Origin of the sequence: Paenibacillus sp. Marseille-P2973 (assembly GCF_018101095.1) — a bacterium.
GTDB lineage: Bacteria > Bacillota > Bacilli > Paenibacillales > Paenibacillaceae > Fontibacillus > Fontibacillus vini.
The window spans coordinates 1-55,327 of record NZ_JAGQEH010000021.1 but is presented as its reverse complement, the minus strand read 5'-3'; the positions used below and the strand labels follow the sequence as shown (position 1 = coordinate 55,327).

The window sequence follows — 55,327 nt, the reverse complement described above, 5'->3', positions numbered from 1 at the left end:
GCCTGAACATCTCAATTTTATCGGAATGGTCTTGGTGGTCAAACCTTCGATCCCTCCACCCGCATAGCGGGTGGTTTTTTGTTTCGCACGCTTCGCGAGCTCAACTGGCTAAAGCCGTAATAAAAAAACGGCCCCCGATCAAGATTCGGGAACCGTTTTTTCTTCGCCTGACGGCTGTTTTGCTGCCGGGACGTTTTCTTTGGAATTTTCTTTAACCTTTTGCAACACAAAATATTTGCATCCGAAATTGCAGTATTCGTTGATATAGTCCGTAATGCCCGAGTAAGCCGTGTCGCGATTTACTTTCGGGTGGTTATCGCGTAAAAAGCCCTTTAAGCGCAGCTTTTCGTAACCCCAATCCCCGATAATATAATCGTATCTATCCAGGACCTCACTGTATCTTTGCTTAAATGCTTCCAAATCCCAAGCATCCTTGTAATTCTGAATCAGTTCATAGTTTTTGCCGCCGATTTGAATCAATCGCCATACCTCCTTACCCGCTAAACGGAAGCGGATGCACCTTCTTTATGGCTCTTCGCCGATTTGACCTGCTCATGGGCATGGTAGGAGCTGCGGACTAGCGGTCCGGACTCCACGTGGCTGAAGCCGCGCTTCAAGCCCTCTTGTTTTAGCTCCGCAAACTGCTCCGGAGTATAGTATTTCTCCACCCGCAGATGCTGCGGGGAAGGCTGCAAGTATTGGCCGATCGTCAAAATATCGCAATCCACAGCACGCAGATCATCCATCGCTTGCAAAATTTCGTCCCATTCTTCGCCTACCCCAAGCATAATGCTCGATTTCGTAGGAATGGACGGCTTCATCGCCTTGGCGCGCTGCAGCAATTCGAGGGACCGACGGTATTTTGCCTTGGCCCGGACCCGGTCCGACATCCGTTCTACCGTTTCAATATTGTGGTTCAAAATATCGGGTTTAGCTTCCATTACGATTCGCAGCGACTCTTCATTTCCGAGAAAATCAGGGATTAACACTTCCACGGAGCACAGAGGCAAACGCCCTCTAATGGCATGAATCGTTTCCGCAAAAATCCGGGCTCCTCCATCGTTCAGATCGTCCCTGGCGACACTTGTCACTACGCAGTGCTGCAAATTCATATTTTCGGCCGCCTCGGCTACCCGCTTCGGCTCCTCCAGATCGAGCTCGGTCGGCATTCCGGTATTCACCGCACAGAAGCGGCAAGCACGGGTGCAGGTTTCGCCCAGAATCATAAAAGTGGCCGTACGGTTAGCCCAGCATTCATATATATTGGGACACCGCGCTTCTTCACAGACGGTATGCAGCGTCTTGGAGCGCATCATATTTTTAATGTCCTGATAATTATCTCCGGTTGTCAGCTTAATTCGAATCCAGTCTGGTTTAGGTTCACTCACGGGTTTTGGCAAATCTGGAGACCTTCCTTCTTGTGGAATAAGCTATAGCGCCATTTATTATATCATGAATTCACTGGAAATACCTACTTTAAAAGGTTGTTCAAAAAGTCATCTTTGGATGCTTCGCCAATTTCATAATTCCCCTGCCTCCTCAAAATTATGAAATCTGCACTAAAACTGGAATAAAAACACAACCTTTGCATCAACCTAAGTGACAGCCAACCCAACCAAAGGAGGAGATCTTCCTTGAGATCTTTTGTTATTTCCGGCGGTAAAATCATTCGCATCCTTATCTGCGTTATGGTGCTTACCTCGCTGTCGACGGTCCCCGGCTTTGGCGCGGCTGCCGCCAAGGCTCCCGGAACACCGGCAACGTCCGCCGGCAAGAGCATTCACGAACTAAGGCAGACCCTGTATCAAGAGACCGGAATGCTGACACAGATTCCTTGGTACTGGCTTGCAGCGATAGATCAATATGAACGCACGATCACCCCGCGAAAAAAGACGGAGTCCGCAAAAAAACGGCTTGTGGACCTTAATTTCAAAGGCGCTGTCTGGGCCGGGCCGCTTAACCCCAATCCCGAGGATACGGTTCCCGCGACGATCGGATTGTTCGGCGGTCTCGGTAAGGACGCCACCGCCGACGGAGCGGCGGATCCCAGTAACGACCGGGATGCGTTGTTCACACTCGCTACCTATCTTAGCAGCTTCGGGTATGAGGACGAGGATTTTCGCATAGCGTTATGGCGTTATTACCAGAATGACTCCTCGGTAACGAGAATTCGCCAGTTTGCAAAAATCTATAAAACCTACGGCCGGGTTGATCTGTTGGCCAGCGCATTCCCTCTTCCCGTAAAAAGTGTGTACACCTTCCGGGACACATGGGGCGACCGACGGGGCTGGGGCGGCCTTCGAACCCATGAAGGCACCGACTTATTCGCCTCCTATGGCGTACCTGTCCGCAGCGTCTGTTACGGAGTCGTCGAGACGAAAGGCTGGAACCCATATGGCGGCTGGCGGATCGGTATTCGGGATTTAAATAACCGATATCATTACTACGCCCATTTGCAAGGCTACGAGAAAAAGATCGAGGTCGGTGACGTCGTCGAACCCGGTCAAACGATCGGCTGGGTAGGCAGCAGCGGATACGGGCCGCCCGGGACCCAAGGACGATTCGCGCCGCATCTTCATTACGGAATTTACCGGGACACCGGGACGACGGAATGGGCATTCAATCCCTACCCTCTTCTACGACAGTGGGAAAGAGCGGACCGCCTTAAAAAGTGACCCCTGCCCTGTCTTCTTCATATAGATCCGCCCTTTGCAATAAAAAAGACGCCCTGGTAGGCGTCTTTTTTATTTATGACTGTCGGACTGTTCCGGGCTTTCGCCACTCCCTGTATTTCCGTCGCCTTTACTCCCGCTACCCGTATCTCCTGACTCTCCCTCCGTACCGGAGGAGTCCTTCTCCGCTTCATCGGATTGCACCTTGGTCCCCGCATCTTCCGGAACTGCGGGCAGCGCGATATTCGGCGCACCGGCCTGATCTCCGACAGGGTTCCCTTTGCCATCGTAGTAATACATAGGGACATCGCCGACAACGAGCAGATAAGATACCGGAATCTCCGTCTCCACGGCCTGCGGCTCCATATCAAAAGGCACCACGACGGCAAGTTCCGTGCGTACGCGCAGATAAACCTCAACTAAAATATTGTTGATGCCTGCATCCTGCCGCCGGGTGTTTAAATCGACCTTAACGTCGCCTTTCGGCTCGATCTTGATTGGAATCCCGGGTCCGAAGGAGGCAAGAATCGGACTGCCGAGCGCCTGCCCAAGCGGGATGTGCTCCGATAACCGGGAAACCTCGTCGAGCGTGGTCCGGACCGTCTGAATCGTATCGGAAGTAATTCGCATGTGAGCGGAATAGTTCAGCATGAAGCCCGAAACCTTCCCCGCATCATCGGTCTTCCAATCGATCAAGTTCCCCACCTCTTGCTCGTTCGCGACCTGCGAGGTGATCGCCTCATTGATCGATTCCGTGGCGATTTGCTTCACCCGGATTTTCGCCAGATGCATGATCGGCTCCTTCATATGGCGCTCGACATATTGAAAAAACTGAAAAATGGCAATAAACGTAATGGCCAGGACGACAAGCCAAATCTTTCGCCTGCTAAGCGGCCCCCTTCGCCGCCCTCTATGCCATCCTCTTCTCCAGCTGCGAAATCCCCTTCTAAACCGCAGCATTCCTTCATCCCCCCTGCTTTGTCCACGGCGGAACATCTATACAGGTTATGCTGGACAGGGTGAAAAAAGAAGGCCGGGCTGCCACTTGCCATCGAACGTTGATGCTTCAGTACCGATAATATATGATGCAATTAGGAGGGGAGAGCAAATGAAACAATTAATGCGCAAAGCCGCAAAGGCATTCGGGCTTTCCGTAATCAGCTTAATTTTAGGAGGATTTGCCCTCCTATGCGTCTTTGGCATTCTGTTCTTCTTCGGAGTATGGTATTACGACAATTTTATGTGAATGTCTTCAGTTCCCCGAGTATTCTTAAAAGAAAAAGGATCAAGCAAAGGGGTATCGCTCCCCTTCCGCTTGATCCTTTTCACTTTGTTTAATTGATTACGAAGCGAATTAACGCTTAACCGCCTTCAACTTGAATTTCGTGCTGGCGTAGTCGCCCTTCAGTTCGGGGATCACGAGCCCAAAGTTCATCAAGCGGTCACCCGGCCATACGCCGTCCAAACCCTCCACGGAATAGTCTAACTCCGGATTCAAGCCTTTGAAGCGTAATCTTTTCTCCGGCGGATGCGGTTCGGCCAATACTCTGAAAAAGAAAGCGATCGCTTCCTTCCGGTCTGGCGAAACGAACATCCATGCCGACTCCGTGCTTTCGAACGGACTGAGCAGCCGGTATAGGTCGCCCTGCTGTACCAGCGAGCGAATCCCCTTATATTCCTTCACCTGCTCCTTGACGATCTCCTTTTCTTCTTCCGTGAACTTGGTCAGATCCAGCTCGTAGCCGAAATTCCCGGACATCGCGACGTCGCCTCTCATTTTGAGCGGGGTCATCCGTTCCACCTGGTGGTTCGGTATTGCGGATACATGGGCGCCGATCGAGCTGACCGGATAGACCAGGCTGGTTCCGTACTGGATCTTCAGCCGCTCCACCGCATCGGTGTCATCGCTGGTCCAGGTTTGCGGCATGTAATACAACATGCCGGGATCGAATCGGCCGCCGCCGCTGCTGCAGTTCTCGAACAGAATATCAGGAAAGCGGGAGGTCAGCCGTTCCAACAGCTCGTAGAGACCCAAGATTTGACGATGAGCGATCTCCGACTGGTGTTCCGGTGCAGCCGCAGCCGAACCGATCTCCGTCAAACTACGGTTCATATCCCATTTGATGTACGCAATCGGAACCGTGCTGAAGATGCCGCTCAGCGTCTCATAAATATATTCGCGCACTTCGGGCCTCGAGTAGTCCAGCACCAGCTGCCATCTTGCTTCCGTTCTGCGTCTGCCTTCCACATGCAGGCACCAGTCCGGATGTTTGCGGTACAGCTCGCTTTCCGGGGAGATCATCTCCGGCTCGAACCATAGACCGAACTTCATTCCCAATGCATTGATCTTTTCCGCGACTTCCGTCAGTCCTCCCGGCAATTTTCTCAAATCCGGCGTCCAATCTCCAAGAGACGTTCTGTCGTTGTCCCGTTTTCCGAACCAGCCGTCATCCAGCACAAACAGCTCAATGCCCATTTCCGCGCCCGCTTTTGCTATGTCTATCAGCTTTTCAGTATTAAAATCGAAATAGGTGCCTTCCCAATTGTTCACTAGAATCGGCCGCTCCCGATCCCGGTGTACGCCGCGGCTCAGCCGCGTACGGTACAAGCGGTGATACATTCTCGACATCTCTCCCAAGCCGTCCGCCGAGTAAACCATAACGGCTTCCGGTGTCTGAAACGTTTGTCCCGGCGCAAGAACCCAGGTGAAATCGAACGGATTAAGACCGATGGAGAACCGGGTCGATTTAAAGGAATCCACTTCTGCAACTGCCGCGAAATTTCCGCTGTATACAAAGCTAAGGCTGTAAACCTCCCCATGATCCTCATCCGCTCCCGGCTCGGCCAGAGCAATAAACGGATTCAACTGGTGCCCGCTCATCCCGCCTCTACGGCCTTCGATGACAGTTCCGCCGGGACCCAGCGGTCGCCGCTGAATATGCGCTTCACGGGACCAGGAGCCGGCCAGGTAAATCATGTCCAAATCCGAGCGCGGCAAATCCACGCTCGCGCTGAGCGCCTTCAGAAGCTGAAGACTCTGCCCGCCTTTATTTTCAAATCGGACCGATCTAGCGATCGCGTCAGAATGCCGGAACACGCTGTAACTGAGCGTCACCGCAAGACCGGTGTACTCATCCTTCAACTCCAGCTCTAGAGTTTCGGCCTCGTCATCACTCTCGGTATACAGACCCGGCAAGCCCTCCAGTTGCGGTTTACCGGCAATAATACGGTATCCCTGATATACTAGCTCCGTAATTCTTGATCCGTCTTCCAGCCGTACTTGATAGGCCGGATTGCGGAAATCGCCCGAACCGTATTGCGGATACTCTTGCGGAAGACGATCCAGAAGAAGCGGGCCATCCATATTGATCAGACTTTGCGGATGCTCTTCCATACGCAGCTTTTTGCCCCAATAAGCGTGTGCCGGATAGCCGTTTACGATTTGTAGAATATAGCTCATCCGCTCCGATTGCAGATGAAAAATTCCTTCTTGTTCATAGTAACGAATAGCCATATAAGGTTGATCCCCTTTTCCTTAAAATAGTTTGAGGAAATGTGCTCTCTCCATCTTAAAGCGGGGCGTTCCCCGCAGTAAATGGAACATGACTATGAAAACATGGCATAATGATAGATGATTGTACATTTTCCGATAATATTGTACGTTAAATATGTCATTGTACTTGATCGAAAATAAAGGACTGAATCAATATGATGGAATACCTGGCAGGCAACCCCTCATTTTTGGATCTGCATATTACGCAATATGGATTAGAGCAGTGTTGGCCGCAGCATGATTACGGGCCTGCCGTAAGAGATCATTACCTCATTCATTTCATACTTGATGGCCAAGGTATTTTCGAAACGGGGAACCGTACCTATCACCTCAAAAAAGGCCAGGCCTTTCTCATCGTTCCGGAAGCCGTCACTTATTACCGGGCCGATGCCGCCGATCCTTGGACCTATGCCTGGGCAGGCTTTCAAGGCATCCAGGCGGAAAGCTATTTGCGGCAGGCCGGACTGTCTATGGAATCTCCGATTCTGGATCGTATCGCCCCCGAAATCGTGGAGCGTTGTATCCGGCAAATGCATGATTCCAGAGCCCTCCCGAGCGGACGCGATTTGAAGCTGACCTCGCTCCTGTACTCGCTGTTCTCCCATATGGCCGAAACCAATCCGCCCCATGCCCCGGAGTCCAGGAAGGACGATCGTCAGGACAAGTATGTGAATAAAGTGGTTGATTTCATCGGCACCAATTACGGAAACAAAATCAGCATTTCCCAAATCGCCAATTTTGTCGGGCTGGATCGAAGCTATTTGTGCGCTGTTTTCAAATCCCGGACCGGTTCCAGCATTCAGGAATATTTAATTGCTTTCCGGATGAACAAGGCTTGCGGATTAATGGGCAACAGCCTGCTTTCGATCGGCGACATCGCCAGATCGGTCGGTTACGAAGACCCGTTATTGTTCTCCAAAATGTTCAAAAAAGAAAAGGGCCTTTCCCCCAGGCAGTATCGTACCGCATACTTTCCGGGTTAAGGCCCCTTTTCGGGAGTACCATTTATATGTTAATTGCTTACTTCCACCATTCATCAAAAGGCGTAGCCGGAAGTTCCCGTTTGTGCATCGTCACCGCATACCGCTTTTCGATATTGGCCTTCGCCTGCGGTTCAACCTCTTTGCCCGTAAGGTACTGATCCAGCACCTCATAAGACAATCCGAGCTCCGTTTCGTCCGCTTGCAACGGTTTGTTGTCGAGCAAATCCGCCGTCGGCGTTTTTAAGTACAAGCGTTCCGAGGCACTCAGCTCCTTTAGGAGCTCCCGCCCTTGTCCTTTGGTCAGCCCCGTCAACGGCATAACGTCGGCACCTCCGTCACCGAATTTCGTAAAGAAGCCGGTGATGGCCTCCGCCGCATGATCCGTACCGATCACCAGGCATCCCTTCTCTCCGGCGATCGCATATTGAGCGATCATCCGCATTCTGGCTTTGACGTTTCCTTTGTTAAAGTCCGACATCCCGCTGCCAGCCATCGCCGCGAATTGTTCGGCAAAGGCATCTACCGAGGACTGAATGTTAAACTCGAACGATTCATCGGGCTGAATGAATTCCAAAGCTTCCTTAGCGTCCACCTCATCCCGTTGGATTCCGTAGGGGAGACGGACGGCGTAGAACGTCGCCTCAAGTCCCTCTGCCCGCAGCTCTTCGACCGCAAGCTGGGCGAGTCGTCCCGCCAGCGTCGAATCCTGGCCTCCGCTGATTCCCAGCACATACCCTTTTGCTCCCGCTTTTTTGCAATACGCCTTCAGAAAATCGATACGCTCGCGGATCTCCTCTTTGACATCAATCACCGGTTTTACTTGCAACGCCCCGATAATTTGTTCTTGTGTATTCATCTTGTTCCTTCTCCTCTCTATTTATATAATTGATGATTCTTAATATAACTATAGCAATTGTCGGGTACCAGATACCGGGGTTCCCCGCCAAGCCGAAACTCTTCCCGGATATAGGTGGAGCTGATTTCCATGGCTAACCCTTTATCAATAAGATGAAAAGTATGACCGTCATCGGCATTTCGGAGAATCGGCGATTTGCTGATCGCCGACAGCATGTTGATTCCGTCTCTTGCCATGACAATAAACTTGTTCTCGCGAATCAACTCTTCTGACTTCTTCCACTTCCCGGCTCCGATATCAAGCAGCAGGTCCGCGCCCATAATAAAGTAGATTTCGTCGTCCGGAAACTTGTTCTTGAAATGCTGCAAGGTCAAATAGGTGGCGATTTCCCAGCCTGCTTGCTTCATTTCATAATCGTCCGGGACAAATTTATCATTCCCTGCAATGGCCAGCAAAATCATATTCCAACGGTGCTCATCGCTGACATTCATCGATTTGTCCGGCCGTTTATTGGAGCATGGCAGAAAAATGACCTTATCCAGTTTGCAGCGATGGGCAACCGTGCTGGCTGTCCAAAGATGCACATTCGTAATCGGATCGAAGGAGGATCCGTAGATTCCGATTTTCCCCATAGCCCGGTCTCCCTTCTCAGGCTTGCATGTTTTCGCTCACTTTTTGGCGGATCTCTTCAATCCGTTTCATTTTATTGTCCCAGCATTCCTGGCTGAGGTCGACCGGATATTCGGCCGGATTCAACAGCCGCTTGTATTCGTCCCACAATACGTTCAGGTTCTCTGCCGCAAACTGCTTGATTTCCTGCAGCGAAGGGAGCTTATAAACCAGCTTTCCATCCGCAAAAATGATCTGATGCAGATCCCTCGCCTCGAAATTCGTTACGAATTTGGCGATATGCGTGTGAACGGGATGGAACATCTTGAGGCGTTCCTCCTGCTGAGGTTCTTCATGCTCCAAAGCGATATAATCGCCCTCCGACTTCCGGTTGCCTTTGTTGATGATGCGGAATACTCTTTTCCGGCCGGGCGTCGATATTTTTTCGGGATTCGAGCTGATCTTGATTGTATCGACCATCTCTCCATGTTCATCCTCGATGGAAATCAACTTGTAGACCGCTCCGAGAGCGGGCTGGTCATAGGCCGTGATCAGCTTGGTGCCGACGCCCCACACATCGATTCTCGCTCCTTGGGCTTTCAGGTTCATAATCGTGAGCTCGTCGAGATCGTTGGTCGCGTAAATTTCCGCTTCGGGGAAGCCCGCTTCATCAAGCATTCTCCGCGCTTCCTTCGACAGATATGCCAAATCCCCGCTGTCCAGACGAATTCCTTTGAAGTTGATCTTATCCCCAAATTCCTTGGCCACCTCGATCGCCGTAGGCACACCCGATTTAAGCGTATCGTACGTATCGACCAAAAATACGCAATCTTTATGACACTCCGCATATTTGCGGAAAGCTGTATACTCATCACGGTAAGCCTGGACCATCGCATGGGCATGCGTTCCTACGGTAGGAATTCCGAACAGCTTGCCGGCCCTTACGTTCGAGGTAGCTTCAAATCCCGCAAGGTAGGCGGCTCTCGCTCCCCAAATGGCGGCGTCCATTTCTTGCGCCCGACGGGTTCCGAATTCCATGCTGATTTCGTTTCCGATCACTTGCTTGATCCGCGAAGCCTTCGTAGCGATCAGCGTCTGAAAGTTGACGATATTGAGCAGCGCGGTTTCGATCAACTGCGCTTCCGCCAACGGAGCCTCAATCCGCATAATCGGTTCATTGGCGAATACGAGCTCCCCTTCTTGCATCGACAACACGTTTCCCGTAAAACTAATACCTTCAAGATAAGCAAGGTAGTCCTCGCCGTATCCTTCTTCTCTTAAATAAGCCAAATCGCTCTCCGTGAAGCGGAATTCCGAGAGGTAACGGATCACCCGCTCCAATCCGGCAAAGACGGCATAACCGTTCTGGAACGGTATTTTACGAAAATAAACTTCAAACACCGCATTACGCTGGTGAATATTGTCCTTCCAGTAGGCCTGTGCCATATTGATTTGATATTTATCCGTGTGCAGGGCAAGACTGTCGTCAGCGTAGCTCATTATAACTCCTCCTTCAGATGATGGGGTCGGATATCCGCACCAAGCGATCCTTTAAAATGGCGCAAGGCCCAGGCATGGCCTTCCTGATCAAAGCTTGCAACCGCAGCTTCGTGGATCACCAGGTCAAAGCCCCTATTGTACGCATCCACCGCCGTATGGAGCACGCAGATGTCGGTGCATACTCCAACCAGATGGAGCTCCGTGATTCCCCTTGCGCGGAGTTGGAGCTCCAGATCGGTGCCCGCAAACGCGCTGTATCTTGTTTTATCCATCCAATAGACATTCGCTGCGGTCTTGTTAGCCTGATACAAAGCATCAAGTTCCCCGTAAAGCGTACGGCCCTTCGTTCCATCGAGATTATGGGGCGGAAACAGTCTGGTTTCAGGATGCAGCGTGTCTCCCTGCTTATGAAGATCGATGGCGAAAACTACATAATCATTATTCTGTATAAACTCGCGGGTAATATCCGTGATCGGCCCTTCAATGGCTTGCCCGGGAGCCCCGCAGGTCAATGCGCCGTCCTCGGCGACAAAATCATACGTATAGTCGATATTAATCAAAGCCCGATGGATCACATTCATTTCCTTCATCATTTTCGTTTCCTCCCCTAAATGATTATCAAGAATTTACTTTCTGGAATGGTAAAGCGATGTATTCACATCAGCATCAATAAAACGGTAGAGCTGGGTCGGCTTTTTGGAAGTCCGCGTCGTCTTCTTCCCGGTGATCTCCCGGATGAAGGGCAGCGACTTTATTTTTCTGGCAAAAGCGGCATCGAGAGAGATGGCTGAATCATTCGTCACGGTCAAAAGCACGGCTTGAAGCTCGGAATAAGTGAACTCTGACGGCAAGAAGTCCTTCGCCGCTGTCGTTTCAAGCAGCTTATGCCGGATTACTGAAATCGCATCCCGGATAATCTCCGCATGGTCAAAGGCCAGATCAAGCTTCAGAACCTCTTTTACGGAAAACAGCTCTACCTCGCTTGCGTCATCGTTCGCCTGACGCTTGGCAAGCTGATGTTCAGGTACGATGGCAAAATGGGCATTTGAAATGATCCATCCGCGCGGGTCACGTCCTGGGGCATCATATACCCCGAAATGCTCAAGATGAATATTCTCTACCCCCGTCTCCTCCATTAACTCCCGCTGAGCCGATTGAAAAGCGGTCTCGGCCGGGTCGACGAATCCGCCGGGCAGAGCCCATTTTCCCGCTTCAATATTCAGCTTGCCTTCGCTGTTCGTCATACTCCGCTTGATTAGCATGAGCTTGAGATCCATGACAGGCGGTTTAAACATTTCCCGCTTCTCGGGCAAAATCGAGAATACCGCGATATCCGAAGTATAACCGTCCGGGGTTCTATATTTTTTCACATCGTATTGCTGCATTGCTTGCTCATTCGACATTAGCCAAGATTCCTTTCTGCCATTTTTAACTTTTAACATTTAACGTTTTGTTAATTGTATTATATGCAGCTATTTCCATCTTGTCAATCCTGGCTAAAAATTTTTCGATAAATAAAAAAGACTGAAGAGAAACCGGAGCCTCTCCGGTGACCCTGCAATCTTTTGTGGTTTGAGTTATTTGGGAGCGTGCAGTCTATTGCGCCGTATAGCCTCCATCGACAAGTAATGAAGTGCCGGTTACAAAATCATTTTCACATAAAAAAACAATGGCATGCGCGATTTCTTCCGGCCGGCCGAGTCTTCTTATAGGATGCCTTGCAACAAGACCATCGTAAAAATCGCCAAGGGCTTCTTTATTAACCATTCCGGACTCGACATACCCCGGGCATATGGCATTAACTCGTATATTTTTACCGGCATATTCGTGAATCATCGATTCCGGTTATATCGTCCCCAACCCCGTTCTCACACATACCGCCGTAACTTTATCGACGAAAAAAGAGTCATACTTATCGCATCAGTCACGTCCTAATTCCGTTTCTTGCTTTTCTTTTTCCATCGAATCCAGGTAATCACGGAGCCGAGCAGCGCTCCAACCAGCAGCGTAAGCTGAAACTTCCAAGGCGCGACAAGAAGATTACGGGATTCCCAGGAAAAAAAGTGTCTGATCATGTCTTGAGCCCCGCGATCCATTTTCTAACCGGTAAAGCGAGCAGCACAATGCCCGGCAATACAAGAAACATAGGAACCCATACGTGGTAGGGGATGACTTGCTTCGCCACCTGCAAATGCTCCGTAAAGCTGATCACCATGGTCATAGATACGAACAAGGCCATAAGGGACGCAGTCACGACCATGGGCTTCTCGCTCTTCCCCCCAATTAAATAACGCAAACAGACGGCTGCCGAGAAAAGATGCAGCGACATTTTAATAAAGGCGTTCACCACTAAATAAATAATGCCGATCGCATCCAGGTTATCGAAATAATTGATATTGGACAACTTAAGCAGAGCAAATGCCGGATACATCATTTGTTGAAACGCCATTTCTCCAAAACCCGAAACGGCTAACAAATCCATCAACGCAATGCTGAAGCCTGCTAATAGGGTTCCTCCTGCCGTCCAAAGCGCTAATCCTTTCTTTTGCGCTACATAACTCCAAATTATTGCAAACTCGATACTCTCCCCGAACGTTTGCATGAGGCCGAGCGGCCAAACGGCTTTCCAGATTCGTCCCCACCCCTCTCCAGCCACGGGAAGCAGATTGGCAAAGTGAAACGTCCCTGAAGTGGCCAGCAAAGTGATTTCCATAATTAGCGATATATAGATCAACGGAAGAAAAAAACCGGCCAGTCTTGCGATCACTTCTATACCGCCCAGCAAAGCATAGATAACTACGCCCAAGAAAGTAAATCCGATAATCCAATCGGGTGTGCGGTTCAAGATGGTTACCGGAAAAAGAAACCGGACATCGCTGATGATGCGCGCCGCATTATAAATAAACAGCAACGGAAAGAGCCAGGCCAGCGGCGCTCCCAACCATTTTCCGAATATCCAGGGAAACCACTCCACCAGCGTCAAACCTCCGGTTGCCTTGAAAATAAACAGATAGATCAGCACCAGTCCTGCGCCGAATAATGTGGAAATCCCCGAAGCTATCCAGGCATCCCGTCCCGCATCGGAAGAAAAACCAAATATAAGTGTGGTTCCCAATTGAAACAACGCCAATAGCGCAAACATCTCATATTTCGAAATCCGCGTCATCTTTGCTCCACCTCGTTGTCGCTGATCTTTATTGTTTTATTTGTAAGACCGTTGCGCAGTACCCTGACATCCACATCGATCTTGGTTTCCATCTCTGAAAACAAGGTGTTCCATTGCTCCCGGTAAGTCTTGTTCCAGGCACGGGGATATCTGCGGTAAATGGACTGCCCGAATCCGAAAATGTCGCTTTTCAATTCCCTTTGCACCTTTTGGATGGATGCCGTGATTCTTTTTTCTATTTCATGTTTTAATGAATCAATTACATAATTCGTGTTTTTTGAAATTTCCAGATTCATGTCCGTGGTATTTTCATAAATATTTGCACTTACATCGGCATGAAGCCTTACCTCCATTTTTCCGGATTCCCCTATCTTCATTTTTCGGGAAACATTCACCTTCTCCAGTTCCGCACTGATTCTTCCTTTGCGCCTGCCCTCTTCAATTTCTATCGTCACTACGCCCTCTTTAACTGTATCGAGAACCCAGTGCAAGCCCCGCGCCTCATTATCATTGAGCCTGCCAATCATTTTGTCTTCTTTGAAGACGGCGCTCCCTGATATGACCAGGTTTTTATATTTGCTGTCTCCGCGTTCGGATGCGGTAATTTCCAGAATCGGCGCAAACGGCTCCACCCCCTCGGATTGCAAGGCGTTCAGGAAATCGACCAGCCGGACCGTAGGGAGTACACGCCGCTTGAGTTCCTCAAAAATCACCTCTGAAGACAACCTTTCGAATTTTGGCAGATAATTCAATACATCGGAAGCCGTTGTGGCCGAAACGGCAAAGTAGCTCTTCATCTGCGATTCCCGGTAACGTTCAAAGAAATCTAGAACCTGGCTTACTCCGCTCTCGGCCATACTATGGCCGACGATAATGACTCTTGAGTGGGAGAAAAAAATTTGACGAGGAAGCTTTTGCTGGATGCTCCGGTACGTCTCCATGACGGTAGCCCCCTCCTCGGAGACGACCCAGCCGGAGGTATCGGCCAACTTAGTTGTCCCCGCTCCTCCTTGCGAGGAACCTGTTCCTATCAGCAGAGGAACTGCCAGCTGCAAGGAGAGCCTGATGTTCCCGTTATTTCCTTTATCTATCCCGATCGCCGAAACGATAGCGATATCGTTGACTTCCCGATTACTCCAGCAAGCCGTCAAGCTCATCGACATGGTCGCTATCAACAGAAGAATAGCCGCTTTTCGCATAATGTGTTCCTTTCAGAAAATATCTCGGGCACCGGCAGTTCTTACGATTTGGGAGGCCGTGGTCTCATATTCCCCTTCATCCGCCGAAGGTTTGCCTTTCCGGTCTGCAAGGGGCGCTCCTTCATGCTCCACCATGGAAAACGTACGAATACATCTTTTAATCCGGCGGCCTGCAGAGGAATGATGGGCGACAAATAAGGAACCCCGAAGGAACGAAGCTTAACCAGATGAATCAGGAGAACGAGCAGGCCCAGGAATATGCCGTACAGGCCCAACGATCCCGCCAGAAGCATCATAGGAAAACGCATAACGCGAAAAGCTAATCCCTGGCTGTAGATAGGGAAAATAAACGAGGCGATCCCGGTAAATGAAACGACGATGACCAGCGTCGCCGAAACAATGCCTGCCTGAACGGCGGCCTGGCCGATCACCAGGGCGCCTACGATACTCACCGCTTGCCCCACTGGCCGAGGCAGCCGTATGCCGGCCTCCCGTAATCCTTCGAAAGAGGCCTCCATCAATATCGCCTCGATAAGGGCCGGAAAAGGCACCGCCTCCCGCGAGGCGGCGATGCTAAGCAACAGGCTGGCCGGAATCATCTCCTGATGGAAGGTCGTTAAGGCAATGTAAATGGATGGAAACACCAACGCGCCGATCGCGAGGCCCAATCTCAGAAAACGGGTCATCGTCGAAAAAATATAATTTTGATAATAATCTTCGCTAGCCTGCAGCGTTTCAACAAATAATCCAGGTACCACCAAAACAAAAGGAGTATTATCTACAAGGATGACCACTTTGCCTTCCACGATGCCGCTGACCGCACGATCCGGCCTTTCCGTATTGATGACTTGCGGAAACACGCTGAAAGGGTTGTCGCAGATCAGTTCTTCGATATAACCGCTCTCCAATACGGTATCTATTACAATTCTTTGAATCCGTTGTTTGACTTCATCCACTAACCCCGGCATGACTACGGAATCCAGATAGACCAGCTCCATATCCGTTTTGGACAAGGTGCCTACCTGAATTGACTCCACCTTTAGATCCGGGGTAGCTAACCGCCTGCGAATCAGAGTCGTATTCGTTTGCAGACTTTCCGTAAACCCGTCCCGTGCACCGCGAATGACCGGTTCGGAAGCCGGTTCCTCAACAGATCGCTGCTCCCATTTGCTTAAGCTGACGAGAAGGATCTTCCGGCAGCCGTCCAGGATCGCTATCGTACCCCCTTTGCATAAGGCGGTAAGTCCCTGTTCCAATTCCATTTCTGTCCTTAACTGCCCGGCATCCGACGAGCTTCCGGACAAATCCTTGGCGTTCCCCCGTTCCCGGCCGTCTTCAGAGTCCCCGATAAATCCTGCTCCGATTCCATCCGGCTTAACGGATCAATAACTTCCATCTGCAGTCTCGTATCATCCGTCATGCCCGCAATAAAAATGAGATAGCCCTGTTTACCGGACTGCAGCGTAAATTTATGGTATTCCACATCCGAGCACCGTTCCATCTTCCCTTGGAACAAGGCCAGATCTTCCTCCAGTTTTCCGGTAAGCCCAGTACCGTCTTCGCGAGCCTTGCTGTTCAATCCCCAGGAACCCCTTTCCAGCCGACACTAATTATCTGAAGTATGATTATTTTTCCATCAAACTATTCGGAATTCAAAAAAGCACGGAGCGTTTGCTCCATGCTTTAGAGGGATCCTGCAGGGGGTTACTCCCCGTCTATGGCTGCTTTAGCGGCATGTTCTCCGCTTAGGCGACCGCTAGTTAAGGCATATTGAACTGCGCTGCCGGTCATATAAACCTGGTTATACAGGTAACGGTTCGCTGCTTCACCGCCCGCGTAGAGATTATTGATCACCGAGCCGTCCTCTTTAAGAACCCGATAATTCTCATCCACCTTCACGCCTCCGAAAGTCCCCATGGTTCTTGGATAGAACTTGAACGCGTAAAACGGCCCTTTTTTTACGGATACCAGCATTTTTGCGTCTTTCTTGAATAAATCTTGGCCGGAAGCCACGCCTTCATTGAACGTATCCATTGTCTTTATAAGAGCCGCTTCCGGAACTTGCATCGCGGCAGCCAGTTCTTTAACGGTATTCCCGACCGCGATTTCATCATTCGGTAGCTGTCCTTCAATCGATTTGATCACATCAGCATTGGCTTCGCTTGAGTCAATGACCACCCAAACTTGCCCGTTGTCGGCAGCCTTGTTCGTCACGACGGCGTAATGACTGTTTTCATTCATATAGCGCTCGCCTTGTTCATTCACATACATCTTCGTCGGATCCCATTCAAGGACGCGCAATTCTGGAACGCGAGCCGCTATGCCCAGGCCGATAATCCACGGATCTTCATAGAGCGCTGCCCCTAACTTTTCCGCCATCACAATCCCGTCGCCCGTACTGCCCGCCGCCGACGCAGATACGTCCATCACTTCCACGAATTCCGGCAGGAAACGCTTCATAAGCTCTTCGCTTCTGGCGAATCCGCCGGTGGCGATGATGACCTTCTTGGCATGAACGGTCAGCGTTCCTTCGGCATTCTCAGCTTTGACGCCTACCACATTGCCTTTGTCATCGGTCAATAATTCCGTTGCCTTGGTTTCTGTTAAAATATCGATTCCTTTATCGTTCAGCGTTTTCTCCATATTCGCAATTATAGTCGCACCGCTCTTTTCAGGGAAATGCAGGCGAGCCACAGGGTCGACGCCAAAGCCGGCCACGTTCACGTACTTATGATTCATGTAATCGACCAGCCAATGGGTCGTATCCACGGCATCGTCCATAAATTTGCTCACGCGGTCGTAATCCGGATATTTACCGTCCGGATTGCTTGTACTCTGGCGTTCCTTCCAAAGCTTCAGCCATGATTCCGGCGAATCCTCAATGCCTTGCTCCTTCTGGAATCGCGTGCCCGTCGCCCCAATCGCTCCGCCGGATAACGCCGTAGATCCGCCCAAAGTACCCATTTTTTCGAGCACGATGACTTTCGCTCCGTTCTCAAAAGCCGACCCGGCGGCTGCCAAGCCTGTCCCGCCACCGCCGATGACGACAACATCCGTGGTCAACTCATTTTCCTGATGCGGTTTATCCTCGGTTACGGCTGCAACCTTAAGGGCATCTACATCTCCGCCGGCCTGTTTGACGCAGTCTTCAACCGCAGCCAAAATAGCTTTCGATGAATTGGATGCGCCGGACACCATGTCCACAGCCAAGGTTTGCCCGTCCACAATCTGCTGCGGGATGCGTTCCAGGGCTTTATCGCTAAGCCCTTCCGTTTCGCTGTTGTCCTTCACAGTCACGGAAATGATGGAGTTCTCGTCAAACACGACCTCCACCGTAACATCCCCATTGTTACCGGCAGCCTTTGCCGTATAAGTGCCCGGTTTATACTTGCCCGAAGCCGATGCCGCCTCCGCCCCCGAGTTCTTGGCCGTCTCCGATTTGGAGCAGCCGAATACGCTCAGTACCATTAGAAGCCCCAGCAGCAAAAAGCCTACCTTTTTCGCATTCATTTTCATGTCCTGTTCCCCCTTGATTTATAAAACTCATGAATATAATCATGATTCTATATGCTGGGGTTATGACGACGTCAATATGACTTTGTGAAATTATGCACGTGAATAAACGCGTAAAAATCGAAAATTTGGGGTTAACCCGACATTTCAAGATATTCTATTATGCTTCAGTTTGACTCCCTGTTGGACACCCGAACAAAACACATCAAAATTGGCCTTTTTCTTGCCTACGTACAAAGTCAGATATTGTTCTTTTCCTTGAATGTCGATATACGGATTATCTTCAGTGATCGGACCCAACTCCGAGACATCCAGCTCCGTAAAATTCAATTGTTGCAATTTACACAGCATTTTGTCCCAATTGAAAAGGTCTCTGAGCTCCAACGGAACATGGAGATAATCCTTGCAATACGGACCCAAGTGAGGATAGGCTCCCACGAGCAGCCCCTCTTGTTTCAGGAACGGAGAGACGATATCCATCAGATCCCTGTCCGCGGTTTTGGCATAGGTTTTGCTCATCCAATGGTCGACGATGATATCGATCGACGCAGGAGCAAAGGGCAATCGGTCCAATTCGCAGCAGAAGAAGATAATGTTGCTATGCTCCTGCTGAAGCTCAATGTTATTTTTCATATTACTAATACGCTCTTTGTCATGACAAATAAGAATGTAAGTACAGCTTTTCGGCAAAAATTCAATGTATTGCATTAAAAACCGGCCGACGCAATTGTCCAGCTCCATAATATATCCGGATTGGCTTCCGTGATTTTGAATGTAATCGATTAAGGTAGACGTTCCGTTATACAAAAAGTTAATGTACTTGGGTGAAGCAGCCTCCAGGAAATCTTGTTTCGGCGGAATCTTCTTCTTTTTGCCGACTGCCGCTTTATCTACATAAATTCCATCCTCGATGTATGAAATATACCCGCATTCACACTGAAATTCGGCTTCCATCAGCATGTTTCTTTCAATCGTGCCCCCGTTAATGTCCAAGGCTGATTTGCATTCAGGGCATTGCAAAAGCGGTGTAGAGGATATGGGAAATCCAATTTTTCTATGTATGCTTGCTTTATCCATCTTCAGCTCATGGATCCGTTTCTTTAGATGTCCATCGATCTCTTGGAATTTTAATTGCTCGAGCCGGACTTGTTCCTTTTTTCTTTCCAACAGGGATAAGTAAAAACTTCTAAAGTCATTCGACTTTTCTCCCTCGAGCCGGTAAAAGCACAGAATCTCCTGAATTTCTGTCAGCGAAAAATCCAGCTGCTTCAGCTTCACGATCTCTTCGAGATCTCCGCTATCCTCTTCCGTAAACCTATACTGGGAGCCCTGCTTTTCCGCAACAAGGAGCCCCAGATCGATATAATGGCGAATCGTATCTTGCGTAATATTGTTTTTTTTGGCAAATTCACCGATTTTCATGTTTGCTGCTCCTTTAGGACCGTTGATGTCGATATTATTGTGAATAAAATCACAAGTTATAGTAAAGAAAAACCTCTGTTTGTACCAGAGGATCGCGATAGAGTACTTCTATAGGGTTTATATTCGTTTATATTCTCCCTCTCTCCCGATAAATCCTGCTGAAATGCTATGAGTATATGAAAATTAGATAGGGGAGCTCCCTCTCTTATGACGCGATGAAATTCAAATTCTAACGGACACAGAAGCCCTTATCTGCTCAGAATCGGGGATCCCGGGAAGCTAACGGACATAGGAGACGCTAACCGCCGTAAATTGTCCTTCATCAAGGCTTTTTGGACATTTTAAGGGCTGTGGCGTCCGTTAGGTTTTTATATAGATGATTTTCGCCTCAATAAGGTCTGCGGTGTCCGTTAAGTATGGATTCCCCTTGGCTCAACCAGTCTTCGACGGACGATTAGTCGGGTTTCGGCTTCACTTAACTCCATTCAGCTCAATTCTGTTCAGGCCAATCCGATCGTCCCGACCGACTCATAAGGGTCATTTCTAAGCCTGCTTGAAGCAACAAGACCCGGTTCTCTTGAACCGGGTCTTGCATCATCAGCTACAACTTTCCATTGTATCACGAACTTTAGATACTTCTATGAATCACGCTCTTGGTTGCCGCCGCCTCAAAAATCGTCTCGATCAGCACCAGTACACGATGTACTTCCTCGTTCTTTACTACTGGTTCCGATGTTCCTTCGATGACGGAAATATAGTTGGCATAGAAGCTTTGAGCTGCAGGGGCCGGTTTCTCAATCGGGAGGGTAAGCGTGGACTCTTCGGACGGCGGCGCCATCGTCTTGGTCAACCCCTGGCCGGCTTGAATCGGTTTCGGCTCAACGTGGGCAACATCCGGATTCCGGGTGATAATCTCCCCGCTCAAATCCCAATCTCTGATTACTGCGGTACCTTCCGTCCCTTTGATATACCAGCGCGGCAGCTTCACGTAGTTGGTCGTCCCCACTTCAATGAGTGCCGTCAAGCCATCCTTGAACGTGATGTAGCTGGAAAAGCCGTCATCCACTTCGGTACCCAAAATATAACTTAACGTAGCAGCAACGCTTTCAATTTGGCTGTCCGTAATCAGAAGCAGTTGGTCCAGTAAATGTACGCCCCAATCCAGCAGCATACCTCCGCCGTAAGCCTTTAGCTGGCGCCAGTCGCCGGGAATGCCGTTGGCTCCCTGAACCCGGGATTCCAAATGGAACAGTTCTCCCAAGGTCTTCTTGTCGATGATCTCTTTGGCAATTCGAAAATCTTCATCCCAGCGGCGATTTTGATGCACCGAAAACAAGCGGTTCTCCTGTTTCGCTACTTCGACAATATCCATAAAATCGGAGCTGGTTATCGTAACCGGTTTCTCGCAAATGGCATGTTTACCGGCCTGCAGCGCTTTAATCGCAATCTCTTTATGAACGTCGTTAGGCGTGGCGATCAGAACCACATCCACGGACTCATCGGCCAGAACGGCCTCCAGGCTTGGATAAGTCTTATGGCCACTGGCTTCGGCCAGGTCCATCCGATACTCCACGATATCGTATACGCCGATAACGGCAACCTGCGGCTCGGATTCCATCAATTTGACGTGATAGCTGCCCATGCCCCCGTAGCCGATAATAGCAACATTGTATATCCGATGATCCATTGTCAATCTCCTTCTCTCTACTTAATTGTGCCTAAACATGCTCTGCACGATTAACCATCTGACAAATCTTACTCCCAATACACATACAGTATAGGATTCAGTAGAATAAACGAAAATGGCGGAATCATACTCTTTTTGTACAAAAACTACTTTTTCTTCGAAGCCTTATTGTTTCGAGTCCGACAACAAACGCTCGTAAACCGAACCCCCATTTGCTAGCTTGCCATGCAAAGTAGCAATTAATCTATTAAATTAGTCTCATTAAAAAAAAGACTGGAGCAAGGTTCCAGCAAAGTGCTGCTGAACCTCTCCAGTCTTTATTATTGTTTAGGATCGTTGGCCGCCATTATCGGCCGGTCGAGAACTCCCGCTGCCGCAGCGCTTCGTACAGCAGCACCGAGGCGGCCATCGCCACGTTCAGCGATTCGGCGCGGCCGCGCATCGGGATGATGAGGCCGTCGTCCATGAGGTCGCGGACTTCCGGACTCAGGCCGCTTCCTTCGCTGCCGAACATCAGCCATAGCGGCCCGGTGAAATCGTACGCGTAGCAGTTCACCGCTGCCTGCAGGCTGGTGCCGGCGAGCCGGATGCCGCGAGCCTTGGCCTGCGGCAGCAGCTCATCCAGCTTGCCGTGTACCACCGGCAAGTGAAAGAGCGAGCCCATGGTGGCGCGCAGCACCTTGGGCCCGTAGATGTCGGCGCATCCGGCGCCGACAATAACCCCGTCCGCACCGACTGCGTCGGCGGTGCGGATAATGGTGCCGACGTTGCCGGGATCCTGCACGCCGTCAAGCACCACAACCAGGCCGCCTGCCGTATCCAGCAGCGGCTGCAAGGCCCCGCCGGCTTTGCGGACGACGGCGAACACCGGCTGCGGCGTCTTCGTATCGCTGCATTTTCCGATCACGGCTTCAGACACCGCGATCCACTCCACGTCCAGGCCTGCGGATGCAGCCTCGGCTAACTCGCCGGGAATTCCCGCCTCCGCCTCGTAGCAGACGCATTCGATATCCGCTCGCGCCTCCAGCGCCTCCTGGACGAGATGGATGCCTTCGATGAGGAACTTGCCCTGCTTATCGCGCTGCTTCTTCTCAAGCAGTCCCGCCCATTCTTTTACCCGCGGATTTTGCGGAGACAATATTTGCATGTCCGGTTCATTCCTTTGCCAAAATCATTTCCTCGATCAAGCCTCCGAATAGGCCAGCTCCATCTTGGTCAGGTCATTCTTCTCGCCGACAATGACGAGGATATCGCCTTCGGAGAGGCGGTCGCTGGAGGATGGAGAAATATTCATCTTCGATCCGCGTTTGATCGCCATCACGTTGCAGCCAAATTTGGCGCGTACGTTCAGTTCCTTCAGGTTTTGGCCAAGCATGGCCTTGGTGGCGCGCAGCTCGACAATGCTGTATTCATCCGATAATTCGATGTAATCCAGAATATTCGGAGAGGTCAGATGATGCGCTACGCGCAGCCCCATGTCCCGCTCCGGATAAATCACTTTATCCGCGCCGATCTTTTGCAGCACTTTCCCGTGCAGCTCATTCTGAGCCTTGACTACAATCAGCGGGCCGCCCATATCTTTCAAAATAAGCGTCGTGAGAATGCTTGCCTGGATATCTTCCCCGATCGCCACGACCACGACATCGAAGTTGCGGATTCCGAGCGCCCGAAGCGCTTCTTCATCGGTGGAATCCGCCGATACCGCATGAGTCACTATATTCGACACCGCCTGGGTATGCTGTTCGTCCGCATCGATCGCGAGTACGTCAAACCCCATTCCGCTGAGCGCTTTAGCCACACTTAAACCGAATCGTCCCATGCCGATTACGGCAAATTGTTTTTTCTCCGTATGAGCCATTTCTTCACCATCCTAGAGACTTATGGATTGATATAGTATATCACAATGTCATGCAAACTTGAATTTTTGGCCCCTTGACCGGGAACGTTAAGTTTTGGGCGATCACTATTTCAAGGAGGGTTACCAATGCCAATCACCATGAGTTTGCGTGAAGCCGTTCTGCATAAAATCCACGGCAAAAGCGAAAGCGGAATGCGCGATATGATCGAAGGCTCAATCGATGCACAGGAAGCCGCTTTGCCCGGTCTCGGTGTAGTGTTTGAGGTGATCTGGAAGAACATTGATCACACCAAACAGGATGAGTTGGTTTCCGTGCTGCAAGACCAGCTGGAACACAGTAATCTTAAGCCGTTGAAATAAGACCCTGCCCGAAAAAAACAAGCCTTCAGCATTCCGCTGAAAGGCTTGTTTTCATAAGATCAAAATCTCTGGTTTCCTGGATGGCTTATGGAGCCGTCTCCAAAAACTGCGCGTCCGGATTTTTCTCCATCGCCGTACGCATCGCATATTCATTTTCGAACAAGGCGACATAGTTGCCTTTTTTATCTTTTACCAAAGTGGAATTAATGCGGAACTTCGAAGGATCGACTTTGTCCGCGACAATCCAGCGGGCAAATTGGAACGGCATCCGCTGAAGCATCACATCGACTCCGTATTCGCCCTTCATCCGGTATTCGAACACTTCAAACTGCAATTGTCCGACAACGCCCAGCAGCGTATCTTCAAAGCCTACCGTGGTGAAGACCTGAATCGTCCCTTCCTCGGTCAACTGGTCGATCCCTTTTTGATACTGCTTATGCTTGAGGGCATTCTTGACCGTAACCTTTGCGAAGATTTCCGGCGAAAAGGTTGGAAGTTCATCAAAGGAAACTTCCCCGCCTTGACTAAGCGAATCTCCGATCCGGAAAATTCCCGGGTCGAACAAGCCGATAATATCGCCCGGATAAGCCTCGGTCACAATGTCCCGGTCCTGAGCCAAAAATTGCTGCGGCTGGGACAGCTTGATTTCCTTACCCACCCGAACATGCTTAACTGACATTCCGCGCTCGAACTTTCCGGACACGATCCGAAGGAATGCGATCCGGTCCCGGTGCGCCGGGTTCATATTGGCCTGGATCTTGAACACGTAGCCGGAGAATTTCTCGTTCGTCGGTTCAACGACCCCCGTAGTGCTCCGGCGCGGCTCCGGTTTCGGTGCCAGTTGAAGGAAGTTCTCGAGGAATGTCTGTACGCCGAAATTGTTCACCGCACTGCCGAAGAAAACCGGCGTCAATTCCCCGCGTTTCACTTTTTCAAGATCGAACGGATCGCCCGCTACATCCAGCAGCTCCAAGTCCTGGCACAACTGGTCGTGCAGATAGTCGCCCGCCATTTCGCGAATGACCGGATCCTCGTAACCATCCACTTTTTTCACTTGAATGTTCGAATGGTCGTCTCCCTGGAACAGTTCCACCTGGTTCTTCATCCGGTCATAGACGCCGCACAATTCCCGGCCCATGCCGATCGGCCAGTTCATCGGAACGGAACGGATACCGAGCACTTGCTCGATTTCCTCCATCAATTCGAACGGACTGCGTCCTTCACGGTCCAATTTGTTGATAAACGTAAAAATCGGGATTCCCCGCTTGGCGCATACCTGGAACAGCTTAATCGTCTGCGCTTCGACGCCTTTGGCGACGTCAATCAGCATCACGGCGCTGTCCGCAGCCGTCAAAGTCCGGTAGGTGTCCTCACTGAAATCCTGGTGGCCCGGCGTATCCAAAATATTGATACGATGGCCGTTATAGTCAAACTGCATGACGGAAGATGTCACGGAGATTCCCCGCTGCTTCTCAATTTCCATCCAGTCGCTTGTTGCGTGCTTGCTGGCTTTCCGGGCTTTAACCGATCCCGCTAAACGGATGGCGCCCCCGAACAAAAGCAGCTTTTCTGTTAATGTCGTTTTCCCTGCATCCGGGTGGGAGATGATCGCAAACGTTCTCCGCTTATCCACTTCCTGCTGCAGCAGTTGTCCCAATGCGTTGCTCATTCTCACTTTCCTCTCGCTTCTACAAAGTCATACCTGTTATTGTAACATATTTTGGCTTGACTTACGCAGATACGGAAGCTGGAAATTGAATTCTATAAGCCTAATTTTGAAATGAACGCTGAACAATCACCTATCATTCTTATTTAGGCGCTTTTACTGATTTACGGTATATAGCTTCTCCGGCTTCACTTGGCCTCCTAAGGAGACTCGATACAACTCCCGCTTGATGATTCGATGGCCATCTTTCGTATAAATAACCGTATAGTACATGTAATTTCCTGCAATCTGAATCTCCTGAACGGAACCGCTTTTCGGAATAGTCACAAAAGGAACTGGCTTAGGCTCGTCATCCAAGGCCATTTTGTAAATATGACTGGTCCCTCTGAAATACATATAAGCAATATTATTTTTGTAATTGATAACCTCTATGTCAATCTCATTTACCTGAGCAAGGACGTCAGCGCTTTTTATCTTCAGGGTATCCTGTAGAAGCGAACCGGCTTTTAACGGAATGGTCGTAATTTCTCCCGAGAAACCGCTCATTCTCAAGTTATCACCGATAACGGTCATATTTCTGCCTCTCAAGTAAAACTCAGCTACCTTTTGCCCGGCTGTAGTGTAAATGTAAACAACATTCGAGTCCGCGGCGATCAGCCAGTCGCCTCGAATTTGAAGATAGTCCAGAGATACATCACCGAGCTTCTTCAGTCCAGATCCGTCCAGTTTCATTTTGTACAGGCGTTGTTGATCCTTCCAGTTTCCGAAATAGATCCAGCCCTTATCGATGACAAACACCCGCGCCAAATCATTTTTCTTCCCTACGATTGATTTCTTCGTACCGTCCATTTTAATTTTGTAAAGAGAATATGCGTCGTGAGAGCCGGAACCCGGATTATCCCCCAAGAAATACAGCCACTCCCCGTATGGAACCAGATTATAAATACTTTCTCCACTTGTAATCTGTTTGGTTTGCTTTGTTTTTAGATCATATCTGTAAAGCACACTCTGCTTAATCGATTGTTTGACATAAAAATGATACTTGTCCGTACTCGCAACCGACCCGAAATTTGCCAGATTCCCGTTTAACTGGCTTTGCTGCAGAGACACTTCACTGGATACTGGAGTTGGACCGGGGAGTATAACATCCGGATCCGGTTCCCCATTCCATATAAGGTAAGAGGTATTGACCAGTCCGTCCCATTTATAAGTAATCCCAAAGGCCTCGCAGATCCCCTGCAGCGGCGTGAATAACGTCTCCTCTTTGACGACGGAAGCGGTTTTGAACTGGCCGGCTTTTTCGTTTATCCGATACGATGTCTCTCCCGATTTAAATTCAAGCTTCTTTCTGTCATAAATTATAATTACATCATTTCCGCTCTGTTCAACTCTCATATGTAAGGTGTCCGATAAAAAAGATAACGGGACGAAAACGACATCATTTTCATCAAAAAACGGCTCACTTGAAAACTTCGTAACCTTTTCCCCATTAATTTCGATCCTTAGCGGCAACCCGGGTGTTGCTGTACCTGCAGAAACGATCGTTGGGAATAACATGACTATGCCCAAAAAGAATGCTATGACCTTTACTCCAATTTGTTTCATAATTTCACTCCTCGTACTTTATATACCATATCCTACCATCCGCTTGATAATTTCGGAATACAAGATATGGAAAAAACCTAACTGCTCAAATTGTAAAACAACGCAAAAAAACCGCCCTCGGGTTCTCCCGAAGGCAGTTTGTAGTCTCACATCAATTTATTTGGTTCAGGTTACGGCGTTACCCAAACGACATTATCTTCTTCCTGGCCATTGACCGGCCACCAGTGGAATCCATCCTTGGCGAGCAGTTCATGGGCTTCTTGCGGACCCCAGGAACCGGCAGGATAAGAACTGATATCTCCCGGATTTTGCGCCCATGCCGATGCGATCCGGTCGATGAACGCCCAAGCGGTAGCCACTTCGTCCCAGCGGGTAAAGTAGGTGGAATCCCCGTGCGCCGCATCAAGGATCAGACGCTCATAGGCTTCCGGCGAGTTGATCCCGACCTGGCAGCTTTGGCAGAATTCCATCGCCAACGGTTCGATCTTGGAATCGGAGCCTGGCTTCTTCGCGTTGATCTTGATATAGATCCCTTCCATAGGGTTTACGCGAATAACAAGCAGGTTCGGCTCCAGGTTATGCTTCTGACCCAGATATACGTTCGTCGGCATTTGCTTGAACTCTACGACAACTTCAGTTGTCTTAACCGGAAGACGTTTGCCTGTACGGATATAGAACGGTACGCCGGCCCAGCGGAAATTGTCAACGAATACTTTCGCCGCAAAGTAAGTTTCCGTGTTGGAGTTCGGGTCCACCTTATCCTCCTGGCGGTATCCAGGAAGCTTCTTGCCTTTGCTTTCGCCTTCCGTATATTGACCGCGAATGACGCTCTCTTTCACTTCCACAGGGGAAGCGTACGGACGCAATGAACGGAGAACCTTCACCTTCTCGTCCCGGATATCTTCCGGGTACAAACGGCTAGGCGGCTCCATCGCAATCATAGTCAGCATCTGCAGCATATGGTTCTGGCCCATGTCACGCAGAGCTCCCGAATGATCGTAATATCCGCCGCGTTCTTCTACGCCCACGGTTTCGCTAAGCGTGATTTGAATATTTGCGATATGCTTGTTGTTCCAAAGCGGCTCAAAGAACGCATTGGCAAAACGGATTACTTCAATATTTTGAACCATCTCTTTGCCGAGATAGTGGTCGATCCGGTAAATTTCTTCTTCTTTGAAGACCTGATTCAGTTCTTCGTTCAGCTTCTGTGCGGAGAGCAGATCGTAGCCGAACGGCTTCTCGATGACCAGCCGGTGCCAGCCGCCGCTGCTAAGCATGCCGCCCTTCTGCAGGTTGAAGGATACGCTGCCGAACAGCTCGGGCGCAAGCGCCAGGTAGAACAGCCGGTTACCCGGAATGCTGAAACGGGATTCCACGGATTCGGTCAGTTCGCGAAGCTCGTGATATCCGTCAATGTTGTTGATGTCCAGAGATTTGTAGGAAAAATGCTCAGCAAACTGCGTCCACTTCGATTCATCCTCCACTTTATAACGGCAAAATTCCTGAATAGAGCGATGAACGTCATCCCGGAATTCCTCCTGCGAACGCGGACGGCGTGCCACGCCGATTACGGCGAAGTCCTCAGCCAGCTTTCCTTCGCGATAGAGTGAATATATAGCGGGAAAGAGCTTGCGGCGTGCCAAATCTCCGGTTGCCCCAAAAATAAAAAATACCGCTCCTGGTGTCTGCAGTGATTCTAGATTTTGAATATCAGCCATGGCTCCTCATTTCTTTCTATGTAATATAGTGAATATTTATTCAATTACCCACCAATGATATGAATTTACACGGCATCACTGGATGTGATGTAATTTTAGCATATTCACATAAAGGATGCCATCATATTCATATCAAAAAATGACGGTATTTCAGAAAATTCATCTAATATTTATCTAATATTTACATTGCCTTCACTTATAGTGCGAGTTCAAACAGTCAGGTTTTCAAGACAACCTCTAATATTCAATTGTCAGCAAGGGTGAGCCTAACGACAATTCCTCCAACCCCGTTTCCGAATTGCGGTGAACGGCCATCTGCAACGACACGGTCTTGCCGCCGCTACTCACGGATAATGGTAGATCGGGAATGTAGTAAGTCCGGCTGACGGTGTCTGCGTCTTTATAATTTTCCACAAGTCCCATTTTTAATGCATGGGCAGCATAATCCTCCAGCTCTTGCATTCTGTCTTCAATCGATGTGCTTACGATTTTACCCGTATCGGGAGATCCCCCGTTCTCCGGCTTCATCGTCCCCTGCAAAGCCGCGTTCCAGTGAATGGATACTCCCTCATCCGCAAGCGATTCTCCGGAAACCGTCTGCTCGGATTTCATTTCCTTCAATGTCTCCATGCCTTCCCCCTCCAGTCTAAGAATGACATAATAGGTCCCTTCCTTGACCGGCGTAACCGTTAGTTTGGAGCGGATTTCCATCGAACGGCCATACGCGGAATAAACCTCATGATCTTGTACTGTCTCCGGTTCAACTTCGGACAGACCCAGTCGGGTGGCGAGCACTCCTATCGCTTCTTCCGGCGCCAACAGCGTGTTCCAATCCCCCTGCCATTTCACCGTGCCCTTCATTTCTTCATGAATAGAACCGGTGCCCAGAGCAAGCAGTTTGTCCCACTGAGCGGCCGCAGCATCGACGGGACCGCCTTCTTTCACTGCGGATGCCTGGTCTTTAGCCAAGCTGCCCAAAAGCAAAATCAGCAACAGCATGCAACCCGCCAATATGATCGATCCGTTCCTCCACTTTTCCACCGGAATAGGCATCTTCATTTCCTCCGCTACTCTATTAATCTATGAGAACAGGATGTCCTGATAGAGAGCAACTTATACCTGCATATCTTTTCTTGATTTGGATACCATATACTGAAATTTTCGAAGAAAGGAGCCTGTAGATGATAAAATCGCCAAAGCCCTCCATATCGCAAGCCATTATGATGGTTATGCTCACCGTGGGGATCACCAACCATGTATTTGTTATCCCGGCTTTGATGCAGGCCGCCAAGCGGGATGCCTGGTTTTCCGTCATTCTCTCCATTCTTCCATTCGGCATATTTACTTGTCTGCTCATCTTTATTACAAACAGGACCCGGAGTAAATCGTTGCACAGCTGGATCAGCAGCCGGTTTGGAGCGTTCCCCTCCTATTTGTTCCGCGCGGTTCTTACCATTTATTTTTTTACGATAGCCTGGTTTACCTTATTCGACACGATCACATGGACCAAGAACACATTTTTGCCTTATACCCCGACCTGGGCCACTCTGATTGTACTTCTCGGACTTTGTTTAGCCGGGGCAACCCTTGGTATAAAAACCATTGCCGTAGCATCGGGACTGCTTCTCCCCCTCGTTGTCGTCTTAGGCTTTTATGTCGGAATAGCCAATGTGGAGTTCAAAGACTACAGCCTTTTATTTCCTATTCTTGAATTTGGCTGGGGGCCTCCGGTAAAAGGCATGGTGTATGCCTGCTCCGGTTTGTTCGAATTTTTCCTCATTTTGTTCATCCAGCCACACCTCGAAAAGCCATTAAAAAAGAAACACTTCGTCCTGTTAGCCGTAATCATTACCGGCCTTACAATCGGGCCGCTTACCGGAGCAATCTCCGAGTTCAATCCATATGAAGCCTCGCTGCAGCGGTATCCCGCATATGAAGAATGGAGAATTGCCGGATTTGGGAAGTATATATCACAAACCGATTTTTTCTCCATATATCAGTGGCTTTCCGGGAGTGCTATCCGGATATCCTTCGCTCTGTTTGCTGCCGCTGATTTATGGGAGTTCAAGAAGTCCAAGTCCCGCTTCATTCTGCTGCTAGTTATGGCTATTGCCTTAATTCCGCTGGGAAATTACGTTTTCAACGATGTACAGTTTCAATTTATGATATTCCATTATATTTTCCCGGGAAATTTAATGCTGATGTGCGGTCTTACCCTGCTGCTCGCCATCGCTGCTCTTCTGCCCGGCCGCAAAAAAGGAGGCTCCACTCATGGAACATGATCCGGGATCCAGGTCACCCGGCAAACCTCTAATCATAACTCAAGAATTGTTTAAGGAATATTTCGAGAACTCGGCAGACGTAATGCTTCACTGTTTTAACGCCGCAGGTTCCGATTTGGACACCCAGCCTGTGATCCTTGCATTTTCGGCTGGAATGATCGACTTCAAGCAACTGAATCAGCTCGTGCTTCCCGGCCTTGCCGCCATTTTCAGGGATTATCCCGCGGCTGTGCCAACTGAGATCGAGCATAATAACCACCTGCCATTGACTCCCGTACAGATCGACAGCTTACATGATATCGCTTATCGGATATACAGCGGAAATCTGATTGTCTTCATAGAGAAGCTGCAATCCTGCTTTAGTCTGGATATCTCTAATCCTCCAGCCCGTTCTCCGGAAGAGCCCTTGACCGAATCCTCGATCAAAGGCCCCCGCGACGGTTTCACCGAGGAATTAACGACCAACATTGCATTGATGCGTAAGCGGCTTCGCACCCATTCGCTAAGTATCGAGCAGTTGGTGAAAGGGCGGCGCGGCGAAACCCGGATTGCCCTTTTTTATATCAACGATATCATCAACCCCGACATTCTGGAGGAAATCCGCAGCAGATTGAACGGGATCGATACGGACGCCATTATCGGCACCTCATTCATTGAAGCAATTGTTTCGGGAAAAAAAGGCCACACCTTATTCCCTCTAACCGATTACACAGGTAGACCGGATTTTGCTGCGGACGCCTTGTTATCCGGCAAATTCGCAGTTATGGTCGACGGATCGCCAATGGCGATTATCGCTCCCGTAACTCTGATGAACCAGCTTATTTCCCCGGAGGACGCCAATACGGCCTATTTTATTGTATCCCTGCAAAAAATACTGCGGATTGCAGGTCTGTTGATTTCCTTCTTTCTGCCGGGCTTCTATATTGCGCTAACGACGTTTAATCTGGAACAGATTCCGCTGCCCCTGCTGGCGACCATCACCAATTCGAGACAAGGATTACCGTTTCCGATTCCCCTCGAAACTTTTATTATGCTGTTTCTGTTTGAAATCTTTAACGAAGCGGGGCGTCGGCTGCCTAAAGCTTTGGGCCAGACAGTTACCGTCGTAGGGGGCTTAATTATCGGAGATGCGGCGATCCGCGCCGGAATTACTTCACCGACCATCATTGTCACCGTGGCTATAACGATCGTAGCGGCGTCCGCTCTGATCAATCAGACGCTCAGCGGGAGCGCTTCCCAAATACGGTTGGTAATCCTGGTCCTCTCCTCTTTGCTGGGCATGTTCGGTTTCATGATCGGAACTTTCGCCGTCGTACTGTATATTTCATCGCTGGAGACATACGGCGTTCCCTACCTGGCGCCTATTTCTCCCTTCCATAAAAAAGACTTCCTCGTGGCCGTTATAAAAGAGCCGGCGGATAAGAAAATACAAAGGCCACATTATCTGCGAACCCAAGATGACAAAGGAAGGGGGAACCAGTCTTGAAAGTCATGTCCGTCCTGTTAATGCTCACGCTTCTGCTCACCGGCTGCTGGGATGTCAAAGAGGTTCAAAGCGTCAACTTCATCACCGCGCTCGGCGTAGATTACGTCAAGGATCACTATGTGATTTATGCCCAAATGCTGGACTTTTCGGAAATTTCCCGACAGGATACCCCTTCCAATACCGGAAAAGCGAAAATATGGATTGGCAAAGCTGAAGGAGCAACAATGACGGATGCGCTTAACAACCTATATCCCGCCTCTCAGCAGCGTACGCTCTGGACTCATGTCAAAACGATCGTCTTCTCCAGGTCATTGCTGGAGAGCCATTTATCCGAAACTGTAGCGAGCCTGCTTCGTTCCCGTGACTTCCGCTACACCCCCTGGGTGTTTGGAACGGACCAGGAGATGGGCCAACTGCTTTCAAGCGTATCGCTGCTCAATCATTCCGTGATCAACTCCGAGCTTATGGATCCCATGGAAGTGTTCAAGCAATATTCCTCGATCGAGCCGATCCAATTAATCAAACTCATTAATGGGATTAACGAGCCCGCCGGGCGAGCGCTGCTTCCGTCGATTACTATAACTGACGAGGTTTGGAAAGATTACAACGACCCGATCAATCTTGTGAAGCTGAACGGAGCATTCTGCATTTCAAAAGGAAAAAGCACGGGTTTTATGGACATGGAGCACTTGAACGGAGTGAGATACACTTCCTTCAGAAAAATGTACAAATATCCCTTAACGGTGGACATGCCGGACGGAAGCCACGTCGTACTTAATATTGTGGACTCCAAGTCGAAGTCTCATTTCAAAATTAAAGCCGGCGTTCCTGTTGCCGGGATGAAGATAAAAGCCCGTATTCATGTTGTAGAAGTCAATAAGGAGAGCAGCGCAACCGCTCAAAAAATCAAGGAGTTAGCCCAAATCGCGGTTGCTAAAGAGGTAAGAACTACATTTGCCGAAGCCCGGCAGAAGGATATCGATATTTACGGACTCGAGAAAAAATTGTACAGAAAGCATAATGCCAATTGGAAACGACTGAGCTCCGGCACGTCTAATTCCCTCATCTCAAAAATTGATTTGGGGGATGTTGAAGTTAATTTAAAGGTCGTACACGCCACTTCCTACAAATTGTCCGATCATTAAAAAAGAAGCAACCCGGCATACGCCGCCGGGCTGCTTCTTTCATATTTCATTCCGCAAGGCCGTTCTTGTAGGCATAGATCGCAGCCTGGGTGCGATCTTCGACACCCAGCTTGGCCAGAATGTTCGTAACGTGGAACTTCACTGTCTTGATACCAATGATCAGATCATCGGCGATATCCTGATTCGATTTGCCTTGCGCCAATAAGCGAAGAACGTCCATTTCCCGTTCGGTGAGGTCTTCATGGGCCGGGGTTTCCGGTTTGGGTTGACGGAACCGGTTCATCATTTTGGAAGCAACCTGGGATTCCAATACGGACTGGCCTCTGGCCGCGGCACGGATCGCTTCCGCGATTTCGGAAGCCCGGGAGGTCTTCAGCAGATAGCTGAACGCTCCGGCTTCGATAACCGGATACATCTTCTCGTCGTCGAGATAACTGGTCAATACGATCACCTTGCATTCCGGATACAGCGCGAGCAACTGCCGCGTCGTCTCGATGCCGTCCATCCCTTCCATCACCAAATCCATCAAAACGACATCAGGTCTATACTCCTGAGCCAGCCGAATTCCCTCTTCTCCGCTGCTGGCCTCGCCGACGACTTCAATGCCTTCCTCGGTGCCCAGTACGGCTGCAAGTCCGATCCGCACCATCTCATGGTCGTCAACCAGCAGCACTTTAATCAACTTCTCCATTTCCATCTCCATGATGATCGTCCCCCCCGATTTCCTCATTCAATAACGGTATTGTAATTTCAATGCGCGTTCCCTTGCCCGGAGCAGTAATGAATTGAATCGAACCGCCGATCTCCCGAACCCGCTCCTGCATCGTCGACAAGCCATAGGAGGCCTGCTTCTTGTCATCAAGTTGAAAGCCTATTCCGTTGTCTCGCAGCGTAACTTTAACCGCCGTATCTCCCTTCCGGTGGATCCGGATCTCCATTTTGTCGGCCTTGGCATGGCGCAGCGTATTGGACATCGCCTCCTGGATGATGCGGAACAGATGATTCTCGATTCCTTTCCCGAGATTGAGCTCCTCATCCATTTCAAGCGACAAGTCCATCGGCACCTTGGTCTTGAGTTCTTTCACAAGCTCGCGCAAGCCTTGCGACAACTCCTTCCCCTCCAAATAGACGGGCCGTAAATGCAGCAGCAGCGCTCTCATTTCGGATTGGGCCACAGAGGCCATCTCTTCGATCAATTCGACCTGGCGCTGGGCCTTGTCGAAGTCTTTATCCAGCGTTCGTCCTACGGCCGTAGCCGTCATGGAAATCGCGAACAACTGCTGGGATACCGCATCATGAAGCTCTCGGGCAAGCCTTTGCCTTTCCTCCACGATCGCCGAAACTCTGGCCTGCTCTGCAAGCTGCGCGTTATGTGTGGAGAGCCGCTGCAGCGAGCTCACCTGCTCTTCCCAACGCTTGCCGATCCGCTCCAGTTGCTCCCCAAGCCCCCCGATCTCATCGACGCCAAGCTTCGGCACCGTTCCGGTCTGATTGCCCTTTTCCCATTGAAGCAAAGCATTCCGCAATAGATCAATCTTCCGCTTCTGACGGTATCCCTGAAAGAAACCAAAAGCCGCTCCAACGCTGAGCAGCAGGGTCAGCAGCGTCAATCCGGCCTGAATCCCCGTTCTCCAACTGGTTGACGGCTTGAAATATCCATATGTATATAGAACATACACAATAACGGCCAGTAAAACAAAGCACAGGAGAATCCCCTCCCGCATACTTCGGGAAACCATGTTCCCAGGTCTTTTATTCTTCATGCGGAGCGATCCTCCCGACTTAAATTAATCGTATATCTACATCTCCCACTAAATAGGAGATAATAATTTTCACTTTTTGGTCGCGCTCTTCATAATTCGGCGATTTCCAGTATAACCGGTTCAACATTCCCGTTTCCCGGTCATGACCAAACTCAATCTGTCCGAACAATACGAACGCTTCGATCTCGACACCATAATCCTCGGACACGGCCAGATCAATATCGCCGACAATCCCCTGAAACATGAGGATGTTGTTTGTGCCCTCCATAATGGAAAGTGACATATCGATGTCAATTTCCCCCAAGATGTGCCACATGCTTGTATTTCTCAAAGTCCAAGGATCACGATCCCAGTGAATGCTCGACGTGATGCTCTGCTTTTGCATATAATTGCCCTGGGGTTGTGTTTTGCGAATTTTTGCATAATATAAGCCTAACGAGACCATGAGAATCGCAACGACCAACATAAAATGATCCAGCAGGATCAACCCTCCGCCTACGGCCATTAAAATGTATCCCGTTTTGACCTCTTCCCCTTGGCGAACCTTGTAGATTCCGTATCCTAAAACAAATAGGGCGACGATGGTTAAAAAACTCAGCCAGTTGCCGAAAATCATCAAAAGGCCAAGTCCGATCAATCCGATGGCGAGGAACCTTTTCCGCTTATCCATGCCGCACCTCCTGCCGGTCATAAGTTGGAAAAGCCATAACGGTATGGAATCCATACCGCATGGCTTTACCATGGTCTAGCATAACACATTGTCCTACTTACTGTGTAGCTGTTACTCCGCGCTTTCTTCGCGTTTCTCAGCCGGGCTCAGTTTAGCTTTCAAAGCTTCGAGCTGAGCATCTACTTTCAACTGCTTTTCGGCATCGGCCGGGCTGATATAAGTCGAAGGTGTTGTACCCCGGTAGACTGCGCCGGACACTTCCGCCTCAGCTTCCAACTGCATGATTTTCTCTTCCATCCGGTGGAATCCGAGCGAAGCGTTGCCGCTTTCGATCGAGTGCAGCGTGCTGATTTGGGACATTTGCTTTCTAGCCTTAGCCATTTGCGCACGGCTTACCAGCTCGTTACGTTTGTTGCGCAGTTTGTAGAACTCATCCTTCATTTCATGGAGCTGTTGTTTCAACTCGTTGGCTTGCGCCTCGGATTGAGTATGCAAATCGCTGAATTCCGCTTGCTTTTGGTCGAAGTGAATTTTTTCTTCCAGCAGCTTGCGTGCTACTTCTTCCTGCCCGTTTCTCAGAGCGATTTCGGCTTGTGCCTCTCTTTGGCCGGAAATACGGATAGCTTCGTCAAGGCGCTGCTTCATTCTGCGTTCATTAGCCATTTGTTTAGCTACGGTTACCTCGGCGTCACGGATTTCTGCCTCCATATCGCGCAGGTATTGGTTAAGCATTACGATTGGATCCTCTACCTTATCCAACATGTCATTGACAGATGCCTTTGTGATATCTTTAATTCTTTTGAATACTCCCATTGTTTACACTTCTCCCTTCTCATAGTTGGAAAGCTTTTTACGAAGCTCTTCCAGTTCTTTTTTCATGGCTTTCTTTTCGATATCTTGCATCATGGAATCCAGATTGGAGGCCTCCGCCCCGTTAAATCCGGAATTTCCGGCATTTACGTTGCCGTTGTATGGATTGTTGTTTCCGTAAGGTTGGTTGGCGCCATGGGCGTTGCCTCTAAATGGAGGCTGCGGGGGACGCTGCGGACCCCATCCGTATCCGGGACCACCCGGTCCGCCCGGCATTCCGCCGCCGTAACCGCCTGCACCTCCGTTGCCATTCCAACCGTCGTTATGAAAGTATGGATCGAATGGTTCATAGGGCTCTTTCGAAATGACAAGCGATGCAATCAGGTATATGAAGATCGTCGTCCCACCCGTGAACGGCACGCTGATGATCGTCAAGATCCGCAGCGCCGTAGAGCTGATTCCGAAGTATTCGCCCAGTCCGCCTAGCAGACCGCTAAACCATCTATCCCTTCTGGAGCGGTATAAACTACCCATCTTCATTACTCCTCTCCTTTGTTATTCAGCTTCTGCTTCAAACGGGAGAGCTCCTGTTCCAGAGTCGATTGGATTGCGGATCCGGCCTGGTTTACGAAGTCCTGACCTGCTTTGCGCAAATCGCGTAAGCTCCGGGCCTCCCATTCCATATCGGATACCCGGTCCTCCAGACGATTGAACATTTTCGGAACGTCTTGTGTCCCGTATCCGTTCATCCGCTGGTTCATCCGCTGCTGCAAACGAAGAGTTTCCATTCTGGCGTAATAGTACTGCCGTTTGCTGTAGACCACCTGATATTCGGTCTTCAGCTCATGAAGCTGATGTTCAAGTTCCTGAAGCGACTCCAAACTCTGCGTGTAAAGATCGGTATACTGCTCGATTTTTTCGTCGTACAACATCTTCTCCTGCAGCGCGAGCTTGGCTAGATGTTCTTCACCTGCCTTCAGGGCAAGCAGCGCCTGTTCCTCACGCTTGTTCCGCATGGTTGTCGCCTGATCCACCTGCTGTTTCAGTTGTTTGGTGTGACCGGCGTATTGATGATGAAGCTTCTCGGCTTCCGCAATTTCCTGGCGGGTCTCGATCAGGAATTGGTCGATCAAGCGTACCGGATCCTGTGATTGTTCCAGGCGTTCATTCAAGTTTGCTACTGTAATATCCCGTACTCGGCGAAATACACTCATGCTCTTTTGTCCCTCCTAACCTTTCGGCTATTCTTCTATCAAATGTATTCGTATATATGATCAGTAACCCCGCTTGCCTTTGAGGGAGGAAATCCCGTATACGATCAATCCGATTCCGAGCACCGGAACGATCAGCCAAGCCAGCTTGGAGATCAAGGATATAATCCCCAGGAACAGAACGATCCACCCGAAAAACGCATTTCCGCGCTTTATTCCATAGTAGCCAAGAGCGATCATCGCTATCGCGAGTACCAAGCCGAACAGGCTACCCAGGAACGGAGTCAATTTGCCCAGCAGAATCAGAACGCCAAGGGCAATAAGTATTATCGCAAAACCATTGGGCCGATTTGTTCTCATTGTTTATCACCGCCTCTCATTTGTTCAACCTTATGACTCTATTTTAGGCCTGAATGGGTTTCTTCAAAACGGACCGGGGACGGTTTTTGAACCTAGACCAAAGTCGAGGTAAGGTTCCGCCTCAGGATAGACAGGCGATTCTGACGCCCCCCGGTTTTCAGTCTTTACTTTTCAAATAGCCCATAATATAATGATAAATGCACTAAAAACAATAGAAAACGACAGTTATCGGAGGAGCCTGCCATGTTGTGGGCTCTTTTTGCCTATTTTCAGGCTTATAAGGCATAATTCCGCCCCTTCATGGCAATCTATACAGTAGTCCGAATTGCTGTTTACCCAACCGAGGAGGAGTAATATGGAACATCAAGCTATTTGGGCAATCGCCATCTTTTTGCTAACTTATGCACTTATTATTTCAGAGAAGATTCATCGGACACTACTGGCCATGGTCGGAGCCGTACTGATGATCGTGCTGGGCATCATTGACCAGGAATCGGCCATCCACCACATTGATTTCAATACGCTCGGATTGCTGATCGGGATGATGATTATCGTCAATACGACGGCGGAAACGGGTCTCTTCAACTATATAGGGATTTGGACGGCCAAGAAGGCCAAAGGTAATCCGCTTACGATCTTGTGGCTTCTCGCCCTCATTACGGCGGTAGGCTCAGCCTTTCTCGATAATGTCACGACCATTATTTTAATGGTGCCTGTGGCATTCAGCATTACTCGCCAGTTGAAAGTAAAACCTTTTCCTTACGTTTTCGCATTGGTTATCGCCTCCAATATCGGAGGTACAGCTACGCTGATCGGGGATCCGCCAAACATTATGATCGGCAGTGCCGTTAAAGAGCTGACCTTCATGGCGTTCCTGCAAAATCTCGCCCCGGTTGCGATCCTGATTCTGGCGGTAACATTGCCGCTCTTCATTCTGATTTTCCGGAAAGGCTTGAAAACCTCAGACGCACTTCGCGAGGGCATGATGAAAATGAGCCTGAATGGACTGATTTCGGACCGGAAGCTTTTGGTGAAATGCCTGACGATTCTGGGGCTCACCCTGATTGGATTTTTCATGCATCAAACCTTCCACTTGGAATCCGCAACCGTAGCCTTGGCCGGAGCTTTTCTCCTTCTGTTGCTTACAGGCGAACATGTGATGGAAAGAGCTTTCCGAACCGTGGAATGGCCGACGATCTTTTTCTTCGTGGGACTGTTCGTGCTTGTAGGCGGACTGATCGAAACCGGAACCATCAAGCAGCTGGCGGAGCGGGCTATCGATTTAACCGGGGGAGACCCGCTGTTTACTTCGATGCTCATTTTGTGGCTGAGCGCCATAGCTTCTGCTTTTCTGGATAACATACCGTTTGTGGCCACGATGATTCCGATGATCCAGGACATGGGAAGTATGGGGATCAACAATCTCGAGCCGCTTTGGTGGAGCTTGGCGCTAGGCGCTTGCCTTGGCGGCAACGGCTCGCTGATTGGAGCGAGCGCCAACCTGATCGCTGCCGGCATGTCCGCTAAAGAAGGAGAACCGATTAGCTTTATGAAATTCTTAAAATACGGTTTTCCGCTAATGCTGCTATCCGTTGCGATAGCAAGTGTTTATATTTTGATTCGCTACTTTTAAAGCCTGGAATGGAAAAGTCGACTTTTCAGCACCGAGAAGGTTGGATGAAGGAGGGACTGAGGAGCGGAGCGTAAGCAAAACCTACGTGAGCACCGGAAGGCCCTTCTGAATTCAAGATTCGATGCCGGATATGGAGCCTGAGACACTTCGTGATCAAAAGATGATTTTTTAACTACCTCTTTCAATCTGTGTTCAAAAAGTCGACTTTTCAGCACCGAGAAGGTTGGATGAAGAAGGGACTGAGGAGCGAAGCGTAGGCAAAACCTACGTGAGCACCGGAAGGCCCTTCTGAATTCAAAATTCGATGCCGGATATGGAGCCTGAGACACTTCGTGATCAAAAGATGACTTTTTAACTACCTCTTTCAATCTGTGTTCAAAAAGTCGACTTTTTAGCACCGAGAAGGTTGGATGAAGAAGGGACTGAGGAGCGGAGCGTAGGCAAAACCTACGTGAGCACCGGAAGGCCCTTCTGAATTCAAGATTCGATGCCGGATATGGAGCCTGAGACACTTCGTGATCAAAAGATGACTTTTTAACTACCTCTATAAAGTCTTAAATTCTTTGAGATAAAAGGCATTGTATGCTATCCTTTGAAGTAAGTAACTATAATTCAAAGGGAGGGATAAACATGAGGAAGCGGATCCCAAAGGTAGCCACAGTACTGGTTATTGCGTTTCTGACCTGCTTCATGTTTTTGTCCCTTCCCGTTCTTTCTTTGACTCCCGGGGTATCCGAGAATATGGGAAAGGATGCATTTGATACAGAGCAGAGCAATCGTTCCTACAAGGTAACTCTTCGTCTTAATTCTTCGCATCAGGGCAAGCTATTTATTGACAGAGCTGCATCTTCATTTCTGGCAGCCTCTGTACTGGCACTACTAACGCTTGTCATTCCGCGGGTTTTTCTTCGCCCGTTCTTTTACCTGTTTAAGAAACGTATTGTACTCATGCCGATCAAATTTACGAGTATGTTCGTGGCTTGATATTGGCTGCCTGCGCAGTCTTATTAGGCCTGGGCCGGTGAATTTCCGGCATTATTATCCAAACCCTATCGGGAATGGTTACTATGAACTCTGGAGGCTTGAAGCTAATGAATCTCAAAGAAACGGATTTGCCGGGCATAGGTAAAAAATTTGTTGTCCAAACGCGCAGCGGTGAAAAATTGGCAATCATCATTCATGATGACGGCCGACGGGAAATGTATCATTATGATGAAGAAAATCCTGATGACCGTACTCGTAAGATTGTGTTGGATGATGACGAAGCAAGATACGTGTCGGCGATTGTCGGAGGCGTAACCTACCAACCAACCGCCCTTGAAAATATTGAAGTTGCGCTAGGCGGTCTTATTATCGAATCGTATCGTCTTGAATCGAATTTTAAAGCTATCGGCAAAACTATAGGTGAACTGAGAATTCGCCAGCGGTCCGGTGCGACCATCATCGCTGTGATCGAGAATAACCAGAAGAAGCACGTCAATCCGGGTGCGGATTTGATGCTTACGGCTAACGCTACGGTTGTCGTAATCGGAGAACGCCTGCATCAACAACAAATCAGACACATTCTGCTGAATGGCAGTGTTTGATTGTCATATCGTACTTGGTCCGGCGGTCGCCCTCATTGCGGCCGCCGGACTAATCTCTATTAAAACTTCGTTTTTCTTATCCGAATCGGCCCGTCCGTATTTATCGGAGTCAACTTAGCGCTTGGAGTCCTCTTATAAAACATATCCGCGTTTCTCATGTTTAACCGCAATGTGCCATTCCCGTCGCCGAAGCGATCGGCGCTCTTCTCCTGGTTCTGTTGATTTGCCGAAACGAAGTACGTCAAAGAGATCGAAGAATTCGGCTTCCACAAATTTCGTACCCTTGGAAAGGGGGAGTGAGCTTGAAAAACAAACTCACGGCCGAATCTCCAATGCACGACCGCCGAGATCCATGGCGGATATATCCCTTTTTACTCAGACTGGCCGGCATCATCGCCGGAGCCTTGCTTGCCGCTGCTGGATTGGAACTGTTTCTTATGCCGCATGGCATCGTAGTAGGCGGGGTGACCGGCTTATCCGCGCTCTTTGCCCTATCGACGGAAATGAGGCTCGGCTTGTTCTTATTCCTGCTGAACCTGCCGTTACTTGTGCTGGCACGCAAAAATATCGATGCTTCCTTTGCGATATTTACGGTATGCGGCCTGCTTGTATTCTCTATAGGCACAATCCTGCTGCACCCTTATCCGGCGCTTATGGGCAATCCGCTGTTTGCCGCTTTGATCGGCGGTCTTTCGCTGGGACTCGGTCTAGGCCTAGCTTTGCGCTTTGGAGGCGCCCTCGATACGGCTGAGAAGGCCGTGGAAAGGTTTCGTTCCCTTAAACGAAAAAGCCTTTCGCCGGAGGGAATGATGATGATGCTGAACTGCTTCATCCTGCTAGCCGCCGGGTTTCACTTTGGCTTTGAACAAGCCGTATATTCGGTAACCGCCTATATTCTCGCTTATGAATCGGTGAAAATACCGCTGTTTGGCTTAAAACTAAACGTCCTGGTGCAGATTGAAAGCCGGGAATGCGCCGAGATTCAAACTGCGCTGGCGCGCTATCTAAACCGCCGCGCCGCTTATGTCGGGGAAGCTTCAAGCAACGGCATCCCCCAGATGCTGGAATACAAATGCCATCGATGGGAAATGCCTCGTCTCAAAGCGATCGTGAAAAATTGCGATCCGGACAGCGAAATTTCCATCCGTTCTTGAGATTTGTACCATCATCTTCATGCCTCCTTTTTTGCTTTATGATTAAACGCAAAACGTCCCCGATACCTGCCGGATCAATTCCGGCGGGATCGTGGACGTTTGTTGTTTTCCTTATTGAAGAGAAATCCGGATCTGTCACGTTTCAGCCTTCGGACTATTTATCCAATTCGCAGAGCTTCTCCATCTTCCAGTTTGATTACCACCGTGCCAGGCTCCACGGTTACTCCCAGCCCTTGCAGCGCCTCCGCAAGCTCCGGTACCTCCCCGTTCCCCGGCTGACCGTATACGGCCGCCGCGATTAAATGGGTTCCCGGCTCCAGCGCGGCCACTAACGTCGGGAGAACCGTGCGCGGATGCAGCAGATTGGTATTCGCATTCGGATATACCATCAGACCTTCGTCATAACCTAGAAGGCCGTGAATTCCCGAATGGCCCGTAGTGTTGACCGCTCCTACATCCTGCCCGTTCACCTTCACGCCCTGCTCTTCCTGCAAGCCCAGCGCAAACCCGCCTTCGGCGGCATCCAGGCTGCGACCGGTCGTGATCCGGTGAACCCGGACATGCCACGGCAAGCCCGCGACGATCCAGGTCTCAACCTCTACATTGGACCAAGGCAGCCACCTTGCGTACAAGACATGGCCGCGGATCCAGGTTTCCTCATTCTTACGGCGGACGCGATACAAATTGTCGCGTTCACTAAGCCCGAGCATCGAGTCCATAGCAGCTTGGCCGAGCCCCCACTCCGCTCTCGGCACGCTGAAGCCGAACGCCGAAGAGTAAGCAAACTTCTCATATTTGGCCGAGGTGTGGGTATGCTCATTCGACGACAAATGACCGGCATTAAAGGCGGTGACATGTCCGGTGCTTTCCTGGCGGCACAGCACCAGGTGAGGTTCTTTTTGGACGGACAAAGCAGGTAATGAGGGCAATTCCTGCTCCTGCTCGCTCCAAAAACGCTCCGAATCCTCTAGGGCAAGCACCAGAAATGTCTTCAATGCCCAGTATGGAGAGCCCGGCGAATTATAGTTCTCCCCCATCACCAGATTGGGATAAGCATAGCCGACCGTCAGAACGCCGCCGGCGTCAAAGATCGGCTGCTTGAACCACCAGCGCAAATTACGCAGGATAAGTCCCTTCACCACGCCCGGAGTGAAGGTATCGGTCCAGGCCTCCGCGTAGGCAAATGCGCTCCAGAAGGCGGACTGGGCGAAACGGTACGTCATGCTGCGCCCGTAGGCGAGAGCGGCCCCGTCGGACGAAAACCATTGAATGAAATCTCCGGCAAATCGTTTTGCTCGTTCCTTAAATCGCAGGCAGCGTTCCGGATCTTCCTTCTCCATAAGCTTGGAGTAGACCAAGCCATAGTAATGGATCGCAAATGGCACATAGTAGTCGCTATGTCCTCCCTCCCCATCGCTATACCATCCGCCGCCAAGATAAAACTGCTCAATACGCTGCAGGTTTTTCTCCATTTGAACCTTGTCGTACGGTTGGCCCGTCTTGTAAAAGCCCATATTGACCATGACATGAAAGAAGAGCCAGTTGCAATCATGGCAAGGGTGGGAATTGATCGTGTTCAGCCAGTTATACAAATTGCGGCGCTGCCGCTCCTCAAGCGGCTCCCAGATCCGCTCCGGAATCATACTAAGCGCCATGCCGAGAACAGCCATCTCCACCAGACGTTGATCGTAATCTCCTACGTCTCCCCAATAATCTTTATGTTCCGGATCGGTTCCGCTGATGATTCCCCGCAAGCAGTCCTCCCACAATTCGTCTGTGCCGCCTCCCGCCAAATGCGGGACGATCCCCCAAAGAATGCGGGAGAACCCCTCCATACCGGCAATCTCTTCTCCGTATCCGGCACTGCTCCCTTTGATCGGGAGCCGGCTTCCTCCTGCAGCATACAGTGGTTTAAGCGGTCTTACGAGCTGTCGAAGCGCATCTTGGAGATCCTGCTTACTGTCCAGCGGATTATGTTCGATCGATTTCAAAATGCCTTCCATGGAGCCACGTCCTCTCCTTCATCTAGTCGCCTAGCGTTCCCTTGCTTATTCCCAGAAAAACGGTCCGCAGCCTTTCAGGCGGGCAAGTCCTTCGACAAAATAGTAGTCGCCGTAAATGAGGGGTACATCCACGTTAGATCCCTGCGGATAATGGCTGGTCCCATGAAGCAGAAGACCTTCCTCCGCCGGATTCTCCCAATCGCCGTAATTTTCGTACAGCGATTTGAGGATGCGCTCCCCTGCGGCAAAATAGACTCCTGCATCCTCTTGGCCGTCAAGCATCTGCGCCAGCAAAATGAGGCCGCTTGCCGCGCAGGAAGCGGCCGACGTGTCGCGCAGCTGCCGAAGCTCCTCCGGCGCGCGGAAATCCCAAGCGGGCACGTGATCTTCCGGCAAACGACTGAGGAAGAAATGGGCCGCTCTCATCGCGGCGGTCAGGTAGTCGTGCTTGCCAGTATGATGATAGGCAAGGGTCAGTCCGTAAATGGCCCAGGCTGCGCCGCGGGACCAGGCCGACTCCGGAGCATACCCTTGTCCTCCCAGCCCTTCCACCTTGTCGCCCGTCACCGGATCGAAATTAATGATATGGTAGACAGAGCCATCCTTGCGAATAAAATGCTGTACGACCGTATCCAGATGCGCCTCTGCAATATGGGCAAAGCGCGGATCTCCGCTAACCCGGGAGGCCCAGAACAAGAGCGGCATATTCATGCAGCAATCGATGATGGCCACGCCTTCGTTCCGCTCTCCTTCCGACCATGGATTCCAGGCCCGAATATAGCGGCCCTTCAGATTAAAGCGGGCGGCAAGGTAATTGGCCGCCTTGAGCGCTCTGACCCGGGATTCCTCATTGCCGGTCAATGTGTAGTTCGCTACGCTGGTCAGCGTCCACATGAAGCCGAGATCATGATCCAGCCGGACATAAGCGTCCAGAACGCGGTCCAGCTTAGCCTCGCATGCCTCGGCAATTAGCTTGAGCTCCTCCTTGCCGCTCCCGTTATACAGCAGCCATAGCAGGCCCGGCCAGAATCCGGCGGTCCACCATTCGGGTTCGGCCAGATCATAGACTCCGCCCTTGCTGGCGTGCGGAAAGTTAGAGCCGATTCTCGCCGAATTCCGCAGCGTCTTGTTCAGGGATTGATTCCAAGCCTCGTTCACCCATGCCAACTTCTTTGCCATTTGCATCAGTTCCTCCGCTTCGAAATATATGATGAACTTTATTCAACTTATATTGATATTTGTAAATTTGAATTTGAACAACAACTCCAATTCCGTATTCGCCTCAGGCTTCTTCACATGGAAGTCCAGCGCATAGTAAACGGTGTCCTCACCGAAATGATTGCGGAAGGTGATCTCGTTCACCTCAGTCCGCAGGCGTTCGGAATCATAATGCAGTTCCAGACCCATGGAGCCGCAGGCAAGGAGCATTACTCCCGCTGTCTCCGATTCCGCAGGCTTGATCAGCGAAATGAAGCGTTCCGTCAAGCGCTGCGGGGCACTGGCAAACCGATAAACATCCTGCATTTCCAATTCAGGCAACGCCGTCTTGCGCCAAACCCAAGATCTCGTGAACGACTCCAGTCCTTCGCAGATATAAGCTGCGGATAGCTCCACCGCCAGCCTGCTCTCGGAGTCGCTGATCAACTGCTCCAGAATCGTCGCGGCTTGGCCGCGGCCTTCGGACTGGAGCACGCCGTCGATGATCGGGACGGAATGTCCCTGAGAACCGTTGCAGTCATAAACATACCTGGCTTCCCGAAAATAGTCCTTCGTATATTCACCGCATCCGAGATCGGACAGAAAAAAGTCGCCCCCGCCGGCCAAAATAAACTGGCCCAGATCGTTATGGTTGTGCGGCTCGTCATTGTGCCCGCCTTTGGCGGCGAAGCCGAAAGTGCCCGCTTCCGTCTCCGCACGGGAGAGCAGCCAGCCGGCATCTTCAAGCCAGAAATCGCCGGGGTCCCAGTCGGCGCAATCTTCCGCAAGGCCGCGCCAAAGCAGATTGCGGAGTGCCGGGGCCCAGCGGCTGCAATGATCCTCACGGAAATCGGCGCACAGCGATACCGGCGGAGATTGGACCTCCTCATACTTGGCTGCAAGATACCTCGACAATCCAAGCTGGACACTCGCATGCGGCAACGCATCCGAAAAATTGACGACCGCGTTGCCGCCAAGGAAGCACTTTTGTTGGAAACCCGCGATTCGGCGGACTTTCTCCTCGCTGAACCAGTCCAGCTTGCCCCCGCTGCGCTTCGACAGCAAATCGGAGTAATATACGAAATAACCAAATCCGTAATTCCAGTAGCTTAAGCCTTCCAGACAGGCGCCGTCATCGCCGAAGCCCCGTAAATAAAAGCCCATACTGCGCTGCATCTTCTCCAGAATCCGGGCCAGCCGTTCATTGTCACGTTCTTCATGAAGCAATAAAAGCGCAGCTGAGCCGATCGAACCGGCGCATACCGCCGACCAATTATGCTCCGCCTCTTCCCAGCTATAGGGGCCGTTCTCCAGAAAAGGCTGGAACAGCCGCTCATCCACCATCTCTCCGATCACCGCGCGGAGCATCGGCGGCAGCCGTTCGCCGAGCAGCAGGCGAAGCTCCGCCAGCGTAAAGCCGGTCTCCGCCGCAAATAAATCGATGGCCTTCCGGGGCGACTCATCGTTGCTGAGATGAGCCGGTAAGCACCAGGTCACTTCGCCGCAAATCGACCAGACCGCATCCAGCAAGGCTGCCTCGTAACGTTCACACTCCGGCTCCAGCAGCGAGAGAATCGCAAATGTCCCCAGCCGCCTTCTTTTTTCGAAATATACCGACTCGTATTCAAGTCTTGAGCCCTGCTTGTAAAACAGCGAAAACAACGAATAGGTCAATTCCTCGGCCGGAGCGGCAAGCAGTCGCCTCCCCTCCGACGTGATCTCGGCAACATCCGCCGCGTAATCCCCGCTGCTTCGTACCATGTTCCAGAACGTCGCTCCGTCCCCTCCCGGATAATACAATTCCGGACCGGCAGGCGTCATGTTCCTTACAAGCTCCGCAAGCCTGGTGATGTCCATCGCGCTGCTCCCTTTTCTTGTACTTTGACTCTTTAATTTATCTCCCCTCTATCATAACGAAACCACCCAAATGTTCATAGTGAACATTTAGATATGATACTGAACTTTTCGCACCCAAAATACAGTTTATATCAGTTTAAATAGTTCGATATCCCGCATTTCAGAAAAATCCCGAGCCGTGGATCCGACCAGCACGGGAATGATCGAAATGACGCTAGCCGCGACGACGGAATCCTAAAACCTAACAGCCCCCGCCTTGAACTTCAAGACGAGGGCTGTGTATATTTCTTATTATAGGGGCATTAGTACAGCCTGCTTTGTTCGTAAGCTTTCTTTCACATCGATCACGCGTTGATTGTTGGAGCCCCTCCACTTTAACTTCAGATTGCGCTGTTCCAGGATGAACTTCCCGTCGATAAGCACGTCGCAACAAGATAGCAGCTTCCGTTTGTTATCGTCCGCGATAATCTCTTCGAACGTATAACCGGACCAGACCCAGATATCCTTACCTTTGCATTCGTTGCGAACCCTTGAAGCTAGCCGCAGCAGTCCATCGACATTCTGAAACGGTTCTCCGCCCAATATGGACAAGCCGGTAATCTGAACATCCGGCATATTCAAATCGCCAATGATCTGTTCTTCCAGTTCTTCCGTATAAGGCTTCCCGTAATTAAAGTTCCATGTAGCCGCATTAAAACAGCCCTTGCAGTGATGCGTACAGCCTGATGTAAATATCGAATGCCGGAGTCCTCTTCCATTGATGACGTCAAATCTTTTATAATCCGCGATATTCATTAGGCTCACATATGCTTCACGCGGGAGAGAACTTCTTTTTGCTTGCCCGCATTAAACGGCCGTTGGCTCGGCTCCGACAAATACCCGCAGCAGCGCCGGATGACGGAAGAGGTTTTCGGATTGGCATTGCCGCAGTTCGGACATTCAAAGCCAGTATTTGTCGCTTCAAACTCACCTTCAAACCCGCACTCCAGGCATCGATCGGTCGGCGTATTCGTTCCAAAATAGGGCACCCGTTCATAAGCGTAATCCCATACCGCTTCCAGCGCCTCCGGATTGTTGACCATCGAATCGAATTCGCAGTACGTAATAAATCCGCCGCTTGCGTATTGAGGGTAATCCTTCTCGAATTGTATCTTTTCAAATGGAGTCACTTTCTTGTTCACGTCGAGATGGAAGGAGTTCGTATAATAACCTTTATCCGTCACTCCTTCAACACGGCCGAACTTCTCCTCATCCAGTCTGCAGAAGCGGTAGCATAGGGATTCGGCCGGTGTGGAATACAAGCTGAAGCCGTAACCGGTCTCCTCTTTCCATTGCTCGGCTTTTTGGCTTAAGTACTGCACGATCTGCAACCCTTTATTTCGCAATTCCTGATCGTCAAAAAGACAGGTTCCGTACAAAGCCATCATCGTTTCATGGATGCCGATATAGCCTAACGAGATGCTGGCTCTTCCGTTCTTAAGCAGATGATCGATGGTATCCTCCGGTTGAAGGCGGCTGCCCGCGGCGCCCTCCATATACAAGATCGGGGCCACCTTCGCTTTGACGCCTTTTAAGCGCTCAATACGATACATGAGTCCTTCCTTGCACACTTCAAGAAGCTCATCCAGAAGGCGGTAAAAAGCGGCTTCCGAGCCGTTCGCTTTGACAGCGATCCGCGGCAAATTGGCGGTGACTACCCCCATGTTAAACCGGCCGTCATGGAGTTCCTCTCCGTTCTCCTCATATCTGCCCAAAAAAGAGCGGCAGCCCATCGGAAATTTGAAGGAGCCGGTAATTTCTTTGACCTTCGGTACGGAAATGATGTCGGGATACATTCGTAATGTACTGCATTTTAAAGCCAGTTGCTTGATGTCGTAGTTTGGATCCCCCGGCTTTAAGTTGACGCCCTCTTCCAGGCCAAAGATCAGCTTAGGGAAAATGGCGGTTTTCCCGTCTCTCCCAAGCCCGCGGATCCGGTTTTGCAAAATAGCGATCTGGATTTGCCGCTCCGCCCAAGACAATCCACGTCCGAAGCCGAATGTGCTGAAGGGGGTTTGTCCGTTGGCGCTCACCAGCGTATTGATTTCATATTCAAGAGATTGAAACGCATCATAGGTTTCTTTCTCGGTCAAACTTTTAGCATACTCAAAACAACGCGGGTACTTCTTATGTAATTTTTTATTTTCCCAGGAAATATCTATATCTTCGATTTCGTCTTTTTCCAGCATATACAGCCATTCCAGGCCTTTGCGATAGTGCTTTTTAAAAGATTCAAACACATAGGGGGCCAAAATTCTGTCTATTTCATTAATCGTATTGCCGCCATAGATGTGACTCGCCACTTGTGCGATAATCTGTGCCGTAATCGCTGTAGCGGTTGTAATAGACTTTGGTGTTTCGATCTGAGCATTGCCGAGCTTGAAGCCGTTCTCCAGCATTCCCTTCAGGTCAATTAGCATGCAGTTATAAATCGGGAAATAAGGGCTGTAATCCTGATCATGAAAATGAAGGTCCCCGCTGTTGTGGGCTTCGACAACCCGTTTGGGGATCATGTAGGTTTGGGCGAAATCCTTCGCCATGATGCCTGCCAGCAAATCTCGCTGCGTCGGAATGGTCGCCCCATCCTTATTGGAGTTCTCTTTCAGTACCTCTTCATTCGTGAGCTCCAGGAGCCCAAGTACCTTCTTATCCAGACTGCTGCGTTCACGCCGCTTCAATGTTCTAATTTCGCGATAGCCAATGTAGGCCTCGGCAGCGTCTTTCCTTCTGCTATTCATCAGCGCGGATTGAACTTCATCCTGAATATGCTCGATATCCACTTTCTCCAGCTTGGAGATTTTCCGCGTCACCTTGTCGGCTATCTTTTGTGCCAATTCGGAGTCGCCCTTTTTCTTCGTACTATTCATGGCCGCGCAAATCGCATCGATGATTTTCTGTTGATTGAATGCTACCTCTGAGCCGTCTCGCTTAATAACTATCATTTAATTCATCCTTCGTTAGTGATTTTAAATTAGGTATTCGACTAAGGGCGAGTTTGGGTGTGTTACCCCGCTTGTCCAGAAAGTATACCCCATTAAAAATCAACTTACAGTGATTATAGACACTGCCGAAGGCAAAATACTACTATATATAGTATTGAAAACTTCATTGTGTATGACTATGGTATTGGGTCCTTCCTTATTTATCTGCGGCAATCAACAAAAAGATGGGTCTTCGGCTTGCATCCTTCCATTCCGGATCCTGCTCGATCTGGTAATCTTCCGGCTTAAGTTCGGACATCTCCCGAATTCGAAATCCCGATGTAATGAGCGCATTCACCTGCGTCGCAATGCTTCGGTGATACTTGACGACATCATGATCAAGAAATCTTGCATTTCGCGGCCCTTCTTCATGATAACGATCGACCGGCCAATGCAATTTCTCTCCCCTCTCGCTGTAAACCCAGTCTTGTTCCGGAAGCGCGGTATACACCGGGTGCTCCACCGAATACACAAAGGTACCGCCGGATGCGAGACAGTGATAAACCTTGCGGCAAATGCTCTCAAAATCTCCAACATAATGGAGTGCGAGGGAACTGATCACCAGGTCAAACTCCCCCTCGGCATAATCGATATCTTCAATGGCGCTCCGCTGATATTTGATCTTCTCATCGCGGGTCATGCTTCTGGCACGCTCCAGCATTTTCTCAGAGAGATCCACGCCTACAACGTAACTGGCATCATGCTCCCGTACATATCTGCTGTGCCATCCATAACCGCAACCGAGATCAAGCACCTTTTTGTCCTTGAGTTCCGGAAGCATCGCCCGAAAAACGGACCACTCCCCGGCAGCATCCAACCCTCCTGTTGAACGGGGCATTTGGCTGTATTTCGTGAAGAAGCCTGGATCGTCATAGCTATTTTGTTTCATGGCAATCAACCTCCTTGTAGTTTACCTCAATGATGCGTAAATACTTTCAGTATACTTAGTGATAACCTCATCATAGTCGGGATAGTTATATTCAAGTCTTTCTGATACAGCTTTCGAGTATGTTCTAAATAAGTCATAACAAGTTAATAACGACTGCCACATTTCCGGATACCCATTCTCCGAATAGGTGGATAGGAGCTTTTCCCAATGTTCATTGGAAAGATAACGATTAATAAACTTATAGTTCTTCCCCACACTAAAATTGTACCCTTGCTCCGACCCGATGTTCCAGGCCATCATCCTCAGCAAATTAGGTCTAGCAATCTCATTGAGATGATCAATCGCAAACAGGATCTCTTTTCTCGCTAATCCTTTTACTACATAGGTCGAACCCATCCAGAACTCATTACAACAATCGTCAAATTCTCTTGCAGTAGGCTTTTTAATCCAATATTTATGATCGTTGGCGAAAACTTCATTCTTGAGCAGCAGGTCCTTGTCGAGCAACACTTCAACTAAACCATCGCTATTGGCAAAATAATCTTCCAACTCGTTAATGGGAATTAATGTCAGGTCTACTTTGTTTCCATCCTCAAAAATCATTAAATAGGAAAACCAATTCCCCAATTCTGGCGGAAACAGCTTCATATCTTCAGGCTTTTGCATCATGAGCATCTTACCGAAAACTCGAAGCCACTCATCATTTCCTTTGAAAGAATCAATATCTGTAACGAAATAAGAGAGGTCATAGTCTTGAAATCGATCAGGGAGAATGTTTTTGTTTGTGCGTGATCCTTCCAAAGTTACCAATCGAATTCGATCATCCTTAACAGCAAAATCCATAAGGAGTTTCATCATTTCTTGTTCACTTCTCAAGACAGTAACCCTCCATTTCGGAACCCTCGCAAATGAATACTATTTATGCAGTAGAAAGATTTCGTTGCTCTTGCCGTTTTAAGAACAACACTAATGCATCGTCATACTCAACCGCATGCTTTCCAATCCATATGAGATGTCCCCAGGAGTCAAGAATACATTGTTCTGCTTGGGGAATATATGCCTTTGCATATTCTGCATGGCTTAAAGGTACTGAACGATCATTTTTACTGTGCATGATTAACGTCGGCGCTTGAATATGGGCCATTTCTTTGGAATAATCATGCTGCGTGTGCTTTAAGTCAATGAGAAAACCTGAATGAGAGCGTTGCCGATTATTCATTTTGCGAAACTCTTCAATCGCGGTGTTGTCTATTCGTTGTTTTACTTCTGAATAAGGCAAATTTGAGAAAGAAGATGCCATCAATCTGAACATTAATTTCGGGAACAGGTTGCTGAATACCGCCAGCATCCTCCAAGTTCCTCTTTCCCTATTCGGATTAAAAATACGCATTCCAGCTCGATATGCTTGATCCGCCGGTGTCAGCCATGGTTTTGTAACCGCACACTGCAACGTAAAACTAGAGACCTTGGCAGGAAATAAGGAGCAAAACAAAATACCGCTAGGTCCGCCAGCTGAGATCGCCATGACATGGACATGATCAATGGATAAATGATCCAAGAGCTCTTTATACAAGCTGCATGCTTGGATCAACTCCATCACTGGCGTAGTACGGCCATATCCTGCACGAGAGGGAGTAATAATAGAGAATCCCGACTCTAACAACCGTTCATAGCCGAATACCTCCTGGCACCCCGAGTGCCCTCCATGAAGAAGCAATATGGGGATTCCTTTGCCAACTACCGTGTATTCCAGTGTTGTGTCTCCAACTTGAAGTGTATGAATTTCCCGACTCATTGTCTTCACCTTCACTCTCGTTCTACTTCACTCAAATGTTAGTCTAACAGCAACACATAAAATTTCCATCTTTTATTGCTCCACTCTGGTATAGGAAGGGCTGTTTTTTGCTGTTGCAGGCACGGAGAGCTCTCTCTTCAAAATAAAAAAAGTTCATCAGATATTATCTGATGAACTTTAGATTTAAATGTAATGCCGGTGAAGGGACTCGAACCCCCACGGTTTCCCTCACGATTTTGAGTCGCGCGCGTCTGCCAATTCCGCCACACCGGCATATTCATATTTATTTTCTTTAAGCGAGTTATAATGGCGTCCCCTAAGAGATTCGAACTCCTGACCTTTTGATTCGTAGTCAAACGCTCTATCCAGCTGAGCTAAGGGGACATAAATCAAAAGTGCGGAAGACCAGACTTGAACTGGTACGATAGTCACCTACCGCAGGATTTTAAGTCCTGTGCGTCTGCCGATTCCGCCACTCCCGCTAAAAAGAAAATGGAGGCGCCACCCAGATTCGAACTGGGGGTAGAGCTTTTGCAGAGCTGTGCCTTACCACTTGGCTATGGCGCCTTATAATAGAATGGAGCGGACGACGGGAATCGAACCCGCGACCCTCGCCTTGGCAAGGCGATGCTCTACCGCTGAGCCACGTCCGCTTAAAATGGCTGGGGATATAGGATTCGAACCTATGGATGACGGAGTCAAAGTCCGTTGCCTTACCGCTTGGCTAATCCCCAACGATTATTTTTTAGTTAAAAATGGGGCGATCGATGGGACTTGAACCCACGAATGCCGGAGCCACAATCCGGTGCGTTAACCCCTTCGCCACGACCGCCATAAAAAGTATTAAGTTATTTGAAAATTGGCAGGGGCAGCAGGAATTGAACCCACACCAAAGGTTTTGGAGACCTTTGTTCTACCTTTAAACTATGCCCCTATAAAAAGTGGTGGAGGCTGATGGATTCGAACCACCGAACTCGTAGAGAGCAGATTTACAGTCTGCCGTGTTTAGCCACTTCACTAAGCCTCCAAGTATGGTGCCGTCGAGAGGACTTGAACCCCCAACCTACTGATTACAAGTCAGTTGCTCTACCAATTGAGCTACAACGGCATGTTACCTATTCAATAAATCAATGGTGGCTCGGGACGGAATCGAACCGCCGACACGAGGATTTTCAGTCCTCTGCTCTACCGACTGAGCTACCGAGCCGTATTAAAAGTTTCGGAACCTTCTACCTACCCCGGTGCTATACTCAGCAATGGTTACAGTGACAGTTTCCTTCGTGTAAATAAATGGCGGAGCCGACGGGATTCGAACCCGCGGTCTCCTGCGTGACAGGCAGGCATGTTAGGCCTCTACACCACGGCTCCACACTGGTAAATCTTCATCCCTCAAAGGGATAATTGCGGGGGCAGGATTTGAACCTGCGGCCTTCGGGTTATGAGCCCGACGAGCTACCGGGCTGCTCCACCCCGCGTCAGTTAAAATGATTATTTACTTGTCAAAGTAAATTATGGTGGAGGCTGAGGGGATCGAACCCCCGACCCTCTGCTTGTAAGGCAGATGCTCTCCCAGCTGAGCTAAGCCTCCAGGGAAAGACAAATTTAATTGTACCAGAAACCTTAGTGTTAAATCAAGTGAAAAGTTAAATGGTGACCCGTAGGGGATTCGAACCCCTGTTACCTCCGTGAAAGGGAGGTGTCTTAACCCCTTGACCAACGGGCCTTACTTATTAAAGAAAAATTATGGCGGAGAGAGAGGGATTCGAACCCTCGAGACGCTTGTGACGCCTACACGATTTCCAATCGTGCTCCTTCGGCCAACTCGGACACCTCTCCATATGGCTCCCCGAACAGGACTCGAACCTGTGACAACTCGATTAACAGTCGAGTGCTCTACCAACTGAGCTATCAGGGAATATTCATTTTCAGATGATTGATCACCTGAAAACTGGATACGAAACTTGAGTTTGCGTTAGAAATTTGGATAAGCCCTCGACCGATTAGTACCTGTCAGCTCCATACATTGCTGCACTTCCACCTCAGGCCTATCAACCTCGTGGTCTTCAAGGGGTCTTACTAGTTGGGAAATCTCATCTTGA

At 49.7% G+C, this 55,327-nt stretch carries 50 protein-coding genes, 17 tRNA genes, 1 rRNA gene and 1 pseudogene; 11 read left to right on the top strand and 58 right to left on the bottom strand.

Annotated elements, in window-relative coordinates:
* Window positions 1-138 precede the first annotated feature (138 nt).
* Together KB559_RS23645 and lipA are read right to left on the bottom strand one after the other, a co-directional pair.
* A complete protein-coding gene (locus KB559_RS23645; RefSeq protein WP_211025736.1) occupies window positions 139-480 on the bottom strand; it encodes a YutD family protein in 342 nt (113 codons plus the stop codon).
* Window positions 481-500: 20 nt separating this feature from the next.
* A complete protein-coding gene (gene lipA / locus KB559_RS23640) occupies window positions 501-1,400 on the bottom strand; it encodes a lipoyl synthase (RefSeq protein ID WP_211025734.1) in 900 nt (299 codons plus the stop codon).
* A gap of 288 nt (window positions 1,401-1,688) precedes the next feature.
* Here lipA and KB559_RS23635 point away from each other — a divergent pair, with 288 nt between their 5' ends.
* Window positions 1,689-2,675: a M23 family metallopeptidase gene (locus KB559_RS23635; RefSeq protein WP_211025744.1), complete on the top strand. Its 987-nt coding sequence runs from the start codon at window positions 1,689-1,691 to the stop codon at window positions 2,673-2,675.
* 69 nt (window positions 2,676-2,744) lie between these two features.
* Here the strand turns inward: KB559_RS23635 and yunB are convergent, their stop codons facing one another.
* Window positions 2,745-3,632, bottom strand: coding sequence for a sporulation protein YunB (gene yunB, locus KB559_RS23630; RefSeq protein WP_211025731.1), 888 nt, complete (start codon window positions 3,630-3,632; stop codon window positions 2,745-2,747).
* A gap of 148 nt (window positions 3,633-3,780) precedes the next feature.
* On the opposite strand from yunB, the gene KB559_RS23625 reads away from it, so the two are divergent.
* Complete coding sequence (locus tag KB559_RS23625) at window positions 3,781-3,918, top strand: hypothetical protein (RefSeq protein ID WP_211025729.1); 138 nt, start codon at window positions 3,781-3,783, stop codon at window positions 3,916-3,918.
* A gap of 108 nt (window positions 3,919-4,026) precedes the next feature.
* Here the strand turns inward: KB559_RS23625 and KB559_RS23620 are convergent, their stop codons facing one another.
* Complete coding sequence (locus KB559_RS23620) at window positions 4,027-6,186, bottom strand: alpha-galactosidase (protein ID WP_211025727.1); 2,160 nt, start codon at window positions 6,184-6,186, stop codon at window positions 4,027-4,029.
* A 197-nt stretch (window positions 6,187-6,383) separates the two neighbouring features.
* Here KB559_RS23620 and KB559_RS23615 point away from each other — a divergent pair, with 197 nt between their 5' ends.
* On the top strand, window positions 6,384-7,208 hold the full coding sequence (locus KB559_RS23615; protein WP_247682051.1) for an AraC family transcriptional regulator: 825 nt from the start codon (window positions 6,384-6,386) through the stop codon (window positions 7,206-7,208).
* A 37-nt stretch (window positions 7,209-7,245) separates the two neighbouring features.
* Here the strand turns inward: KB559_RS23615 and nadE are convergent, their stop codons facing one another.
* The 17 genes and pseudogenes from nadE to KB559_RS23535 all read right to left on the bottom strand — a co-directional run bounded on the left by nadE (window position 7,246) and on the right by KB559_RS23535 (window position 23,018).
* A complete protein-coding gene (gene nadE / locus KB559_RS23610) occupies window positions 7,246-8,064 on the bottom strand; it encodes an ammonia-dependent NAD(+) synthetase (RefSeq protein ID WP_211025723.1) in 819 nt (272 codons plus the stop codon).
* A 17-nt stretch (window positions 8,065-8,081) separates the two neighbouring features.
* Entirely contained in the window at window positions 8,082-8,696 is a 615-nt protein-coding gene (nadD, locus tag KB559_RS23605) for a nicotinate (nicotinamide) nucleotide adenylyltransferase (RefSeq protein ID WP_211025721.1), read from the bottom strand.
* Window positions 8,697-8,712: 16 nt separating this feature from the next.
* On the bottom strand, window positions 8,713-10,173 hold the full coding sequence (locus KB559_RS23600; protein ID WP_211025719.1) for a nicotinate phosphoribosyltransferase: 1,461 nt from the start codon (window positions 10,171-10,173) through the stop codon (window positions 8,713-8,715).
* The gene (locus KB559_RS23595; RefSeq protein WP_247682050.1) at window positions 10,173-10,766 is read right to left on the bottom strand and encodes a cysteine hydrolase family protein; all 594 of its coding nucleotides are present in this window, start codon (window positions 10,764-10,766) and stop codon (window positions 10,173-10,175) included. Before KB559_RS23595 ends, KB559_RS23600 begins: the two co-directional genes overlap by 1 nt.
* Before the next feature lie 33 nt (window positions 10,767-10,799).
* Window positions 10,800-11,576 (bottom strand): NUDIX hydrolase, encoded by a 777-nt coding sequence (locus KB559_RS23590; protein ID WP_211025717.1) that lies wholly within the window; start codon window positions 11,574-11,576, stop codon window positions 10,800-10,802.
* Between the two features lie 193 nt (window positions 11,577-11,769).
* Window positions 11,770-12,015, bottom strand: a pseudogene (locus KB559_RS23585) (SDR family NAD(P)-dependent oxidoreductase); the annotation flags it as partial.
* Window positions 12,016-12,104: 89 nt separating this feature from the next.
* Window positions 12,105-12,248, bottom strand: a complete 144-nt coding sequence (locus tag KB559_RS23580; RefSeq protein WP_211025714.1) for a hypothetical protein — start codon at window positions 12,246-12,248, stop codon at window positions 12,105-12,107.
* The gene (locus KB559_RS23575; RefSeq protein WP_211025712.1) at window positions 12,245-13,339 is read right to left on the bottom strand and encodes a GerAB/ArcD/ProY family transporter; all 1,095 of its coding nucleotides are present in this window, start codon (window positions 13,337-13,339) and stop codon (window positions 12,245-12,247) included. Before KB559_RS23575 ends, KB559_RS23580 begins: the two co-directional genes overlap by 4 nt.
* Window positions 13,336-14,538 carry a Ger(x)C family spore germination protein gene (locus tag KB559_RS23570; protein ID WP_211025710.1) on the bottom strand — a complete coding sequence of 401 codons (1,203 nt, stop codon included), beginning with the start codon at window positions 14,536-14,538 and terminating at the stop codon, window positions 13,336-13,338. Before KB559_RS23570 ends, KB559_RS23575 begins: the two co-directional genes overlap by 4 nt.
* A 41-nt stretch (window positions 14,539-14,579) precedes the next feature.
* Window positions 14,580-15,800, bottom strand: a complete 1,221-nt coding sequence (locus KB559_RS23565) for a spore germination protein (protein ID WP_211025708.1) — start codon at window positions 15,798-15,800, stop codon at window positions 14,580-14,582.
* 8 nt (window positions 15,801-15,808) lie between these two features.
* Complete coding sequence (locus KB559_RS25420) at window positions 15,809-16,117, bottom strand: spore germination protein (protein WP_211025706.1); 309 nt, start codon at window positions 16,115-16,117, stop codon at window positions 15,809-15,811.
* Window positions 16,118-16,242: 125 nt separating this feature from the next.
* Complete coding sequence (locus KB559_RS23555) at window positions 16,243-18,054, bottom strand: FAD-dependent oxidoreductase (RefSeq protein WP_211025704.1); 1,812 nt, start codon at window positions 18,052-18,054, stop codon at window positions 16,243-16,245.
* A 144-nt stretch (window positions 18,055-18,198) separates the two neighbouring features.
* Window positions 18,199-19,473, bottom strand: coding sequence for a MerR family transcriptional regulator (locus tag KB559_RS23550; RefSeq protein ID WP_211025702.1), 1,275 nt, complete (start codon window positions 19,471-19,473; stop codon window positions 18,199-18,201).
* Between the two features lie 500 nt (window positions 19,474-19,973).
* A complete protein-coding gene (locus KB559_RS25415; protein ID WP_282103198.1) occupies window positions 19,974-20,096 on the bottom strand; it encodes a hypothetical protein in 123 nt (40 codons plus the stop codon).
* 5 nt (window positions 20,097-20,101) lie between these two features.
* Window positions 20,102-21,160: a Gfo/Idh/MocA family protein gene (locus KB559_RS23545; protein ID WP_247682049.1), complete on the bottom strand. Its 1,059-nt coding sequence runs from the start codon at window positions 21,158-21,160 to the stop codon at window positions 20,102-20,104.
* 346 nt (window positions 21,161-21,506) lie between these two features.
* The gene (locus tag KB559_RS23540) at window positions 21,507-22,307 is read right to left on the bottom strand and encodes a TrmH family RNA methyltransferase (protein ID WP_211025698.1); all 801 of its coding nucleotides are present in this window, start codon (window positions 22,305-22,307) and stop codon (window positions 21,507-21,509) included.
* 36 nt (window positions 22,308-22,343) lie between these two features.
* Window positions 22,344-23,018, bottom strand: a complete 675-nt coding sequence (locus tag KB559_RS23535; RefSeq protein WP_211025696.1) for a potassium channel family protein — start codon at window positions 23,016-23,018, stop codon at window positions 22,344-22,346.
* Window positions 23,019-23,144: 126 nt separating this feature from the next.
* Here KB559_RS23535 and sspI point away from each other — a divergent pair, with 126 nt between their 5' ends.
* Entirely contained in the window at window positions 23,145-23,378 is a 234-nt protein-coding gene (gene sspI / locus KB559_RS23530) for a small acid-soluble spore protein SspI (protein WP_211025694.1), read from the top strand.
* A gap of 85 nt (window positions 23,379-23,463) precedes the next feature.
* On the opposite strand, the gene KB559_RS23525 is transcribed toward sspI, so the two are convergent.
* The 4 genes from KB559_RS23525 to KB559_RS23510 all read right to left on the bottom strand — a co-directional run bounded on the left by KB559_RS23525 (window position 23,464) and on the right by KB559_RS23510 (window position 29,420).
* A complete protein-coding gene (locus KB559_RS23525; RefSeq protein WP_211025692.1) occupies window positions 23,464-25,047 on the bottom strand; it encodes a peptide chain release factor 3 in 1,584 nt (527 codons plus the stop codon).
* A 153-nt stretch (window positions 25,048-25,200) separates the two neighbouring features.
* Window positions 25,201-26,649 carry a DUF5050 domain-containing protein gene (locus KB559_RS23520; protein ID WP_211025690.1) on the bottom strand — a complete coding sequence of 483 codons (1,449 nt, stop codon included), beginning with the start codon at window positions 26,647-26,649 and terminating at the stop codon, window positions 25,201-25,203.
* 170 nt (window positions 26,650-26,819) lie between these two features.
* Window positions 26,820-28,367 carry a glucose-6-phosphate dehydrogenase gene (zwf, locus tag KB559_RS23515; protein ID WP_211025688.1) on the bottom strand — a complete coding sequence of 516 codons (1,548 nt, stop codon included), beginning with the start codon at window positions 28,365-28,367 and terminating at the stop codon, window positions 26,820-26,822.
* Between the two features lie 237 nt (window positions 28,368-28,604).
* Window positions 28,605-29,420, bottom strand: a complete 816-nt coding sequence (locus KB559_RS23510) for a YwmB family TATA-box binding protein (protein WP_211025686.1) — start codon at window positions 29,418-29,420, stop codon at window positions 28,605-28,607.
* Between the two features lie 128 nt (window positions 29,421-29,548).
* On the opposite strand from KB559_RS23510, the gene KB559_RS23505 reads away from it, so the two are divergent.
* From KB559_RS23505 to KB559_RS23495, 3 genes are read left to right on the top strand one after another with little or no spacing between them, the layout of a single operon-like run.
* Window positions 29,549-30,649, top strand: coding sequence for an endospore germination permease (locus KB559_RS23505; RefSeq protein WP_211025684.1), 1,101 nt, complete (start codon window positions 29,549-29,551; stop codon window positions 30,647-30,649).
* Window positions 30,639-32,135: a spore germination protein gene (locus tag KB559_RS23500; RefSeq protein ID WP_211025682.1), complete on the top strand. Its 1,497-nt coding sequence runs from the start codon at window positions 30,639-30,641 to the stop codon at window positions 32,133-32,135. The genes KB559_RS23505 and KB559_RS23500 overlap by 11 nt, the downstream gene beginning before the upstream one ends.
* A 5-nt stretch (window positions 32,136-32,140) precedes the next feature.
* Entirely contained in the window at window positions 32,141-33,280 is a 1,140-nt protein-coding gene (locus KB559_RS23495) for a Ger(x)C family spore germination protein (protein ID WP_247682053.1), read from the top strand.
* Between the two features lie 46 nt (window positions 33,281-33,326).
* Here the strand turns inward: KB559_RS23495 and KB559_RS23490 are convergent, their stop codons facing one another.
* From KB559_RS23490 to KB559_RS23460, 7 genes are all read right to left on the bottom strand, one after another.
* Window positions 33,327-33,977, bottom strand: coding sequence for a response regulator (locus KB559_RS23490; protein ID WP_435530092.1), 651 nt, complete (start codon window positions 33,975-33,977; stop codon window positions 33,327-33,329).
* A complete protein-coding gene (locus tag KB559_RS23485) occupies window positions 33,955-35,043 on the bottom strand; it encodes a sensor histidine kinase (RefSeq protein ID WP_211025678.1) in 1,089 nt (362 codons plus the stop codon). The genes KB559_RS23490 and KB559_RS23485 overlap by 23 nt, the downstream gene beginning before the upstream one ends.
* A 19-nt stretch (window positions 35,044-35,062) precedes the next feature.
* Window positions 35,063-35,713: a cell wall-active antibiotics response protein LiaF gene (liaF, locus tag KB559_RS23480; protein WP_211025676.1), complete on the bottom strand. Its 651-nt coding sequence runs from the start codon at window positions 35,711-35,713 to the stop codon at window positions 35,063-35,065.
* A 111-nt stretch (window positions 35,714-35,824) separates the two neighbouring features.
* Window positions 35,825-36,526, bottom strand: coding sequence for a PspA/IM30 family protein (locus KB559_RS23475; RefSeq protein ID WP_211025674.1), 702 nt, complete (start codon window positions 36,524-36,526; stop codon window positions 35,825-35,827).
* A 3-nt stretch (window positions 36,527-36,529) separates the two neighbouring features.
* Window positions 36,530-37,057: a PspC domain-containing protein gene (locus KB559_RS23470; protein WP_211025738.1), complete on the bottom strand. Its 528-nt coding sequence runs from the start codon at window positions 37,055-37,057 to the stop codon at window positions 36,530-36,532.
* Between the two features lie 5 nt (window positions 37,058-37,062).
* Entirely contained in the window at window positions 37,063-37,737 is a 675-nt protein-coding gene (locus tag KB559_RS23465; RefSeq protein WP_211025672.1) for a PspA/IM30 family protein, read from the bottom strand.
* A gap of 60 nt (window positions 37,738-37,797) precedes the next feature.
* Window positions 37,798-38,094, bottom strand: a complete 297-nt coding sequence (locus KB559_RS23460) for a hypothetical protein (protein ID WP_211025669.1) — start codon at window positions 38,092-38,094, stop codon at window positions 37,798-37,800.
* 355 nt (window positions 38,095-38,449) lie between these two features.
* On the opposite strand from KB559_RS23460, the gene KB559_RS23455 reads away from it, so the two are divergent.
* From KB559_RS23455 to KB559_RS23440, 4 genes are all read left to right on the top strand, one after another.
* Window positions 38,450-39,727 carry an ArsB/NhaD family transporter gene (locus tag KB559_RS23455; RefSeq protein ID WP_211025667.1) on the top strand — a complete coding sequence of 426 codons (1,278 nt, stop codon included), beginning with the start codon at window positions 38,450-38,452 and terminating at the stop codon, window positions 39,725-39,727.
* A gap of 630 nt (window positions 39,728-40,357) precedes the next feature.
* Complete coding sequence (locus KB559_RS23450) at window positions 40,358-40,711, top strand: hypothetical protein (protein ID WP_211025665.1); 354 nt, start codon at window positions 40,358-40,360, stop codon at window positions 40,709-40,711.
* Between the two features lie 107 nt (window positions 40,712-40,818).
* Window positions 40,819-41,313 (top strand): cation:proton antiporter regulatory subunit, encoded by a 495-nt coding sequence (locus KB559_RS23445; RefSeq protein ID WP_211025663.1) that lies wholly within the window; start codon window positions 40,819-40,821, stop codon window positions 41,311-41,313.
* A gap of 302 nt (window positions 41,314-41,615) precedes the next feature.
* On the top strand, window positions 41,616-42,467 hold the full coding sequence (locus KB559_RS23440; RefSeq protein ID WP_211025661.1) for a YitT family protein: 852 nt from the start codon (window positions 41,616-41,618) through the stop codon (window positions 42,465-42,467).
* A gap of 158 nt (window positions 42,468-42,625) precedes the next feature.
* Here KB559_RS23440 and KB559_RS23435 read toward each other — a convergent pair whose 3' ends face one another.
* From KB559_RS23435 to KB559_RS23310, 26 genes are all read right to left on the bottom strand, one after another.
* Window positions 42,626-44,470: a DUF2264 domain-containing protein gene (locus KB559_RS23435; protein ID WP_211025659.1), complete on the bottom strand. Its 1,845-nt coding sequence runs from the start codon at window positions 44,468-44,470 to the stop codon at window positions 42,626-42,628.
* A gap of 45 nt (window positions 44,471-44,515) precedes the next feature.
* A complete protein-coding gene (locus KB559_RS23430) occupies window positions 44,516-45,655 on the bottom strand; it encodes a glycoside hydrolase family 88 protein (protein WP_481856479.1) in 1,140 nt (379 codons plus the stop codon).
* A 36-nt stretch (window positions 45,656-45,691) separates the two neighbouring features.
* Window positions 45,692-47,524: a heparinase II/III family protein gene (locus tag KB559_RS23425; RefSeq protein WP_211025654.1), complete on the bottom strand. Its 1,833-nt coding sequence runs from the start codon at window positions 47,522-47,524 to the stop codon at window positions 45,692-45,694.
* Window positions 47,525-47,815: 291 nt separating this feature from the next.
* Entirely contained in the window at window positions 47,816-48,319 is a 504-nt protein-coding gene (nrdG, locus tag KB559_RS23420) for an anaerobic ribonucleoside-triphosphate reductase activating protein (protein ID WP_211025652.1), read from the bottom strand.
* 5 nt (window positions 48,320-48,324) lie between these two features.
* On the bottom strand, window positions 48,325-50,505 hold the full coding sequence (gene nrdD / locus KB559_RS23415; RefSeq protein ID WP_211025650.1) for an anaerobic ribonucleoside-triphosphate reductase: 2,181 nt from the start codon (window positions 50,503-50,505) through the stop codon (window positions 48,325-48,327).
* Between the two features lie 196 nt (window positions 50,506-50,701).
* The gene (locus KB559_RS23410) at window positions 50,702-51,433 is read right to left on the bottom strand and encodes a class I SAM-dependent methyltransferase (protein WP_211025647.1); all 732 of its coding nucleotides are present in this window, start codon (window positions 51,431-51,433) and stop codon (window positions 50,702-50,704) included.
* A 21-nt stretch (window positions 51,434-51,454) separates the two neighbouring features.
* Window positions 51,455-52,309: an aminoglycoside 6-adenylyltransferase gene (gene ant(6), locus KB559_RS23405; protein WP_211025645.1), complete on the bottom strand. Its 855-nt coding sequence runs from the start codon at window positions 52,307-52,309 to the stop codon at window positions 51,455-51,457.
* Between the two features lie 43 nt (window positions 52,310-52,352).
* Complete coding sequence (locus KB559_RS23400; protein ID WP_211025643.1) at window positions 52,353-53,228, bottom strand: alpha/beta fold hydrolase; 876 nt, start codon at window positions 53,226-53,228, stop codon at window positions 52,353-52,355.
* A 193-nt stretch (window positions 53,229-53,421) separates the two neighbouring features.
* Window positions 53,422-53,501 (bottom strand) — tRNA-Leu (locus KB559_RS23395).
* A gap of 34 nt (window positions 53,502-53,535) precedes the next feature.
* Window positions 53,536-53,612: transfer RNA gene (locus KB559_RS23390), tRNA-Arg, on the bottom strand.
* A gap of 12 nt (window positions 53,613-53,624) precedes the next feature.
* Window positions 53,625-53,710 (bottom strand) — tRNA-Leu (locus KB559_RS23385).
* A gap of 11 nt (window positions 53,711-53,721) precedes the next feature.
* A tRNA-Cys gene (locus KB559_RS23380) sits at window positions 53,722-53,795 on the bottom strand.
* An 11-nt stretch (window positions 53,796-53,806) separates the two neighbouring features.
* Window positions 53,807-53,881, bottom strand: a tRNA-Gly gene (locus KB559_RS23375).
* Between the two features lie 6 nt (window positions 53,882-53,887).
* Window positions 53,888-53,962: transfer RNA gene (locus tag KB559_RS23370), tRNA-Gln, on the bottom strand.
* A gap of 22 nt (window positions 53,963-53,984) precedes the next feature.
* Window positions 53,985-54,060: transfer RNA gene (locus KB559_RS23365), tRNA-His, on the bottom strand.
* Window positions 54,061-54,088: 28 nt separating this feature from the next.
* Window positions 54,089-54,162 (bottom strand) — tRNA-Trp (locus tag KB559_RS23360).
* Between the two features lie 8 nt (window positions 54,163-54,170).
* Window positions 54,171-54,255 (bottom strand) — tRNA-Tyr (locus tag KB559_RS23355).
* Between the two features lie 5 nt (window positions 54,256-54,260).
* Window positions 54,261-54,336: transfer RNA gene (locus tag KB559_RS23350), tRNA-Thr, on the bottom strand.
* A 23-nt stretch (window positions 54,337-54,359) separates the two neighbouring features.
* A tRNA-Phe gene (locus KB559_RS23345) sits at window positions 54,360-54,435 on the bottom strand.
* 84 nt (window positions 54,436-54,519) lie between these two features.
* Window positions 54,520-54,596: transfer RNA gene (locus KB559_RS23340), tRNA-Asp, on the bottom strand.
* Window positions 54,597-54,629: 33 nt separating this feature from the next.
* A tRNA-Met gene (locus KB559_RS23335) sits at window positions 54,630-54,703 on the bottom strand.
* 37 nt (window positions 54,704-54,740) lie between these two features.
* Window positions 54,741-54,816, bottom strand: a tRNA-Val gene (locus KB559_RS23330).
* A gap of 60 nt (window positions 54,817-54,876) precedes the next feature.
* Window positions 54,877-54,951, bottom strand: a tRNA-Glu gene (locus KB559_RS23325).
* Between the two features lie 21 nt (window positions 54,952-54,972).
* Window positions 54,973-55,064: transfer RNA gene (locus KB559_RS23320), tRNA-Ser, on the bottom strand.
* 3 nt (window positions 55,065-55,067) lie between these two features.
* Window positions 55,068-55,143 (bottom strand) — tRNA-Asn (locus tag KB559_RS23315).
* Between the two features lie 65 nt (window positions 55,144-55,208).
* Window positions 55,209-55,327, bottom strand: a 23S ribosomal RNA gene (locus KB559_RS23310); the annotation flags it as partial.

Excerpts from the sequence above, each read along its gene's own strand:
- KB559_RS23635 (WP_211025744.1), top strand. The coding sequence starts at position 1,689 with ATGGTGCTTACCTCGCTGTCGACGGTCCCCGGCTTTGGCGCGGCTGCC.
- yunB (WP_211025731.1), bottom strand. The coding sequence starts at position 3,632 with ATGCTGCGGTTTAGAAGGGGATTTCGCAGCTGGAGAAGAGGATGGCAT.
- KB559_RS23625 (WP_211025729.1), top strand. The coding sequence starts at position 3,781 with ATGAAACAATTAATGCGCAAAGCCGCAAAGGCATTCGGGCTTTCCGTA.
- KB559_RS23620 (WP_211025727.1), bottom strand. The coding sequence starts at position 6,186 with ATGGCTATTCGTTACTATGAACAAGAAGGAATTTTTCATCTGCAATCG.
- KB559_RS23615 (WP_247682051.1), top strand. The coding sequence starts at position 6,384 with ATGGAATACCTGGCAGGCAACCCCTCATTTTTGGATCTGCATATTACG.
- nadE (WP_211025723.1), bottom strand. The coding sequence starts at position 8,064 with ATGAATACACAAGAACAAATTATCGGGGCGTTGCAAGTAAAACCGGTG.
- nadD (WP_211025721.1), bottom strand. The coding sequence starts at position 8,696 with ATGGGGAAAATCGGAATCTACGGATCCTCCTTCGATCCGATTACGAAT.
- KB559_RS23600 (WP_211025719.1), bottom strand. The coding sequence starts at position 10,173 with ATGAGCTACGCTGACGACAGTCTTGCCCTGCACACGGATAAATATCAA.
- KB559_RS23595 (WP_247682050.1), bottom strand. The coding sequence starts at position 10,766 with ATGATGAAGGAAATGAATGTGATCCATCGGGCTTTGATTAATATCGAC.
- KB559_RS23590 (WP_211025717.1), bottom strand. The coding sequence starts at position 11,576 with ATGTCGAATGAGCAAGCAATGCAGCAATACGATGTGAAAAAATATAGA.
- KB559_RS23580 (WP_211025714.1), bottom strand. The coding sequence starts at position 12,248 with ATGATCAGACACTTTTTTTCCTGGGAATCCCGTAATCTTCTTGTCGCG.
- KB559_RS23575 (WP_211025712.1), bottom strand. The coding sequence starts at position 13,339 with ATGACGCGGATTTCGAAATATGAGATGTTTGCGCTATTGGCGTTGTTT.
- KB559_RS23570 (WP_211025710.1), bottom strand. The coding sequence starts at position 14,538 with ATGCGAAAAGCGGCTATTCTTCTGTTGATAGCGACCATGTCGATGAGC.
- KB559_RS23565 (WP_211025708.1), bottom strand. The coding sequence starts at position 15,800 with ATGGAATTGGAACAGGGACTTACCGCCTTATGCAAAGGGGGTACGATA.
- KB559_RS23555 (WP_211025704.1), bottom strand. The coding sequence starts at position 18,054 with ATGAAAATGAATGCGAAAAAGGTAGGCTTTTTGCTGCTGGGGCTTCTA.
- KB559_RS23550 (WP_211025702.1), bottom strand. The coding sequence starts at position 19,473 with ATGAAAATCGGTGAATTTGCCAAAAAAAACAATATTACGCAAGATACG.
- KB559_RS23545 (WP_247682049.1), bottom strand. The coding sequence starts at position 21,160 with ATGGATCATCGGATATACAATGTTGCTATTATCGGCTACGGGGGCATG.
- KB559_RS23540 (WP_211025698.1), bottom strand. The coding sequence starts at position 22,307 with ATGCAAATATTGTCTCCGCAAAATCCGCGGGTAAAAGAATGGGCGGGA.
- KB559_RS23535 (WP_211025696.1), bottom strand. The coding sequence starts at position 23,018 with ATGGCTCATACGGAGAAAAAACAATTTGCCGTAATCGGCATGGGACGA.
- sspI (WP_211025694.1), top strand. The coding sequence starts at position 23,145 with ATGCCAATCACCATGAGTTTGCGTGAAGCCGTTCTGCATAAAATCCAC.
- KB559_RS23525 (WP_211025692.1), bottom strand. The coding sequence starts at position 25,047 with ATGAGCAACGCATTGGGACAACTGCTGCAGCAGGAAGTGGATAAGCGG.
- KB559_RS23520 (WP_211025690.1), bottom strand. The coding sequence starts at position 26,649 with ATGAAACAAATTGGAGTAAAGGTCATAGCATTCTTTTTGGGCATAGTC.
- zwf (WP_211025688.1), bottom strand. The coding sequence starts at position 28,367 with ATGGCTGATATTCAAAATCTAGAATCACTGCAGACACCAGGAGCGGTA.
- KB559_RS23510 (WP_211025686.1), bottom strand. The coding sequence starts at position 29,420 with ATGCCTATTCCGGTGGAAAAGTGGAGGAACGGATCGATCATATTGGCG.
- KB559_RS23505 (WP_211025684.1), top strand. The coding sequence starts at position 29,549 with ATGATAAAATCGCCAAAGCCCTCCATATCGCAAGCCATTATGATGGTT.
- KB559_RS23500 (WP_211025682.1), top strand. The coding sequence starts at position 30,639 with ATGGAACATGATCCGGGATCCAGGTCACCCGGCAAACCTCTAATCATA.
- KB559_RS23495 (WP_247682053.1), top strand. The coding sequence starts at position 32,141 with ATGTCCGTCCTGTTAATGCTCACGCTTCTGCTCACCGGCTGCTGGGAT.
- KB559_RS23490 (WP_435530092.1), bottom strand. The coding sequence starts at position 33,977 with ATGGAAATGGAGAAGTTGATTAAAGTGCTGCTGGTTGACGACCATGAG.
- KB559_RS23485 (WP_211025678.1), bottom strand. The coding sequence starts at position 35,043 with ATGAAGAATAAAAGACCTGGGAACATGGTTTCCCGAAGTATGCGGGAG.
- liaF (WP_211025676.1), bottom strand. The coding sequence starts at position 35,713 with ATGGATAAGCGGAAAAGGTTCCTCGCCATCGGATTGATCGGACTTGGC.
- KB559_RS23475 (WP_211025674.1), bottom strand. The coding sequence starts at position 36,526 with ATGGGAGTATTCAAAAGAATTAAAGATATCACAAAGGCATCTGTCAAT.
- KB559_RS23470 (WP_211025738.1), bottom strand. The coding sequence starts at position 37,057 with ATGGGTAGTTTATACCGCTCCAGAAGGGATAGATGGTTTAGCGGTCTG.
- KB559_RS23465 (WP_211025672.1), bottom strand. The coding sequence starts at position 37,737 with ATGAGTGTATTTCGCCGAGTACGGGATATTACAGTAGCAAACTTGAAT.
- KB559_RS23460 (WP_211025669.1), bottom strand. The coding sequence starts at position 38,094 with ATGAGAACAAATCGGCCCAATGGTTTTGCGATAATACTTATTGCCCTT.
- KB559_RS23455 (WP_211025667.1), top strand. The coding sequence starts at position 38,450 with ATGGAACATCAAGCTATTTGGGCAATCGCCATCTTTTTGCTAACTTAT.
- KB559_RS23450 (WP_211025665.1), top strand. The coding sequence starts at position 40,358 with ATGAGGAAGCGGATCCCAAAGGTAGCCACAGTACTGGTTATTGCGTTT.
- KB559_RS23445 (WP_211025663.1), top strand. The coding sequence starts at position 40,819 with ATGAATCTCAAAGAAACGGATTTGCCGGGCATAGGTAAAAAATTTGTT.
- KB559_RS23435 (WP_211025659.1), bottom strand. The coding sequence starts at position 44,470 with ATGGAAGGCATTTTGAAATCGATCGAACATAATCCGCTGGACAGTAAG.
- KB559_RS23430 (WP_481856479.1), bottom strand. The coding sequence starts at position 45,655 with ATGCAAATGGCAAAGAAGTTGGCATGGGTGAACGAGGCTTGGAATCAA.
- KB559_RS23425 (WP_211025654.1), bottom strand. The coding sequence starts at position 47,524 with ATGGACATCACCAGGCTTGCGGAGCTTGTAAGGAACATGACGCCTGCC.
- nrdG (WP_211025652.1), bottom strand. The coding sequence starts at position 48,319 with ATGAATATCGCGGATTATAAAAGATTTGACGTCATCAATGGAAGAGGA.
- nrdD (WP_211025650.1), bottom strand. The coding sequence starts at position 50,505 with ATGATAGTTATTAAGCGAGACGGCTCAGAGGTAGCATTCAATCAACAG.
- KB559_RS23410 (WP_211025647.1), bottom strand. The coding sequence starts at position 51,433 with ATGAAACAAAATAGCTATGACGATCCAGGCTTCTTCACGAAATACAGC.
- KB559_RS23400 (WP_211025643.1), bottom strand. The coding sequence starts at position 53,228 with ATGAGTCGGGAAATTCATACACTTCAAGTTGGAGACACAACACTGGAA.